The organism is Candidatus Baltobacteraceae bacterium (genome assembly GCA_036488875.1).
In the GTDB taxonomy this organism is placed as follows: Bacteria; Vulcanimicrobiota; Vulcanimicrobiia; order Vulcanimicrobiales; family Vulcanimicrobiaceae; genus JAFAHZ01.
The window spans coordinates 115,344-172,201 of record DASXGW010000002.1 but is presented as its reverse complement, the minus strand read 5'-3'; the positions used below and the strand labels follow the sequence as shown (position 1 = coordinate 172,201).

At 63.2% G+C, this 56,858-nt stretch carries 57 protein-coding genes, 1 tRNA gene and 1 riboswitch (3 of these 59 running past the window's edge); of the genes, 25 read left to right on the top strand and 33 right to left on the bottom strand.

All coding sequences use genetic code 11. The features are described from left to right. Positions 1-27, top strand: the final stretch of a protein-coding gene (locus VGG89_03405) for a Fe-Mn family superoxide dismutase (protein HEY1975575.1). 582 nt of this gene lie to the left of the window's left edge; 27 of the gene's 609 nt are visible here — the last part of the coding sequence; its start codon lies beyond the left edge, outside the window; it ends in the stop codon at positions 25-27. Here VGG89_03405 and VGG89_03400 read toward each other — a convergent pair. Continuing rightward, on the bottom strand, positions 1-1,387 hold the 5' portion of the coding sequence (locus VGG89_03400; protein ID HEY1975574.1) for an NFACT RNA binding domain-containing protein. 17 nt of this gene lie to the left of the window's left edge; only the first 1,387 of its 1,404 coding nucleotides appear in the window; the start codon lies at positions 1,385-1,387; the stop codon falls past the left edge of the window. The genes VGG89_03405 and VGG89_03400 overlap by 44 nt on opposite strands. A gap of 54 nt (positions 1,388-1,441) precedes the next feature. On the opposite strand from VGG89_03400, the gene VGG89_03395 reads away from it, so the two are divergent. Then, on the top strand, positions 1,442-1,870 hold the full coding sequence (locus VGG89_03395; protein ID HEY1975573.1) for a hypothetical protein: 429 nt from the start codon (positions 1,442-1,444) through the stop codon (positions 1,868-1,870). Here VGG89_03395 and VGG89_03390 read toward each other — a convergent pair. Then, entirely contained in the window at positions 1,867-3,369 is a 1,503-nt protein-coding gene (locus VGG89_03390; GenBank protein ID HEY1975572.1) for a long-chain fatty acid--CoA ligase, read from the bottom strand. The two genes, VGG89_03395 and VGG89_03390, sit on opposite strands and share 4 nt — an antisense overlap. 40 nt (positions 3,370-3,409) lie before the next feature. Here VGG89_03390 and gmk point away from each other — a divergent pair, with 40 nt between their 5' ends. The 10 genes from gmk to VGG89_03340 all read left to right on the top strand — a co-directional run bounded on the left by gmk (position 3,410) and on the right by VGG89_03340 (position 11,551). Beyond that, complete coding sequence (gmk, locus tag VGG89_03385) at positions 3,410-4,030, top strand: guanylate kinase (protein ID HEY1975571.1); 621 nt, start codon at positions 3,410-3,412, stop codon at positions 4,028-4,030. Beyond that, entirely contained in the window at positions 4,027-4,299 is a 273-nt protein-coding gene (gene rpoZ, locus VGG89_03380) for a DNA-directed RNA polymerase subunit omega (GenBank protein ID HEY1975570.1), read from the top strand. Before gmk ends, rpoZ begins: the two co-directional genes overlap by 4 nt. Positions 4,300-4,318: 19 nt before the next feature. After that, positions 4,319-6,160, top strand: a complete 1,842-nt coding sequence (glmS, locus tag VGG89_03375; GenBank protein ID HEY1975569.1) for a glutamine--fructose-6-phosphate transaminase (isomerizing) — start codon at positions 4,319-4,321, stop codon at positions 6,158-6,160. 15 nt (positions 6,161-6,175) lie between these two features. Then, the gene (locus tag VGG89_03370; protein ID HEY1975568.1) at positions 6,176-6,355 is read left to right on the top strand and encodes a hypothetical protein; all 180 of its coding nucleotides are present in this window, start codon (positions 6,176-6,178) and stop codon (positions 6,353-6,355) included. Then, entirely contained in the window at positions 6,352-7,092 is a 741-nt protein-coding gene (gene rph / locus VGG89_03365; protein HEY1975567.1) for a ribonuclease PH, read from the top strand. The genes VGG89_03370 and rph overlap by 4 nt, the downstream gene beginning before the upstream one ends. Further along, positions 7,082-7,429 (top strand): hypothetical protein, encoded by a 348-nt coding sequence (locus tag VGG89_03360; GenBank protein HEY1975566.1) that lies wholly within the window; start codon positions 7,082-7,084, stop codon positions 7,427-7,429. Before rph ends, VGG89_03360 begins: the two co-directional genes overlap by 11 nt. After that, positions 7,426-8,202: an ABC transporter permease gene (locus VGG89_03355; protein ID HEY1975565.1), complete on the top strand. Its 777-nt coding sequence runs from the start codon at positions 7,426-7,428 to the stop codon at positions 8,200-8,202. The genes VGG89_03360 and VGG89_03355 overlap by 4 nt, the downstream gene beginning before the upstream one ends. Then, positions 8,199-8,969 (top strand): ATP-binding cassette domain-containing protein, encoded by a 771-nt coding sequence (locus VGG89_03350; GenBank protein ID HEY1975564.1) that lies wholly within the window; start codon positions 8,199-8,201, stop codon positions 8,967-8,969. Before VGG89_03355 ends, VGG89_03350 begins: the two co-directional genes overlap by 4 nt. 100 nt (positions 8,970-9,069) lie before the next feature. Beyond that, positions 9,070-10,602, top strand: coding sequence for an MlaD family protein (locus VGG89_03345; GenBank protein HEY1975563.1), 1,533 nt, complete (start codon positions 9,070-9,072; stop codon positions 10,600-10,602). 1 nt (position 10,603) lies between these two features. Further along, the gene (locus VGG89_03340) at positions 10,604-11,551 is read left to right on the top strand and encodes a 2-dehydropantoate 2-reductase (protein ID HEY1975562.1); all 948 of its coding nucleotides are present in this window, start codon (positions 10,604-10,606) and stop codon (positions 11,549-11,551) included. On the opposite strand, the gene VGG89_03335 is transcribed toward VGG89_03340, so the two are convergent. Further along, the gene (locus tag VGG89_03335; protein ID HEY1975561.1) at positions 11,528-12,241 is read right to left on the bottom strand and encodes a DUF4097 family beta strand repeat-containing protein; all 714 of its coding nucleotides are present in this window, start codon (positions 12,239-12,241) and stop codon (positions 11,528-11,530) included. The genes VGG89_03340 and VGG89_03335 overlap by 24 nt on opposite strands. A 17-nt stretch (positions 12,242-12,258) precedes the next feature. Between VGG89_03335 and VGG89_03330 the strand changes: the two genes are divergently transcribed. Continuing rightward, the gene (locus VGG89_03330) at positions 12,259-13,083 is read left to right on the top strand and encodes an endo alpha-1,4 polygalactosaminidase (protein HEY1975560.1); all 825 of its coding nucleotides are present in this window, start codon (positions 12,259-12,261) and stop codon (positions 13,081-13,083) included. Here VGG89_03330 and VGG89_03325 read toward each other — a convergent pair. Further along, positions 13,080-15,269: an EAL domain-containing protein gene (locus tag VGG89_03325; protein ID HEY1975559.1), complete on the bottom strand. Its 2,190-nt coding sequence runs from the start codon at positions 15,267-15,269 to the stop codon at positions 13,080-13,082. The genes VGG89_03330 and VGG89_03325 overlap by 4 nt on opposite strands. 110 nt (positions 15,270-15,379) lie before the next feature. Then, entirely contained in the window at positions 15,380-16,399 is a 1,020-nt protein-coding gene (locus tag VGG89_03320; GenBank protein ID HEY1975558.1) for a tyrosine-type recombinase/integrase, read from the bottom strand. A gap of 121 nt (positions 16,400-16,520) precedes the next feature. On the opposite strand from VGG89_03320, the gene VGG89_03315 reads away from it, so the two are divergent. Further along, positions 16,521-18,077: a BTAD domain-containing putative transcriptional regulator gene (locus VGG89_03315; protein ID HEY1975557.1), complete on the top strand. Its 1,557-nt coding sequence runs from the start codon at positions 16,521-16,523 to the stop codon at positions 18,075-18,077. Between the two features lie 11 nt (positions 18,078-18,088). After that, positions 18,089-18,691 carry a GNAT family N-acetyltransferase gene (locus VGG89_03310; protein HEY1975556.1) on the top strand — a complete coding sequence of 201 codons (603 nt, stop codon included), beginning with the start codon at positions 18,089-18,091 and terminating at the stop codon, positions 18,689-18,691. 662 nt (positions 18,692-19,353) lie between these two features. Here VGG89_03310 and VGG89_03305 read toward each other — a convergent pair. From VGG89_03305 to VGG89_03295, 3 genes are all read right to left on the bottom strand, one after another. Then, the gene (locus VGG89_03305; GenBank protein HEY1975555.1) at positions 19,354-22,983 is read right to left on the bottom strand and encodes a TonB-dependent receptor; all 3,630 of its coding nucleotides are present in this window, start codon (positions 22,981-22,983) and stop codon (positions 19,354-19,356) included. A gap of 74 nt (positions 22,984-23,057) precedes the next feature. Beyond that, entirely contained in the window at positions 23,058-23,933 is an 876-nt protein-coding gene (locus VGG89_03300; GenBank protein HEY1975554.1) for a hypothetical protein, read from the bottom strand. After that, on the bottom strand, positions 23,934-24,395 hold the full coding sequence (locus tag VGG89_03295; GenBank protein ID HEY1975553.1) for a hypothetical protein: 462 nt from the start codon (positions 24,393-24,395) through the stop codon (positions 23,934-23,936). Between the two features lie 103 nt (positions 24,396-24,498). Here VGG89_03295 and VGG89_03290 point away from each other — a divergent pair, with 103 nt between their 5' ends. Next, the gene (locus tag VGG89_03290) at positions 24,499-25,512 is read left to right on the top strand and encodes a malate dehydrogenase (protein ID HEY1975552.1); all 1,014 of its coding nucleotides are present in this window, start codon (positions 24,499-24,501) and stop codon (positions 25,510-25,512) included. A gap of 3 nt (positions 25,513-25,515) precedes the next feature. On the opposite strand, the gene VGG89_03285 is transcribed toward VGG89_03290, so the two are convergent. Next, positions 25,516-26,604, bottom strand: a complete 1,089-nt coding sequence (locus tag VGG89_03285; GenBank protein ID HEY1975551.1) for an Ldh family oxidoreductase — start codon at positions 26,602-26,604, stop codon at positions 25,516-25,518. 113 nt (positions 26,605-26,717) lie between these two features. Here VGG89_03285 and VGG89_03280 point away from each other — a divergent pair, with 113 nt between their 5' ends. From VGG89_03280 to VGG89_03270, 3 genes are read left to right on the top strand one after another with little or no spacing between them, the layout of a single operon-like run. After that, positions 26,718-28,436, top strand: a complete 1,719-nt coding sequence (locus VGG89_03280) for an NAD-dependent malic enzyme (protein HEY1975550.1) — start codon at positions 26,718-26,720, stop codon at positions 28,434-28,436. 13 nt (positions 28,437-28,449) lie between these two features. Next, positions 28,450-29,862: an NAD-dependent malic enzyme gene (locus VGG89_03275; protein ID HEY1975549.1), complete on the top strand. Its 1,413-nt coding sequence runs from the start codon at positions 28,450-28,452 to the stop codon at positions 29,860-29,862. Then, positions 29,859-31,133, top strand: coding sequence for a heterodisulfide reductase-related iron-sulfur binding cluster (locus VGG89_03270; GenBank protein ID HEY1975548.1), 1,275 nt, complete (start codon positions 29,859-29,861; stop codon positions 31,131-31,133). Before VGG89_03275 ends, VGG89_03270 begins: the two co-directional genes overlap by 4 nt. On the opposite strand, the gene VGG89_03265 is transcribed toward VGG89_03270, so the two are convergent. The 11 genes from VGG89_03265 to VGG89_03215 all read right to left on the bottom strand — a co-directional run bounded on the left by VGG89_03265 (position 31,130) and on the right by VGG89_03215 (position 39,217). Continuing rightward, positions 31,130-31,504: an STAS domain-containing protein gene (locus VGG89_03265; GenBank protein ID HEY1975547.1), complete on the bottom strand. Its 375-nt coding sequence runs from the start codon at positions 31,502-31,504 to the stop codon at positions 31,130-31,132. The two genes, VGG89_03270 and VGG89_03265, sit on opposite strands and share 4 nt — an antisense overlap. Positions 31,505-31,542: 38 nt before the next feature. Next, positions 31,543-32,487, bottom strand: coding sequence for a DUF1835 domain-containing protein (locus VGG89_03260; protein HEY1975546.1), 945 nt, complete (start codon positions 32,485-32,487; stop codon positions 31,543-31,545). Between the two features lie 15 nt (positions 32,488-32,502). Then, positions 32,503-32,775 carry a DUF4242 domain-containing protein gene (locus tag VGG89_03255; GenBank protein HEY1975545.1) on the bottom strand — a complete coding sequence of 91 codons (273 nt, stop codon included), beginning with the start codon at positions 32,773-32,775 and terminating at the stop codon, positions 32,503-32,505. Between the two features lie 819 nt (positions 32,776-33,594). After that, the gene (locus VGG89_03250; GenBank protein ID HEY1975544.1) at positions 33,595-34,137 is read right to left on the bottom strand and encodes a hypothetical protein; all 543 of its coding nucleotides are present in this window, start codon (positions 34,135-34,137) and stop codon (positions 33,595-33,597) included. Positions 34,138-34,501: 364 nt separating this feature from the next. Continuing rightward, positions 34,502-34,573, bottom strand: a tRNA-Gln gene (locus VGG89_03245). Between the two features lie 33 nt (positions 34,574-34,606). Then, complete coding sequence (locus VGG89_03240) at positions 34,607-34,867, bottom strand: hypothetical protein (protein ID HEY1975543.1); 261 nt, start codon at positions 34,865-34,867, stop codon at positions 34,607-34,609. Between the two features lie 121 nt (positions 34,868-34,988). Continuing rightward, positions 34,989-35,501, bottom strand: a complete 513-nt coding sequence (locus VGG89_03235) for a C40 family peptidase (protein HEY1975542.1) — start codon at positions 35,499-35,501, stop codon at positions 34,989-34,991. A gap of 116 nt (positions 35,502-35,617) precedes the next feature. Then, positions 35,618-35,758: riboswitch (cyclic di-AMP (ydaO/yuaA leader) on the bottom strand. A 50-nt stretch (positions 35,759-35,808) separates the two neighbouring features. Continuing rightward, positions 35,809-37,161, bottom strand: a complete 1,353-nt coding sequence (glmM, locus tag VGG89_03230) for a phosphoglucosamine mutase (GenBank protein HEY1975541.1) — start codon at positions 37,159-37,161, stop codon at positions 35,809-35,811. Further along, a complete protein-coding gene (locus tag VGG89_03225) occupies positions 37,158-37,832 on the bottom strand; it encodes a CdaR family protein (GenBank protein ID HEY1975540.1) in 675 nt (224 codons plus the stop codon). The genes glmM and VGG89_03225 overlap by 4 nt, the downstream gene beginning before the upstream one ends. Continuing rightward, complete coding sequence (cdaA, locus tag VGG89_03220; protein HEY1975539.1) at positions 37,801-38,685, bottom strand: diadenylate cyclase CdaA; 885 nt, start codon at positions 38,683-38,685, stop codon at positions 37,801-37,803. The genes VGG89_03225 and cdaA overlap by 32 nt, the downstream gene beginning before the upstream one ends. Continuing rightward, positions 38,678-39,217, bottom strand: coding sequence for a hypothetical protein (locus tag VGG89_03215; protein HEY1975538.1), 540 nt, complete (start codon positions 39,215-39,217; stop codon positions 38,678-38,680). Before VGG89_03215 ends, cdaA begins: the two co-directional genes overlap by 8 nt. Positions 39,218-39,255: 38 nt before the next feature. On the opposite strand from VGG89_03215, the gene rsgA reads away from it, so the two are divergent. The 4 genes from rsgA to VGG89_03195 all read left to right on the top strand — a co-directional run bounded on the left by rsgA (position 39,256) and on the right by VGG89_03195 (position 42,412). After that, entirely contained in the window at positions 39,256-40,137 is an 882-nt protein-coding gene (gene rsgA / locus VGG89_03210) for a ribosome small subunit-dependent GTPase A (protein HEY1975537.1), read from the top strand. Then, positions 40,134-40,811 (top strand): hypothetical protein, encoded by a 678-nt coding sequence (locus VGG89_03205; protein HEY1975536.1) that lies wholly within the window; start codon positions 40,134-40,136, stop codon positions 40,809-40,811. The genes rsgA and VGG89_03205 overlap by 4 nt, the downstream gene beginning before the upstream one ends. Positions 40,812-40,874: 63 nt before the next feature. Next, positions 40,875-41,192, top strand: a complete 318-nt coding sequence (gene rpsT / locus VGG89_03200; GenBank protein ID HEY1975535.1) for a 30S ribosomal protein S20 — start codon at positions 40,875-40,877, stop codon at positions 41,190-41,192. A gap of 29 nt (positions 41,193-41,221) precedes the next feature. Next, entirely contained in the window at positions 41,222-42,412 is a 1,191-nt protein-coding gene (locus tag VGG89_03195) for a threonine/serine exporter family protein (protein HEY1975534.1), read from the top strand. A gap of 222 nt (positions 42,413-42,634) precedes the next feature. On the opposite strand, the gene VGG89_03190 is transcribed toward VGG89_03195, so the two are convergent. From VGG89_03190 to aroC, 6 genes are all read right to left on the bottom strand, one after another. Then, the gene (locus tag VGG89_03190; protein HEY1975533.1) at positions 42,635-42,967 is read right to left on the bottom strand and encodes an STAS domain-containing protein; all 333 of its coding nucleotides are present in this window, start codon (positions 42,965-42,967) and stop codon (positions 42,635-42,637) included. 433 nt (positions 42,968-43,400) lie between these two features. Next, on the bottom strand, positions 43,401-43,553 hold the full coding sequence (locus tag VGG89_03185; GenBank protein HEY1975532.1) for a hypothetical protein: 153 nt from the start codon (positions 43,551-43,553) through the stop codon (positions 43,401-43,403). 226 nt (positions 43,554-43,779) lie between these two features. Continuing rightward, positions 43,780-46,239, bottom strand: a complete 2,460-nt coding sequence (gene priA, locus VGG89_03180) for a primosomal protein N' (GenBank protein HEY1975531.1) — start codon at positions 46,237-46,239, stop codon at positions 43,780-43,782. Continuing rightward, positions 46,167-47,291: a 3-dehydroquinate synthase family protein gene (locus VGG89_03175; protein HEY1975530.1), complete on the bottom strand. Its 1,125-nt coding sequence runs from the start codon at positions 47,289-47,291 to the stop codon at positions 46,167-46,169. Before VGG89_03175 ends, priA begins: the two co-directional genes overlap by 73 nt. Then, the gene (locus VGG89_03170) at positions 47,261-47,785 is read right to left on the bottom strand and encodes a shikimate kinase (protein HEY1975529.1); all 525 of its coding nucleotides are present in this window, start codon (positions 47,783-47,785) and stop codon (positions 47,261-47,263) included. Before VGG89_03170 ends, VGG89_03175 begins: the two co-directional genes overlap by 31 nt. Beyond that, complete coding sequence (gene aroC / locus VGG89_03165) at positions 47,782-48,954, bottom strand: chorismate synthase (protein HEY1975528.1); 1,173 nt, start codon at positions 48,952-48,954, stop codon at positions 47,782-47,784. Before aroC ends, VGG89_03170 begins: the two co-directional genes overlap by 4 nt. An 83-nt stretch (positions 48,955-49,037) precedes the next feature. Here aroC and VGG89_03160 point away from each other — a divergent pair, with 83 nt between their 5' ends. Further along, positions 49,038-49,607 (top strand): type 1 glutamine amidotransferase domain-containing protein, encoded by a 570-nt coding sequence (locus VGG89_03160; GenBank protein HEY1975527.1) that lies wholly within the window; start codon positions 49,038-49,040, stop codon positions 49,605-49,607. Here the strand turns inward: VGG89_03160 and VGG89_03155 are convergent. Next, positions 49,604-50,092, bottom strand: a complete 489-nt coding sequence (locus VGG89_03155; protein HEY1975526.1) for a helix-turn-helix domain-containing protein — start codon at positions 50,090-50,092, stop codon at positions 49,604-49,606. The genes VGG89_03160 and VGG89_03155 overlap by 4 nt on opposite strands. Before the next feature lie 36 nt (positions 50,093-50,128). On the opposite strand from VGG89_03155, the gene VGG89_03150 reads away from it, so the two are divergent. After that, complete coding sequence (locus VGG89_03150) at positions 50,129-50,836, top strand: hypothetical protein (GenBank protein HEY1975525.1); 708 nt, start codon at positions 50,129-50,131, stop codon at positions 50,834-50,836. On the opposite strand, the gene VGG89_03145 is transcribed toward VGG89_03150, so the two are convergent. The 6 genes in view from VGG89_03145 to VGG89_03120 are tightly spaced (at most 49 nt apart) and all read right to left on the bottom strand, a layout consistent with a single transcriptional unit that may run on beyond the window. Continuing rightward, positions 50,778-52,604 (bottom strand): hypothetical protein, encoded by a 1,827-nt coding sequence (locus VGG89_03145; GenBank protein HEY1975524.1) that lies wholly within the window; start codon positions 52,602-52,604, stop codon positions 50,778-50,780. The genes VGG89_03150 and VGG89_03145 overlap by 59 nt on opposite strands. Further along, positions 52,601-53,929, bottom strand: a complete 1,329-nt coding sequence (locus tag VGG89_03140) for an MFS transporter (GenBank protein ID HEY1975523.1) — start codon at positions 53,927-53,929, stop codon at positions 52,601-52,603. The genes VGG89_03145 and VGG89_03140 overlap by 4 nt, the downstream gene beginning before the upstream one ends. A 49-nt stretch (positions 53,930-53,978) precedes the next feature. Next, positions 53,979-55,337 carry a secretin N-terminal domain-containing protein gene (locus VGG89_03135; GenBank protein HEY1975522.1) on the bottom strand — a complete coding sequence of 453 codons (1,359 nt, stop codon included), beginning with the start codon at positions 55,335-55,337 and terminating at the stop codon, positions 53,979-53,981. Continuing rightward, the gene (locus VGG89_03130; GenBank protein ID HEY1975521.1) at positions 55,334-55,810 is read right to left on the bottom strand and encodes a hypothetical protein; all 477 of its coding nucleotides are present in this window, start codon (positions 55,808-55,810) and stop codon (positions 55,334-55,336) included. The genes VGG89_03135 and VGG89_03130 overlap by 4 nt, the downstream gene beginning before the upstream one ends. Further along, positions 55,788-56,357: a GspMb/PilO family protein gene (locus tag VGG89_03125; protein HEY1975520.1), complete on the bottom strand. Its 570-nt coding sequence runs from the start codon at positions 56,355-56,357 to the stop codon at positions 55,788-55,790. The genes VGG89_03130 and VGG89_03125 overlap by 23 nt, the downstream gene beginning before the upstream one ends. Then, positions 56,354-56,858 carry the 3' portion of a hypothetical protein gene (locus VGG89_03120; protein HEY1975519.1) on the bottom strand. 44 nt of this gene lie beyond the right edge of the window, so only the last 505 of its 549 coding nucleotides appear in the window; its start codon lies beyond the right edge, outside the window; the stop codon is at positions 56,354-56,356. Before VGG89_03120 ends, VGG89_03125 begins: the two co-directional genes overlap by 4 nt.

Sequence of the window (56,858 nt, the reverse complement as noted above, 5' to 3'; positions counted from 1 at the left end):
AAAGGCTGCGAAGGGCGTCTTCCGTAATCGGCTCCGCCAGGATGGTCTTGGGATGGGTGTACCAGACCAATCCGGGCGGTGCGTTCTGCTGTTTGCGCACGTATTTGCGCTGCGTGTAATCGACCGGGACTTTCGCGCTCGCACGCGCCTTTGAATGAAACGCAGCGAGCGCCGCCGCGACGTCGATATCTTCGCCGGGCGGCGTCGAGCGATCGTCGCGCGCCAACACGACGTGCGCGCCGGGGATGCCCTGCGCGTGAAACCACAGATCCTCAGGCCGCGCCATCCGAAACGTCACGTCGGCGTTTTCGACCGGCGAGCGCCCGACCACGATACGCGATCCCGCCGCGGTACGAAACTCCAGCGGTTTTCGTTTGCGCCGTTTGACGGTCTGAGGCTCGCGCGTTTGCGCTCGGCGCGGCTCCAGTTCCCCGGCGGCGCGCTCGACGTCGTCGAGATCTTCGTCGGCGGCCCGTTCGGCTTCCCAGCGCAGCACGTCGATGGCCTCGAGCGACCGCGCCAACGCGGCTTCGCGCACCTCCACGTGCGCGAGCGATGCGTGCAGCTTCTTGTACCGCGCGAACAGTTTGGCGGCGCGTTCCTTCGCGTCGGCGCGCTCGCTCTCGTCGAGCTCGTGCAGCGAAGCGAAGATGCGTTCGCCTTCGTCGCGAAGTTCGCCGCGCGATTCGGCCTCGCGGCGCTTTGCCGCGAGCGCTGCCAGTTCCGAACGTAACTTATGCTCGCGTGCCTCCAAGCGACGCGTCAGCGATTGACGCCGCCGTTGCGCACCGCGGTGGTCTCGCTCTTCCGACCGCTGCGCGCGCATCCGCGCAAACGTCTCGAGCACGGATTCGTCGCCGGCACCGGTCTCGGGTGCCGGCGGCGCACTCGCGCGTGGCGGCGGCGCAACGTATGGTTGCCCTGCGAGAATCGCCCGCACCGGGTTCTCCGCGAGGGTGAACTCCTTGGCGGCCGCGACGATCACGCCGCGTTTGGTCAGCACGGCGTTTCCGAAACGCGGCACGAGCTCGAGAACGAGCTCCGCCGCATCGCCCACGCCGAAGCGCGAGCGCGTCCCGAACTCCAGGCGCATGACGCGATCCCCTTGGCGGGACCGGACGGCCGTCACGGTCATCCCGCGCAGCGTGGTCGCGAGCTTGCGGACAAAACCGGGCTCGACTGCGATCGGCAAATCGGCATCCTCGAGCGTGACCAGCGGAGGCGTCCCGAACAGATCCGCGACGAGCGTAATGGCGCCGCCGCGCGCGCGGAGCGACAACGCGATGCGGCCGTCGGGCAATAGCCCGGCATCGAGCAGGCGCGCACCGCGCAGCCGCTCGTCGAGTTCCTGGGCCGCTCGCCGGATCATTACCCAGTCGGTCGTCATGCTCGAGCAGCACTATGACCGGGAATTGCGTCGTTCCTGGAAAAAACCGCCTTGGTGAGACGGCTTACGATAGTTTGCGTGGTCGCCGCGCTCGCGGCTTGCAGCGGCGCGACGCCCTCCCCGGCCGGGTGGCAGCCGCTTGCGGGCACGACGGGCAAGTGGGTAAACGGCACGGCGGCAGGGCGGCAAACGTACGCATACGGTAAGGAGCGCTTCGCGGGCACCTTGCAAGAGTTAGCTCAGCGTGAGATCGTCAACAACGCCCTGCATAAAACGAAGTTCGTCAAAAGCGATGTGTTCGCGCCATGCCCGGGCATAGCGGCCATCGCGACGTTCGCGGGCGGCGGTAGAACCGTGCAAGACGCGTTTGCCGTCGTCAACGGCTACGCAATTACCGTTCGATACGATCGGCCCGCAACGGCGCTCGACGCGCCCGCCGCCGTCGCGGCGATGCAGCGCGCGCTCTGCGTCGCGCCGGCTTAGCGAACTCCCGCCGCCGAAAACTGCAGCCGCAACTCGCGCTTGAGCACCTTTCCGCTCGGGCCTAGCGGCAGCGCTTCGATGCGTTCGACCCGGCGCGGATATTTGTGTTTACCGAGGTGCTGCTGCGACCACGCGACGATGGCCTCGCCGTCAAAATCCTCGCCGCGCGCCACGACCACCGCGACGACTTCCTCGCCGTGCGTTTCGTGCGGGACTCCGATCACCGCGACTTGCGCGATAGCGGGATGGCGCATGAGCACCTCCTCGATCTCGCGCGGATACACGTTGAACCCCCCGCGAATGATCAAGTCTTTCTTGCGATCGACGATGGTGATGAAGCCGTCTGCGTCGCGCGTGCCGAGATCGCCGGTGCGAAACCATCCGTCGACGATGGCCGCCGCGGTAGCCTCGGGGTTGTTCAAGTAGCCTTTGAAGACGTTGTGCCCGCGTATGACGATTTCGCCAAGCTCGCCGTCGCCCAGCAGCTCGATGCGGTCGTCGATCTCGGCGGCCGCAACCGCGATGTCGACGCCCCAGACGGCGCATCCCACCGAACCGGCTTTGCGGCCGAAGCAGGATTGGTTGAACGATGCGACCGGCGACGTTTCGGTAAGTCCGTACCCCTCGAAGATCGGAACCCCAAAGATCGACTCGAATCGCTCGAGCACCGCAACCGGAAGCGGTGCGCCGCCCGACTTCACCAAACGAAGCGCGAGTTTGCGCGGATGCCGTTCGGCGGCGGCAATCAACGCGATGTGCATCGTGGGAACGCCGGCCCAAATCGTGACGCGCTCGCTTTCCATCAGCTCGAGCGCGCGGTCGCCGTCGAAACGAGCGACGAGCACGACGCAGGCGCCGACGAGCAACCCAACGTTCATGACGACGACTTGACCGAAGCAGTGAAACAGTGGAAGCGCGCCCAGAAACACGTCGTCGTAAACGGCGTGCATGAGATCGTGCGCGGTGACGTGCACGTTCCACATGATGTTGCCGTGCGTGAGAATCGCGCCTTTGGGAGCACCCGTCGTTCCGCTCGTATAGAGAACGACGGCCGCGTCGTCGGCAGCGCGCGAAACGTACGCCGCCAACGGCTCGATCTGGGCGGCCAACCGGTCTGGGGTCAAGCACGGGGTCCCGGTCGCTGCGCAGGCAGTCGCCCCGACCGTCAGCAGCGGACCGGCGCAGATGAGCGCCTTGGCCTGCGAATCGCGCAGCACGTAGGCCACCTCATCGGCCGTCAACAGGCCGTGGACCGGCACGACGACCGCGCCGAGCGCGAGAATCGCAAAGTACGCGCGGGGAAAGTCCGGCACGTTCGGCATCAAGATGGCGACCCGGTCGTCCGGGCCCACCCCTTGCGCCGCCAACGCGGCCGCGTAGCGCCGAGCCTGCTCCCAGAGGTCGCGGTAAGGGATGCGCTCGTCCTCGAAGACGATGGCCGTGCGGGCGGCATGGCGCCGGGCGGCTTCGGCCAAAATGGCAGCTAGTGAGAGCGACATACCAGGTTAACCGGCCCTTCCTTCGGAAAGAGGGGCCCCGGTGATCACCGGGCCCGGTCTGGTTTTCGTCGTGTCGGGGCCCTCGGGGGCCGGCAAGGACACGCTGGTGGACGCGCTGCTAGCGCGCCTGCCGAGACTACGGTACTCGATCTCCGCCACCACGCGGCCTCCGCGTCAAGGGGAAGAGGACGGCAAACACTACTTCTTTCTTTCGCGCGAAGAGTTCGAACGCCGCTTAGCGGCCGGCCAACTGCTGGAGTGGCGCGAGTACAACGGCAACCTTTACGGGACGCCGCGTGATTACATCGAGCGTACCGTCGGTGAAGGCTACGACCTGATCCTCAAGCCGGAAGTCAACGGCGCGCTGGCAGTCAAATCGGCGTATCCCGACGCGGTGCTGATCTTTCTGGTGCCGGATCACTTTTCTCGGCTGCGCGAACGCCTGCTGGCGCGCAGAACCGAAACCAACGAACAAATCTTGGAGCGGCTCGAAACCGCGCAAGAGGAGTTCAACGCCATCCCCAGCTTCGACTACATCGTGGTCAACGCCGAGGATAAGCGAGAAGAAGCGGTAGCCGATCTGCAAGCGATCTTGCAGGCGGAACGCTTCCGAATACACAGGTATAGCGAAGAATCGATTGAGAGTATAAGGAAACCATGAGTAAATCCGTTTTCGGCGACCTGGACGCGCTTCTCAAACATGCCGACTCCAAGTTTAGCCTCGTCAACATCGTCACCAAGCGTGCCCGGCAGTTGAACAACTGGATTCGGGTGCAGCAGCTTCCCCCAACGGACCGCCGCGAGTATTTCGCAAGCGAGCCGCTGGTCGATAAGGAAGCCATCAATCCGAACAAGCCGGTATCGATCGCGCTCGACGAGATCGCCGAAGGCAAGATTGCCTACCACCGGACGAGGGAAGGTATTAAGTAGGAGGTCCCTACCTTAGCGTATGTGCGGCATAGTCGGTTACATCGGACAGAAGGACAGCGTTCCGATCATCCTCGACGCCCTCGGGCGGCTGGAGTATCGCGGCTACGACAGCGCCGGCATCGCCGTGATCGACTCGGCCGGCGCGCTCACCGGTTCTAAGGCCGAAGGCAAGCTTTCGCGTTTGGCCGAGCGGCTGAACAACGGCGAGCGCATATCGGGCATCGTGGGCGTGGGCCACACGCGCTGGGCGACGCACGGCCGCCCTTCCGACGCGAACGCGCATCCGCACATGGACTGCGGCGAAAAGATCGCGGTCGTTCACAACGGTATCATCGAAAATTACTCATCCTTGCGGGCGCGGCTCATCGAGCTCGGCCACACGTTCCGCAGTGAAACCGACACCGAAGTGCTCGCGCACCTCATCGAGGTGCACTACGACGGCAATCTCGAGGAAGCCGTGCGCAAGACGCTGCACGAAGTGCGCGGCGCCTATGCGCTAGGCGTGATCTCGAGCGACGACCCCGATCATCTCGTCTTTGCGCGCAACGGTGCTAGCCCGCTCGTGATCGGCATCGGTGACGGCGAGATGTACGTCGCCTCCGATACGCCGGCGATTCTGCCGTACACACGCAAAGAGATCATCCTTCAGGAGGGTGAGATCGCAGTCGTCGGGCGTGACGGGTATTCGCTAACCGATTACCAGGGAAAAAAGATCGAGCGCGACGCCGTGCAGATCATGTGGGATGCGGGATCCGCCGAAAAGAGCGGTTTCAAGCACTTCATGCTCAAGGAGATCTTCGAGCAGCCCAACGTCATCAAAGAGACCCTCGCCGGGCGCATCGACGACGAAGGCGTCGTGCACCTGGGTCGCGAGATCGGCGCAATCACCGCCAAACAGCTGCGCGTCATCAACAAGATCGCGATCACGGGGTGCGGCACCGCGTACCACGCAGGGCTGGTCGGCATGTACTTGCTGCGCTCGCTCGTGCGCCTGCCGGTCGAGATGGAGCTGGCCAGCGAGTTTCGCTACAGCGATCCCGTCATCGATCCGAGCGCGCTAGTCGTCGCCATGTCGCAATCGGGCGAAACCGCCGACACTATTGAGGCCGTCCGCATCGCAAAACAGTCCGGCAGCTTAGTGCTCGGCGTTTGCAACGTGCTCGGTTCGCACTTATCGCGCCTAGCCGACGGCACGCTCTTTACGCGCGGCGGTCCGGAGATCGGGGTGGCCGCCACCAAAACCTACGTCTCTCAAGTCACCGCCATGACCTTGCTCGCCATCTACCTCGCGCAGCTGCGCGGGACGTGCGACGCGCGGCGGCTCAACGAAATCGCCGACGGAACGAAGCTGCTGCCCGCTGCGGTCGACGTCGTGCTCAACACCTCCGACGAGATCCGCAAGGTCGCGCGCGAAGTGCGCAAAGCGCGCAGCGTGCTCTTCCTAGGCCGCTACGTGAACTTCCCGACCGCGCTCGAGGGCGCGCTCAAACTCAAGGAAATTTCGTACATCCACGCTGAAGGCTATCCGGCCGGCGAGATGAAGCACGGCCCGATCGCGCTGCTCGATTCTACCGTGCCGGTTATTGGCATCATGACCGAAGACCGCGTGCGCGAGAAGATGCTTTCCAACCTCATGGAGTCGAAGGCTCGTGAGGCGCCGGTGATCGTCGTGGCCAATCACGGCGACAAGGACGCCCGGGCAGTGGCCGATCACGTGTTCTGGGTGCCCAAAGTCGACGAACTGCTCTCGCCGATCGTCAACGTCATCCCCTTGCAGCTCCTCGCCTATCACATCGCCGACATCGAAGGCAAAGACGTCGACCAACCGCGAAACCTCGCCAAGACCGTTACCGTAGAATAAATCGAGGACATCGCCATGCAGGTCGAACTGGGAGAACACCCCGTCGAGCGCCTTGCCGATATGCTGCGCGAAGCCGAACAGGCGCACGCCGTCTATCAACATCGAGTCGGGCATGCCGCCCCCGACCGCCCGGCGTGGTTCGCGCGGCACATCATCGATCGTTTGACCGAAGACGAATCGTCGCGCTCGGAATGACGCGCAGCGACGGCCGGCAACTCGACGAGTTGCGCCCGGTGTCCATCGAGCCGGGGTTTTTGAAGTACGCCGAAGGCAGCGCGCTCATCAGCGTGGGCAACACGCGCGTCCTCTGCGCCGCCACGCTGGAAGACCGCGTACCGCAGTGGATGAAGGGCCGCGGAGTCGGTTGGGTGACGGCCGAGTACGCTATGCTTCCGCGCGCGACCCAAGAGCGCACGCAGCGGGAGGCCACCAAAGGCCGCGTCGGCGGACGGACGCATGAAATCCAACGCATCATCGGACGCGCGCTGCGCGCGGTTACGGATATGGCAAAGTTGGGCGAGCGTACGCTTTGGATCGACTGCGACGTTCTCCAGGCCGACGGCGGGACGCGCACCGCCGCGGTTACCGGTGCCTACGTCGCGCTGGCCATGGCGCTGCGCAAGATGTACGATCCCGCCGACCGTGGGCGCTGGCCCCTGACCGGCATGATTGCGGCAACCAGCGCCGGCATCGTCAACGGCCGCGTGCTGCTCGACCTCGCCTACGACGAGGATAGCCAGGCGCACGTCGACATGAACGTTTTCATGACCGATGCGGGCCGGTTCGTCGAACTGCAAGGCACCGCCGAAGCGACGCCGTTCGATCGCGCCGAGCTCGACGCGATGCTGGCCCTGGCCGAAAGCGGGATCCGCCGTCTGTTCGACGCGCAGGCCGCCGCGCTTGGCACGGCCGCTCCGCTGCATGCCGGATAAGGGGAACTTCGCCGGCCTCGCGATGCGAGTCGGTGCGTTCCACATCACCGACCGCGCGATGAAACGGGCGCAGACCGAGATCGAGCGTCAGCTCGAGGCGGGAACGGACGACGACGCCGCGCGTCGCGCCTATCTCGATGCGGTTCGCCGCTATTTCGAAGGCTTCTCCAAAGAGGCGCGCCGGGGCTTGCGAGACGTCGATCGGCGCCTCGAAGAGATCAACCAGGTGCACTTCAATCTCACCGCCGAGCGCGGCGTTGCCGTGAAGCGCATCGAGGCGACGGAAGCGATCTTGCACGACCTTGCGGCCATCGAGGAGAATACGCCCTCCTCATGAGGATGCTCGACAAGGTCGGCCGGGCGACGACGGACTTCTTCGAATACGCCGGCGGCCTGACGCTGCTGACGTTCGAATCGGCCGGCTTCGTCGCGCGCTTGCGCGTTCGGGCGGCCGAAACGCTGGCGCAATGTTACCTCCTCGGCGTTCAGTCGTGGATCATCGTCGTGCTCACGTCGCTCTTCACCGGCATGGTGATCTCGCTGGAGTCGGCGCAACAAGCGGTGTCCTTCGGATTTGCCAACCTCGTCGGCGGCGCCGTGGCGTACGGCACCGTTCGCGAGCTCGGCCCAATGCTCACCGCGGTGGTCGTTGCAGGCCGCGCCGGAGCCGCCATCGCGGCCGAACTCGGTTCCATGGTGGTTACCGAGCAGATCGAAGCCTTGCGCTCGATGGCGCTCGAACCCTCGCGGTTTCTCGTGGTGCCGCGCCTCGTGGCGCTCTTGGTGATGTTGCCGCTGCTGACGGTCTTCGCCGACGTGGTATCGATCCTCGGCGGCATGTGGATCGCGGCAACGTACGCGCATATCTCCTACGATTCGTTTATCTCGTCGGCCCGGCAGGCCATTGAGTTCGGCGACGTCGTGAGGGGCCTCATTAAATCCGTGGCTTTTGCGATCATCATCGCCATGGTCGGCGCGTATCAAGGTTTATCGACGCGCGGCGGCGCTGCCGGTGTGGGCATCTCCACGACGTCGGCGGTCGTCGTCTCCATCATCTTGATCTTCGTCTCCAACTTCGTCCTCTCGTTTCTGCTCTTCGGCGGCCAGTGAACGAGCGCAACGGCAAGAAGCTGATCGCACGGCTCCACGACACCTCGCTCTCGTTCGGCGACAAGGTGGTGCTGCGTAACTGCAGCCTCGACGTCGTCGAAGGCGCGATCACGTGCATCGTCGGACTTTCCGGCGCCGGCAAATCGACGATCCTTCGCCTTATCGACGGATTGCTCAAGCCCAACGAAGGGCACGTGTACGTCGGCGACCGCGACATCGTCGCGTTGGGTGAAGATCAACTGATCGAAATTCGGCAGCGCATCAGCCTCAGCTTCCAGTTCGCGGCACTGCTGGACAGCTTGACGGTCGGTGACAACGTCGCACTGCCGCTGCGCGAGCACACCCGCGACAGCGAGGCCGAGATTCGCAAACAAGTCATGGACGCGCTCGAAAGCGTCGGACTCGAGAATACGTACGATCTCTTTCCCAGCGAGCTTTCGGGCGGCATGCTCAAGCGGGCAGGCTTCGCTCGCGCCATCGTCACCCATCCCGAACTCATCCTGTACGACGAGCCGACGACCGGTCTCGATCCGATCGTGACGCACCTCATCACCGACACGATCATTCAGCTGCGCAAGAAACTCAACGGCACCGCGGTGGTCATTTCGCACGACCTACATTCGATTTTTATGATGGCGGACTACGTCGCGATGCTCTTCGAGGGGGCCATCATCGCCTACGACACCGCCGAAAACATCAAAAACAGCAACAATCCGATCGTCCAGCAGTTCCTAACCGGCTCTGAAAAGGGGCCGATCCCGATTTGAAAAGGCGCTCCGGCCGGAGGCGCGATTCGGAGCGGTTCCCAGGACACGAGGGGCACGCAGACCGAGGGTCCCCACAGACCGAGGAGTAATAGCGAACAAGATGACCCGCCAGGCACAAGTAGGCGCTTTCGCGATCGTAGCACTGTTGCTGCTATTTGGAATCTTCTACGTGATCACCGATTTCGGAACGAGGCACACCGGCTACCGCGTCGGCGTGCACTTCGAGTCGGCATCCGGGCTGACGCCCGGTGCGCTGGTCTACTTCAGCGGCGTCACCGTCGGGTCGGTCGACTCGATCTCGCTGTTGCCCGATAACACCGTCGACGTCATTCTGGCGGTGCGCAACGATATCGACATCCCGGCCAAGTCGCGCTTCTTGATTCAGTCGCCGCTGGCCGGCTCGCCGGCCCTCATCATCGTTCCGCCGAAGGGCCGGACGACGGAACTGCTGGCGCGACAAGTGCTTCCGGTCGATCAGCAGCCGGTAGGAAGCAACGCGGCGAGCGTCCAGGATCTCTTGCAAGCCGGTCAGGGCGAGATGCGGAAGTTCGATCAGGTGATGAGCGAGCTGGAACAACGCACGCCGCGCCTGCTCAATACCCTGCAGTCGACCTTGGACCACGCCAACGATTTGACGACGACCGCGAACGCGTCGGTGCAGATGCTCATGGCCAAGTTCGTCGCCGCCAGCACGAACATCGAAGAACTCTCGAGCACGCTCAACGGCGCCGCCACCGACAGCACGCCGAAGTTGACCGAAATGCTCGACCGCCTCGATGCGACCGCGGCATCGCTCAACAAGTCGATGACGGCGCTGCAGGGTCTTGCGACGGATCCTCGCCTGAAAAGTAATCTCTTGGCGACGACGCGGAGCGTTGCCGATACGACGCAGAACCTCGCGCTGCTCACGCACGACTTGCGCTCGGTAACGGGCGATCCGCAGACGCAAGCGCAGATGCGCAACACGGTTGCGAACCTCGACGCAACGCTGCAGAAGGCCAACTCGCTCCTGGGCGAGCTCGGCGGAACCAGCAACGTCTACGGCGTCGACGAAGGTGCGACGCCGGCGCCGCAGTTGATCCCCGGCGCAACGCCATATCCGTTGCCGAGCGGGAACGGCACGCCGCCGCAGCCGGCGCACCCGGGAATGTCGCCCGCCCTGCGCGCCAAGCTTTCGGGCAAGCTCGGCGGTCTCGTGCACAACATCTTCAGTCTCCAGCTGCGTTTGAGCGGCCTGGCGCCGCAGCAAAACCCCGGACTCAATCCCGTGATGACGCACAGCCAAGGCCCGCTCGGCGATCTCAACGTCGTCGTGCTGCCGCACGCACCGACGAGTTTGATGTTCGGGGCCAACTCGATCGGCAACAACACGACGTGGAATGCGGTCCTGCAGCAGTCCAAAGGGAACTTCCAGATCGGCGGAGGCGTTCTCTATTCGCAAATGGGAGCGCTGCTGCGCTACACGTCCAGTCGCGGGTTCGGGCTCGAAACGCGCGTGTACGATCTTACCTACCCGATGATCGACCTCTACGGTAACTTCCGGATCGCGCCGGGTACGGAGATCTTTTTCGGGCAGCGCGATATGACGCACGCCTCACGCCGTAACACGGCCGGCCTGCAATACCAGTTCTGACGTGATTGAAGAGGCCCGGCCGCGCATCGGAATCATCGGAGCGGGTGCGATGGGAACGCTCTTCGGCTACCATCTCGCCGGCAGCTGCGACGTCACGATTCTCGACAGCAATCGCACGCTGGGCGAAGCGATCGGCCGCGACGGCCTCGCGGTCAACGACGGGCTGCCGCGACGGGTCTCGGTGGCCGCTCACCCGCGCGAGCTCTACAACTCGCACGTGCTCTTTCTCTTCGTCAAAGCCGTCGATACCCTGCGGGCGCTGCGCCCGTTCGCAGGCGAGCTCAACCCAGTCACGCCGATCGTTTCTCTCCAAAACGGCGTCGGCAATGAAGACGCGATCAAAACCGCGCTCGGCGGCGCCGTGCCGGTCATCCTCGGAATCACCACCGAATCGTCGCTCACGACCGCGCCGGGTCGCGTGCGCAGTTCCGGCGACGGCAACACCATCATCGGTTCGACGTCGGCGGCTCGCACGACCGCGCGATCGGTCTCCGATTTGCTCACCCGCAGCGGATTGCGGGCGTCGGTCGTGTACGACATCCGTCCGCATTTGTGGGGTAAGCTCGTTGCCAACGCCGCGATCAACGCACTCTCGGCGCTGCTCGATTGCGACGCCGGCGCGATTCCGCGCGACCCCAACGCCGCGCAGCTCGCCGAAGCCCTAGCCGAAGAAGTGGCCAACGTCGCCGCCGCGCTGAAGATTCACTTGCCGTTCGTCAGCCCGTGGCAATACGTTACTGAGGTCATCGCGCTCGGAGCCGACGCCAAAAGCTCGATGGCTTACGATCTCGAATCGGGACATCCCAGCGAGATCGATCACATCAACGGCGCCGTGGTCGCGTTCGGCCGGCGCACCGGAACGCCGACGCCCTACAACGACGCGATGGTGCGCCTAATCAAAGCCCGGGAAGCGTTGCTCGCGCAGTCACGCTTGGGCGTGCAGGCGTAACAGTCGAATCGAGCCGCGCGTCACCTCGACGTCGATACGCTGAGCTCCGCCGCCGTTGACGGCACCGTCGATCGTCTCCGACGAGCCGTTCGACGTTCCGCGCAGGTTAAAGTCCGTAAATAGCGTTCCGCTATCGGTGTGCAAGTGTACGTGAAACGCGGACGTTTCCTCGACGGAGACTTCGACGTCGCCATTGACCGCCGAGAACGCGAGCGTACCGGGCCACGTCGTCGCGCCCATTGCAACCGACACGTTTCCGTGTTGCGTCGCGGCCTGCGCGTAACCGTCGCGCATGAAGACGCGCACGCTGCCTTCCGCCGCAACGATGCGCGCGCTGCCCTTGACGTCGGTGACGCTAACGTCGCCGTGGCGGCTGTCCACGATCAAGGCGACGCTGTCCGGAACGCGCACGAGCAGCGATTGCAGCGGCTGCGGAGCGTCGATGACGATCCCTTTACCCGCGGGCCGTATCTTGGGTGCAGCCGGCGGCGAGTTCCCCCGCGCGGTGGCTGAGACCGTGAACCGGTCGCGAGGTTGGCCCGTGGCCGGCTGATAGGCCGCCAACGTCGCGTCTGCCACCCGAATCGTCATCGTCGCACCCGGACGCAGAACGCCCACCGTCGTGGAGTACGGCGTCGCATTCGAACACGCCGGCGCCAGAAGAAGAAGGAGGAGAGCCAAACGTCTCACGGCGCGAATGGTTCACGATGACCGCTCGCATCCCCGCCGCGTTTCTGCTCGCCGGCCTGCTCGCCGGGTGCTCGGCGCCGGCCGCTCCAACGCCCTTGCCGGCCCCCGACGCAGCGCGAAGCACGCGGTGGATTCCAGCCGCCGACTCGACGTATCAAATACAGTACGGCGGAAAGCTCGATCTCACCGTACCGGCCGAGATCTACGACGTTGACTACCAAGACACGACGGCGCACGACGTCGCGACGATTCACGCGCGAGGTCGCCGCGCCGTCTGTTACGTCGACGTGGGCACCTGGGAGCGATGGCGCCCCGACGCGTCGCAGTTTCCGAGAGCTGATCTCGGAAAGCCTGACGGCGGATGGCCGGGCGAGCGCTGGCTGAATATCGCCGATACGACGGCGCTCGAGCCGATCATGACCAAACGCTTCCAACTCTGCAAGCGCAAAGGGTTCGACGGCATGGATCCCGACAATCTGGACGGCTACGTCAACAAGACGGGATTCCATCTCACCTACGCCCAGCAGCTTGCGTACGACACGTGGGTCGCAAACCAAGCGCACGCGCTTGGCCTGACGGTCGACGAAAAGGGCGACAACAACCAAGTGGCCGACCTGTCCAAAGTCTTCGACTTCGCCGTCGTCGAGCAGTGCTTCGCCCAAGGATGGTGCCGGCAGTTCGCGCGGTACACCGATCGCAATGCGCTCGTCGTTGACGTTGAGTATAATCTCACGCGACGCCGGTTCTCGAGCAAGACGTGCCCATCCGACGCGCGCTATCGCGAGACGGCCATCCTCAAGCACCTCAACTTAAACGCCTGGATCGTGACCTGCGCGCGCTAGGCCGTCGTGCGGGCCGCGCTCGATACCACAGAACCTAGCGGCACCGCCGCTGAGAAGAAGAAGCCCTGCGCGTGATCGACGCCGATCTGGCGCACGATCTCGAGATGCTCGGCCGTTTCGACGCCTTCGGCGACGGTATAAAGATCGAGCGTTTTAGCAAGTGCGACGATGCTGCGCACGATCGCCACGGCGTTTTGATCCGTCGCCAGCGGCATGATAAAGGATTGGTCAATTTTGACGCCTTCGATCGGCAAGCGGTGCAAATACGCCAGCGACGAGTGACCGGCGCCGAAATCGTCGAGCACGATTTTCACGCCGTTGCCTTGCAATAACCGTAACGTCGCGCGCGCTTGATCGGGATTGCGCATGATGGCGGTTTCGGTGATTTCGAGCTTGAGCTGTTCGGGCCGCATCGAATATGCGTGCAGCGCCGAATCGATACTCGCGGCGAAGTCGGGCACCGTGAGGTGTACGGCCGAAACGTTGACGGAGACGGTTGCGTCGGGGAATGCTTCGAAGATCGCCGCGCCGTCGCGACAGACGTCTTCCATCAGCGCCGTGTCGATCGCGTCGACTAAGCCGCGGCGCTCGGCGTAGCCGATGAACTCGGCCGCCCCCACCACGCCGCTTCCGGGCCGTCGCCAGCGAGCCAACGCCTCGAATCCGCTGACGGCATCGGTGCGCACGTTAAAGATCGGCTGGTAGTAGGGAACGAACTCGTGGCGCTCGATCGCCCGGCGCAAATCGTTCTCGAGATCCGACTCCGCCGCAACGCGCGTCCGCATCGCGGTATCGAAGACGGCGTAACAGCCGCGACCTCGGCTCTTGGCTTCGTACATGGCAATGTCGGCGTCGCGCAGGAGCTCCTCGGGACGCTGATACTGCGGGTCGACCGCCACGACGCCGATCGAGGCGCCGCTGTAGAGCAGCCGTCCTCCGAGCAGCATCGGTTCGTGCACGATCTCCAGCATGCGCTGTGCGTACGCGCCGAGTTCGGAATCGTCGACCGGCGCGAGGACGAGGAACTCATCGCCGCCGAGGCGCGAAACCGATCCGCGTGGAGCGAGCTGGTCGTGCAGACGTGCGGCGATGCTCTTGAGCAGCTCGTCGCCGAACGGGTGCCCGAGCGTCTCGTTGATCATGTTGAAACGGTCGAGGTCGATGAAGAAAACGGCGTAACGCACGCCGCTCTTCGCCCGTGCGATCGCCTCCGACGTACTTTCCATGAACGCCGCGCGATTCGGGAGACCGCTGAGCTCGTCGGTAAAGGCCGCCTTGCGCAACTCCGACTCGACTCGCTTGCCGACGGCGATTTCGTTTTCCAAGCGCGTGCGTTCTTGTTCGAGTGCGAAGGCGCGCTGGCGCGAGCGCCAGATTTGCATCAGCGACGCGCCCAGGATGCCGGCGAAAAACCAGATCGCCAAGGCGAGGATGAAGCTTCCGGTAATGATTCGTTCGTTGGCGGCCCGCAGGGTTGCGGCATTGCTCCAAATGTGAATGTGGGCGTGCGTGTAGTGCAGCAGGATGGTGTTCCCGATCCAATCGCCATCGGTCGGAAGGGGTGCCGTCGTCACCAGTACCTTGTCGTGGCCTTCGCTGCTCTCGATCCACGCGATGTCGCCCGGACCGAGCAGACTGGCCATGTTCTCTTGGCGGAAGGTCTGCGTTAGCGCATCGACCGCCATCACGCCGACGACCTTCCCGTCGCGCCGCAGCGCTTGTACGGTGCTGATGTAGTCGCGCCCGCCCTCCCAATAGGGCCCCGAAAAACGCGGCCCGCTGGGCGTTCTCACCGCGCGACGGTACCAGTCGTACGACGTATAGGGCGGAACGACGTTGGGGTCGTGCAGATGCTCGACGGTGTTGCCGTTGCGCGCCGCCGAATAGTAGATCGAAAACAGACCGTCGGGATTCGCCGTTGAAAAAGCGCCGGGCGCGTAATAGGCACCGACGCCGTAAATCTGGTGAGTGCTGCGCGAGCGGAAGAGCTCCTGGACGAGTTGTCGCACTCGCGCCGAATCGTCGACGACGGGCCCTAGGGTCTGGGCGCCCGTTTCGACGAGTTGGATGGCTTTGCCGAAGTAGTCGTCGATGTGCGTTTCGATTTCGTGCAAACGCACTTCCTGAGCCGAGCGAAACTCTCGATCGTTTTGCGAGACGCGCGAACGCGCATTGTTGGCAATCATAAACGACACCAACAACGCTACGAGACCGAGGACCGGCAGCCAAAACCAGGGCGGCCGATTCGGGTGCGCAGATTGCACTTCGGAGCCCACGAGTGCCCCTTCGTGAAGGACTACGAACGGTCTTTCCCGGCGCGGTCGCGCGGATGGTGCTCCCGGTACGCCTTACGGACGTGTTCGAGCGTCATTTTGGCGTAGATCTGCGTGGTCTGGATGCTTTCGTGCCCCAGAAAGTCCTTGATCGTCATCAGATCGACGCCGTCCTTATGCAGATGCGTCGCCACCGAATGGCGCATCGTGTGCGGCGTGATCTTGCCTTCCAGGCCGCTCAGCTTCACGTAGGTCGCGAAGACCTTGCCGGCTTGCTGGTAGCTCAGACGCCGGTTCTGGCGGCTGACGAAGAGCGCGCCGTCGGCACATCGGGGACGCACCGCAAGGTACGCCTGGAGCGCCCGTTCCGTCGCCTCGTTGAAAAAGACGATCCGCTCTTTGTTGCCCTTGCCGATGACGCGGATCGTCCGATCCTCGAAGCTCACGTCCGCGACGTTGATGCTCACGAGCTCGGCGCGCCGGATGCCGCTGGCGTAGAGCAGCTCGAGAATCGCCACGTCGCGACGCCAGCGCTCCTCGGGCTCGCCGGCTGGCGGGCGCGTCGCGATCAGCCGCAGGACTTCCGAGACGTCGAGCGCCTTAGGAAGGCGCTGCGGTAGCTTGATGTTCGCGATCTCCAAGGCCGGGTTGTCGCCGCGTTTGCCCTCGCGTTTGAGGAACCCGAAAAAGCCCCGCAGGACGGCCAACTTGCGGCGGATGCCGGCGGCGCTGTACCGCTGGCGGGTCAGCTCGATGATAAACCGCCGCAGCGAGGATGCGTCGGCCTTCGCAAAGACGCTGCCGAACGGTCCGCGAAACGGCTCGCCGTCCTCGTCGGCGGCGTCGCGTCCGCTCAGGAATGCGCCGAAAATCTCGACGTCGCGCGAGTACTCGTGAACCGTCCGCGGGGCGCGCCGCAGTTCCATGGCGACGTGCACCGCGAAGTCCGCGACGGTTGGATCGATGGGCGTGGAGTCGCGGAAGCGGCCATCGGTTTTGCCCGTTTCGGCACTGCGTTTACTCGAATTTCCACGCTTTTTCACGCCTTCTCCAATCCGGGTTATAGTAGCGCAAATGTTTGTTTGTGCTAATTAGCCAGAAGAGCGAATGATTCCTTTACTTGCCCCCGCAGGGCGCCGGACCGCGCGGCCATGAAAGGACGCGATGATGCTACTCGCCCCCGCTTCAGCTCGGCTGGCTCCGAAGACGCTGCGCCGCGCCCGTTTAGAGCGCTGGATCTCGACGCAGGACGGATTGCCGCTGCGCATGATCGTCGCGCCCGCGGGCATGGGCAAAACCACCTTGCTGTTGCAATATCTCGAAAACAGCGAAAAGCCGGGCGCGTACTGCGCGCTCGATCCCAACGCGACGCCGGAGACATTCTTTGCCGCCGCCGGCGCCGGCCTCGGTTTACGCAAGCCGCCCACGACGTACATCGAGCTGCTGGTGGCGCTCCGCCAGATCGCCGCGGCCAAGCCGTTCGATTTCGTAATCGACGACGTCGGTAGCGGCGCCCCCGAGACCATCGAAATGCTCCTCAAGCTGGTTGAGAACGTCCCCGAAGGCGTGTCGCTGATCTATGGCTCCCGTTCGCGCGACGTCGTCCAGGCCAGCAAGTGGGTGGCCCAGGGGACGGGCGCGCTGTGCGACGCCCGCCGCCTCGCCTTCGATCGTAACGAGGTCGGCTTCTTTGCCGACGCCTGCGGCGTCTCGTCGAGCCATGCCGACGTCGCGCGCCTACTCGAAGAGAGCGACGGTTGGGCGATCGTCGTCAGCGGTGCCATCCGCGCCGCGGTCGAGGACGAGCGCTCATTGCACGACGCCTACGACCACTGGCGCAATGCCTACGGCGAGGTCTTTCTCGACTTCGTGACCGCCGACGCGCAGCGGGCCGACGATCGCGACCGCGCACTCGTCATGAGCCTCATCAACGGCATCGGGATCAACGATCCCGACGCCCTACGCCGCCTCGAAGCCCAAGGGCTGTTCGTGATTAACGACGGGAGCGGCGTACGTCCGCTGCGAGCCGTGCAACAGGCGCGGGCCGTCCCGACGAAGGGCGTCGATACGTCGGTGCCGATGGTCGTGCGGATGCTGGGACGCTTCAGCGTCGCCATCGCGGGCCGCAACGTCGAGTGGGTGCGCCGCCGCGACCAGCAAATCGTCAAGTATCTTCTGCTGCGGCCCGGCGCGACGGCGACGCGTCAGGAGCTCGCAACGCTCTTTTGGCCCGGAACGAATCGCCAGCTCGCGATGCAAAGCGTGCGCACCGCGTGCAGCAACATCCGTAAGGCGCTCGCGGGCGCGGTCGGCTACGCGCGCGTCGAGCGCTATTTCCGTGCTGCCGATAATGCCGTCGTCGTCGATCTCTCCAACGTCGTTACCGACGTCGGCCGCTTTACCGCGTACTCGATGGCCGGCGACTCGTCGTACGAACGTGGCGATCTCGCCGATGCCGCGAACCACTACGAAGCGGCCGAAAAGATCTACGCCGGGCGCCTGCTCGAGGACGATCCGCCCGAACCGTGGTTTGCCTCGCAGACGACTGCGCTCGAAAATCGCTTCGCCGTCGTGCTGGAGCGGCTGGCTGAATCCGCCTACGAGGCGGGAGACATTAAGCACGCGGCCGAGTACGCGTATCGCGCGAAAGTCATCAATCCCGATCAACCGCAGCTCGCGCGCCTGCTCACGCAGCTCAAGGAACCTCAGCGTCCGGCGTAAACACCTTCTCCATGCAGTACGACGTCGTCGGTGAACTGCCGGTTCTTAAAACCAGCCGGCTGACGCTGCAAATCGCCGGACCCGACGACGCGAAGCGCTGCGCGCGATTTAACGCCGAGAACGCCGAGTTTTTGGCTCCCTGGGAGCCCATCCTCGTTTCGACGTCCAGCGACGTCCAGGGCTTACGCGCGTATCGCGAACGTGCTGTTAGCCACGCGCGTTCGGGCACCGGCTTCTCCTTCGCCATCTTCCCCGCGTCGCCGGATGCCGACAGCCCAATACTCGGATGGCTCAATCTCACCAACGTCATTCACGGCGTCTTCGAAGCGTGCACTATGGGTTATAAGCTCGATCGCCGGATGCAAGGTCAAGGTTACATGACCGAAGCCGCGACCGCCGGCATCGAGTTCGCTTTCGACGTGTTGAACCTGCACCGCATCATGGCCGCGTATATGCCGCACAATCAGCGCAGCGCCGCGCTACTGCGACGCTTGGGATTTACGGTCGAGGGTGTCGCTCGCGACTATCTCTATATCGCAGGCGGGTGGCGCGACCACGTCCTCACGTCACTCGTCAATTCCGATGCGACCGCTCCGGGGACTGGCCGTCAGTAGCAGCCCAGCTGAGCCATCATCGGTGCGCAGCATGCCTATGGCCAGTTTACTCGGTGCCAAGCCTCGCGCGGTTTCGGCGTGCGCGATGCATCCACGAACCCCGGGGAAACGGGGCAATGTGAATTCAGATTCAGTTTTTCTATGAGTTTATCATCGAGGTTTGACGATTCGGTACTCTCATGGAAGACTGGAATGTACCAAATCGATCTGCCTCCTCCATGATCAAAAAGGACGAGGTCGGAAGTCGCTGTACCATTCCTACCTCGGAACGTGTATTCGATTGCAGACTCATAACCATCAATTGCGTACACGCCAATGGATTGGAAACTTGGGGCTGACTTCATTAACTTATAGATACATTTTACGGCCGGTATTGTTCCGGCGGCGATCTTAGGCGAGCCGCAGGCCTCAGTATTTGCGACGCTTAGCATGAAAACAAAAACTAAAACTAAAACTAAAGCCCGAACATGCACCTTCTCCAGCCCCCTTTATAGCCACATGCCAGGCGCGCCCGACACCCACGCGTCCCAATGGGCCGCCACGGAATCGCGCAACACAGCCGCGCCCGATCCGCCCTGGACCGGCGGGTCCTCCCTTAATGGGAGATAAGGATTGTCTAGCCTCGGCTACCTATTAGTAAGTAGTTGGTGCTAAAACTCGCATCAGAGTTTGATCTGAAGCGATCCCGTGATCTGGAGCGGTTGCGTTACGCCCAAGAAGCCCGTATTCGCTCCGTTGAAAAAAAAGTCGTACGGGTATTGCATCTGCGGCGGCGGCACGGCCGACGCGTGGTTCGGATACCAGTTGCCGGCCGGATAGAAGAAACCGGTCGGCGGTGCCGAGTACACGCAGACGTTGGGGTTGTCCCACTTATAGCCGCGTTGGCCGCAGACGTCCAGGATGTTCGTGAAGTTCAGTCGCGCCGTGACCTTCGGGCTCACGTCGTACTGCAGCGCGATGCCCATCTGCAACCGCCACGGCTCGCTAAACGATCCGAGGTTGTCGAAGACGCCGCTGAAGGAGTCCGGAATGAACAGCAGTCCGGTGCACGCCGCCGGATCGGCAGCCTGACCGTGTGCGGCAATCCACTTGCTGTGCGGCTGGTTGCAGGAGTCGGGCGCGTATCCAGGCCACGCTGCGGGGCCGCCGTACGTCGAGCCGGACGAGAAGCTATAGGAGTTCGTAATCGTGAACTTCTGGTGCTTGTAGTTGAGGATCATCGACGTGACGTAGGGTACCGCGTAACCGTTCTCCGCTGAAACCGGACCGGGGATGATGTCGTAGGTCGTGTACCACGCCGTCGGGTTGAACAGATTTTGTCCCGCTTGACCGTAGTACGGGTTCTTCACGACGCCGGCAGCCGTGCACGCCGCTCCGGGCCCGTAGCCCGAAGTCAGCGAGGTGGAGTAGCACGGCGATGAAGCCGCCCCGCTAACGGTGGCCCCGCACAACGCCTGTCCATACTGCGATTTTCCGTAAAACTTGCCGCCCGGAGCGCACGCGCCTGTGTACGCGTTATATTGCTGAATGTAGTTGTTGAGCTGATTGATGACGTTCTGCGTGCTGTTGCTGAAGTTCTCATAGCGAATTTGACTGTGCGTGAACGTGAACGCCAGCTGTCCGCTCAAACCGTCGCGGGAGAAGTCGCCGACTTGTACCGCCGCTTCGACGCCGTCGGTCACTTGCTGACCGACGTTGAGACCCGACTCCAGGCCGCCTTGCGGATCGATAAAGAAGTTCTGGAGCTGATCGCGCGTGCTGCGATAGAACGGGCTGATCTTAAAGCTCCACTGCGAGTTCTTGAACCGGTGCTCCCACGACATGTCGTAGTTGTACGACGTGTCGGGCCTGATGATGTGGTTGGGCGAGTTGAAGCCGAAGCCGTAGAAATGGCTGCCGAGATACGCCGGCAGATTCTGCTCGAGCGTATTGTATTGCACCCACGACGAGTTCGGCGGCCGCGCGTAGATGCCGAACGACGCGCGAAGCACGCTGAGCGGATCGACGGTGTACGTCAGGCCCATACGCGGCTCGAACCGCGCCGCGGTATACTGCCCGCCGTCTGCGTTAACGAGCGGACCATAAATCGAGGTGCTCGTATTTGCCGGATCTTGAGGCTGAACGGCGAGCGGATTCGTACCGGTCGGGCAGAGTCCCAAACCGTTATTGTTGCGCAGAATCGGTTTGTTGTTATTGACGTTCGGCGCGAAGCAGAACTCTTGGTTATATTTCGTGAACCAGAACTGACGCGCTGGATCGTTGAGCTGCGTGTCGCCGAACATGAACTGGAAGTCTTCCAAACGCAAACCGAGGTTGACGTTCCACTTGTCTCCCGGACGCCACTGATCGCCGATGGAATAGCCGGAGAACGCCGTACGCACCTGGTTGAGCGCGCCGTGAAACGACGTGTCCGTCACCAGCCATTGCGCGCCCGCGGCGCAGGCCGGCGTCCCTGGATTCGTTTGACAGTTGTAGCCCAACGTCGGGGTTGGATTCGTCGTCGTACCGCTGGAATCGGTGTAGGGATTGCTCCCGGAGTGGATCGATAATCCGGCGTAACACCCGATCTGAGCACCCGACGACGGATCGTAGCAGTCGTTGTTCTTTCCGACTAAATTCGTCACCGGCCAACCCGACGGGTAGTACGTGACGTCGTAGCGCGACGGATTCGAGTACGTATACGATCCGCTGGCGGTAAGCAGGTGCTGCGAGCTGATCTGGTTTTCGTAGCTGAGATTGAAGCCGTAGACGTGGTCGGGCAAGAAGTACGGCAGCTCCCAGCCGTAGTACGGTTGGGCCGTCGCGTTGTACCCGTTGATGTTCCACGTCGAATAGAGCGAGTATCCGTAGACTCGCAGGAACTCACTAGGCGAAAAGACGTGCTGGTATTGCAGCTTTGAAACCGACACCCCGTTCTCGTTGGGGTCGCGCAGCGACGTCGGCAGCAGCGACTGGAACGCGTGCTGCTGGCTCTGCGGGAAGAAATACTCGAACCGGTTGGCGGAGTTATACGGCTGCATCGGCGCGCCGTTGTAGCCGTAGGTATCGTCCCAGTACATCGGACCGTAGATCGCGTCGACGACGTTGGCGCCGAAGTCGTCCGTCGAGCTGAAGTAGTCGTTGTGGTTTTCACTGGTCATCCAGAACAACTGAACGTCGTCGGGCGGCCCGCCGTTCTTCTTCTGGATGTGGAAATGCAGGTTGATGATGTTATCGCGGAGCTGTTGGTTGACGAGGCTGTACCCCAGCCCGCTCGTGGCCAGCAGCGGCGACGGAGCGCCCGTGTACACGAGGCCGTTCGTATACTTCTGAATGTTGCACGCTGTCTGATGACAGTTCCACCCCGGCACGAAGCTGACGGGATAGAAAAACGTATTTGGGATGCTCGCGCCGTTGTTGTCGTCGATGTAGTTGAAGCTTTGGTTGCTTCCGCCGAAACCGGCGTAATAGCTGAAATTGCGATCGGGCGTCGAGCCGCCGACCTCAACCGACGCTTGATGGTAGAACGCCGGATAGCCCGCACTGAGCATAGCGGTCGCATATCCCGGATACGTTCCGGTCTTAAGGACTTGATTGACGTAACCCGAAATGCCCTGCGCGTCGGAGCCGGCGGGAACGCCGCCGGTGTAGACTTGCACTTCTTGGCTGCCCAGGCTCGATAGCATCGTTTCGGGTGCGTTGTCGTACACGCGGTTGACCGGAATACCGTCGAGTTCGAATCCGACTTGATCGATGTCGCCGCCGCGAATGTGCAGCTCTTGCCACCAGCCCGACTCGCCTTGGCTCAAGTACACGCCGGGTACCGATGCGATCGCACCGTAAGCGTTGTTTAAACTGCCCGAGCCGGTGAGGCCCTGCGCCGCGGCTTGACCGGCGGCGTTGACCGAGTACACGTCGCTGACTTGACCCGACTTCACGAGATTCGCGGCGGCTTGCGACGTGACGCGCGCGATCGTTTTGAGGGTTTTCACCAACGTGATATTGACGGTTTGGACCTGGTCGGCAAACACCGACAGACCCGGCTGCGACACCGGATCGTACCCGTCCTTACTAAACGTCAGCGTGTACGCGTCGGGTCCGAGCGAGAGAAACCGGTACGTGCCGCTCGCGTCCGTTACCGACGTCGCCGTTTGCGTCGGCGCGTTGGCGATCACGGTGACGCCTGCCAGGGGTGCCTGCGTCGCCGAATCGACGACGCGACCGACGATGCCGCCGGTCGTACCGGCGTTCGTCTGCAAAGGCAATAGCGAGACGGCCAAAAGCAACGCGGGGATCGATTTCAAAAATCGCATCTTTCCGGGTTCTCCTTCTCTTCCAGAGGAGTTATCGCCAGACAGGCTGCCCCGCCCTTTAAGACAACTTAAGACTATTGAGGCCCTTCGACCCAACCGCGCGTGAGGAAGAGCCAGAACGCCAGACCGGCGTAATCGCCGTACCGCGCGAACGCGCGACGAATCGTTGTGTCCGACGCACTGCGCCGTTGTGCCAGCCGCACATAGGTCGGACGCGTCCACGAATCGAGGACCAGATTTCGGTGCCGTCCCACGATCTGCATGACGTGCGCGGCGGCGTACGGCCCAATCCCCGGCAGCTCCAGGAGCGCCGCTTCGACGTCGTCGTCGGAATGGGCACCGCGAGCGACCAGGCCTTCGAGATCGAGACGTCCGCCCGCGACGTCGGCCGCGATCTGCTTGACGTAGGGTCCGCGATATCCCATCTTCGCAACGTTCGTGTACCAGCGGCTCTGCGTGCGCGCGAGCAGCGCCGGCTCCGGAAACGCGCCTTCCCCCAACTCGGCAAGGGCGCGCGTCATGCGGATCGTTGCCGACCACGTGCAGTTGGTCGTGCAGATCGTTTTCACGACGTCTTCGAAGACGGTCGGGCTGGCCAACATTCGTCCGGCACCGCTTGCGGCCCACTGTAATCGTTCGTCGCCGGCCACCAGTGCGTAAAATGCCGAGAGATCGTCGTCCAGCCGAAACATGCGCGCGACGACTCGTTCGACTTCTGCGGCGGCGCGGCGCCCTAAACGCGCGTCGCTCTCCACGACGACGTCGCCTTCACGTTCCCGAAGAACGATCTCGAGAATACGCCCGTCCACGCGCAAGGTGCGGCGATAGCGCAGCGGTTCGGTTTGGATCGAGGCCGGAGGCAGTTCGGCGCAGCCGTGCGAGTAAATGGTGCGCGCGAAGGAAATCGGTTCGCCGCCGGCGCCGCGCAGCGGCAGCGTAGCGACGATCAACTAGGCGACGTAGGAGACGTTGACTGCGAGGCCCGCGGCCTGCGCTCGCATCAGCACGCCGTAGACCGCATCGAGTTCGTCTTCGATGGCGGTTATCTCGCCGGCGCTCACGCGAAACTGTGCGGCGTGCGTCCACAGAAGGTGTCGTGCGCGCTCGAAAGCGCTGTGCAGGCGTTCGGGCGTCGCCTCCAAGACCGGCCAATCGAGGTCGCCGCGCGCCGGAACGACGCGCCAGCCGCGGCCCGACTGCATCGCCACTTCTTCTTCGGCGTCGAACGCGTGAGGAATAGCGGCCAAGATGTCGGCCGCTTCCTGATCCGCCCGCGAAAGCGGCAGCCCCAGCTCGGCCACGCGCACGATGTAGCGGAAAAACGACGAGTTTCCCACCGTGTACGCACCCACGGCCGACGCGACGCTGACATGGACGAGGTCGAGTTCCGGCCCGCCCTGATGACCGCTCATACAGGGGTTATCGGGTGGCCCGGACGGAATTCCTGGGCCTCGGGTGAACCCCCGGTGAGGATTAACACAACCCCACCAAGTGGGGCGCTTCGTGGGAGGTCGTGTGAAAAAACGCATCAAGGTGGCGGTCACCGGAGCCGCCGGGCAGATCGGATATCAACTGATATTCCGGGTTGCCAACGGCGAAATGTTCGGTCCGCAAACGGAGCTCGAGCTGCACCTGCTCGAGATCGAACAGGCGCTCGGAACGCTGCGCGGTACGCTCATGGAGCTCGAAGACGGTGCGTTTCCGCTGCTCAAGAACGTCCAATACGGCTCCAACCCCGAGGCGATGATGCGCGACGTCGATTGGGCGATTCTCGTCGGCGCGGTTCCCCGTAAAGGCGACATGCAGCGCTCCGATCTGCTGCGCATCAACGGCAAGATCTTCACCGAGCAAGGGCGTGCGATCGAAGCCAACGCCGCCGACGACGTGCGCGTGTTCGTGGTCGGCAATCCGGCGAACACCAACTGTTTGATCGCGATGAACAACGCGCCGAGCGTTCCCAAAGATCGTTTCTTTGCGATGACCACGCTCGACGAGCTGCGCGCGCGTACGCAACTGGCGAAGAAAGCCGGCGTCGACGTCAGCGAAGTCTCGCAGGTGGTCGTCTGGGGCAATCATTCCGCGACGCAGTTCCCCGATTTTCACCACGCAAAGATCGGCGGCCGGCCGGCGCGCGAAGTCATCAACGACGACGAGTGGCTGCACGGCAAGTTCATTTCGACGGTGCAAAATCGCGGCACGCAAGTGATCCAAGCGCGGCTCGCATCGTCGGCGGCATCGGCCGCTCACGCGACCGTCACCGGCGTTTACCGGCTGACGCACGACACGCCGCCCAACGAGTACTACTCGGTCGGCCGCTGCTCGACCGGCGAGTACGGCATCGATCCGGGACTGATCTTCTCGTTTCCGTCGCGGACCGAAAACGGCGTATCGAAGATCGTCGAAGGTCTCGAGATTAACGAGCACGCCCGCAAGATGATTGCGGGCACGCTCGACGAGCTGCGCAAAGAGCGCGAGGCGTGCATCGAGCTGGGGCTCATCCCCGCGGAAGCCGCGATAAAAGCCGTTTAGACGCTAGCGCCCAATATCGAACGGGATGTCCAGCTCGCTCGCAAGGCGCTGCAGGCCGTCCCAGACTTTGGCGTGCACCGGGACGCCGTACTGGCGGTGATAGGCGGCCTTGAGGATCTCCGGTTCGCCGGCAACCATGATGCGTTGGGCGCCGCGTGCGGCCGAGCTTTCCTTAAAATAGCGCAGCTCGGCGTCCATATCGGCCTTGAACTCGTCGACGTCGCGGAACCCGTCGACGCGAAACGCGCCGAACCAGTGCGAGATCGCGCCTTCCTGCGTTTCGTGGGCAAACGGCAAGGTCGGCCCGAAGCATCCGCCCGAGAGCACACCGCAGAGAATGTCGGCGAGCAGTCCCATGCCAAAACCCTTGTGACCGCCACCCTCGGTGCCGAAACCGCCCAATGGCAGCAGCGCGCCGCGCAGCGCTTCGTCGGGATCGTAGGTCATGTTGCCGTCGGCATCGATCGCCCAGCCGGGCTCGAGCTTCTTCTGCTTGCGCTTCATGACTTCGAGCTTGCCTTTGGGTACCGTCGTCGTCGCGAAATCCAAAACGAAAGCCGGCTCATTGCCGGCCGGGATCGCGAACGCAAACGGATTGGTTCCCAAAACAACCTCGCGACCGAACGTTGCAGCCGCGTACTTCACGGAGTTCGTCGACGACATGCCGATCATGTCGTGTTCGAGCGCCATCATCGCGTAGTAGCCGGCGATGCCGTAATGATTGGAGTTGCGGACCGCACCGAACGCCGCGCCGAACTCGCGAGCTTTGGCGATCACGGCTTCCATCGCCATCTTCGCAACCGGATGTCCCAGGCCGTTGTCGGCATCGTAGACGATCGACGTCGGCGATTCCCGAACGATCGTGTAGTTCGGGCGCGGCTTGAGATTGCCGCTGCGGATGCGCCCCACGTAATACGATTCCAAGCGCGCAACGCCGTGCGATTCGATTCCGCGCAAGTCGGCAGCGGATAAAACGTCGGCCACCACTTCGGCGTGGGCTCGGGCGACGCCGGAGCGCTCGAGCACTTCGACGATGAAATGCTTGAGTTTCTCTTCGGTCGTCAGTTGGTACGCGGTCGCTACGGGAGCCAAGGAGGGACCTCCTGGAAGTGCAAAGGGTGCATGTTCGCGCCTGAGAACGTACGTCCATGCCCGCCTGCTAGTCTACCGGAAACGTCTGAGCGTCGCCGAAAGCTGCGATAGCTATGGATCTGGCTCGTCGCCACACCAAGTTTTTCCACGTCGCGGACGACGGCTCGTTCGAAGTCTCCGCTCGCGGATTCGACGTGTTGCGCACGCCGGAGATCAACAAGGGAACGGCCTTCCCCGAGGACGAGCGCCAGGCGCTCGGCTTGGTGGGTCTTCTGCCGCCGGCAATTCTCTCCATCGAGCAACAGGCGGCGCGGGCGTACGAAATTCTCGAAAAACTCGACGACCTCGGGCGGTACCGTTTCCTTACCGGCGTCCGCGATCGCAACGAGACGCTCTTCTTTCATATCGTCGCGTCGCACATGACGGAAATGCTGCCGGTCATTTATACGCCGACGGTTGGACTGGCGATCCAGCAGTACAGCCGCCAGTTCCGCCGGCCGCACGGCATTTTTCTCTCGATCGACCGTCAGGAAGAGATCGAGCAGGCGTTTCACAACGCCGACCCAGGCGGCGAGGCGACGATCGATCTCGTCGTGGCAACCGATGCGGAAGCGATTTTAGGGATCGGCGATTGGGGAGTCGGCGGCATCGACATCTGCGTCGGCAAGCTGTCCGTCTACACCGCCGCGGGCGGAATCGATCCGCAGAGCGCGATCCCGGTGGTACTCGACGTCGGTACCGATCGTCAATCGCTGCTCGACGATCCGCTCTATCTCGGTTACCGTCATCCTCGCGTGCGGGGCGACGCCTACCGCGCGTTCATCGACAAGTACATCTCGACGGTTCTGCGTTTATATCCCAACGCGCTGCTGCATTGGGAAGATCTCGGCGCCGCCAACGCTCGGTGGATTCTCGACCGCTACCGGTCGTCGATCTGCACGTTCAACGACGACATTCAAGGCACGGCGGGCACGGTGCTCGCCGCGGTGACGAGCGCGTTGAAAGTCACGCGCGGACGGTTGCGCGACCAGACGTTCGTCGTCTTCGGCGCGGGCACGGCCGGATGCGGCATCGCCGACTTGCTGGTCAACGCGATGACGAGCGACGGACTCTCGCCGCACGAAGCCGCGCGCCGCTTCTGGTGCGTCGATCGCAACGGTTTGCTCGTCGAATCGATGAACGGCGTGCACGATTTCCAGCGGCCCTATGCTCGCCCGGCAAGCGACTGCGGTCACTGGCAGCGCGACGGCGATCGCGGCATCGCGCTGGACGAGGTCGTCCGCCAAGTCAAGCCGACGATTCTCATCGGATCGTCCGGCGTGACGGGCGCGTTTACCGAATCCGTGATTCGCGAGATGGCCAAACACGCGCCGCGTCCCGTGATTCTTCCGCTGTCGAATCCGACGGCGCTGGCCGAAGCGCAGCCGGCCGACGTTATCGCGTGGACCGAGGGCAAGGCGCTCATCGCCACCGGCAGCCCGTTCGCGCCCGTCATTTACAACGGCGTGACCTACGCGATCGCGCAATCCAACAACGCAATGCTCTTCCCCGGGCTGGGTCTGGGGACGATCGCCGTACGCGCCCGCCTCATCAGCGACGGCATGTTCATGGCCGCCGCGCAGGCCATCGCGGATATGGTCAATCCGTGGGACCTCGGCGCGTCGATTCTGCCGCCGATCTCCGACGTTCGCGAGGTTTCCGTTCGCGTCGCGATTGCCGTAGCGGAGCAAGCGCTGCGCGAGGGGCTCGCTCGTGCCAATCCGCAGGACGTTGAAGCGGCTGTTCGCAACGCCATGTGGGAACCGCATTACCGGCCAATCCGGGCAGTATAGGGAGTACACCTCAGTGCCGCACTCGCCGATCAGTTTCTCGCTCATCATGCGTATCGAGATGGCCAACAATCCCGGCAGCTTCGGCGTTCTCACCAACGCGATTCACGACGCCGGAGGAACGATCAGCGCGCTCGACATGCACACCGCGACGAAAGAGCGCGTCGTGCGCGACGTCACGATCAGCGTTCCCTCCGATGTGGTCGCCGACGCCGTTCGCGCGGCGATCGAGGCGCTCGACGGCGCGCGCATCGTCAGCGCGTCGGACGCAACGTTTCTCGCGCACCTCGGCGGGAAGATTCGCGTCGCACCGAAGATTCCGGTGAAGAACCGGCAAGATCTCTCGACCGTCTACACGCCGGGCGTCGCGCGCGTCTCGATGGCGATCGCAGCGGATCCCGGTAAAGCCTTCCAGTTGACCATCAAGCGCAACACGGTCGCCGTCGTCACCGACGGCAGCGCCGTGCTCGGCTTGGGCGACATCGGCCCGCTCGGCGCGCTTCCGGTCATGGAAGGCAAAGCGATGCTCTTTCGCCAGTTCGGCGACATCGATGCGTTTCCGATCTGCCTAGACACCAAGGACGTCGACGAAATCGTCGAGACCGTCGTGCGCATCGCCCCCGTCTTCGGCGGCATCAATCTGGAAGACATCAGCGCCCCACGCTGCTTCGAAATCGAAGAGCGCCTGATCGAGGCGCTCGACATTCCCGTGATGCACGACGACCAGCACGGGACGGCCGTCGTCATTCTCGCTGCGCTGATCAACGCCGCCAAGGTCGTCGGAAAACCGCTCGAAGAGCTGCAGGTGGTCATCTCGGGCAGCGGTGCGGCCGGAACGGCGACGATCAAGATGCTGCTCGACGCAGGCGTTCGCGACGTCGTGCCGGTCGATCGCAGCGGCGCGCTGACGCGCGAAGGCCGCTACGATAGTCCCTACAAGCAGTGGCTCGTCGAGCATTGCAATCGCGAAAATCGCCGCGGTTCGCTGCGCGACGTGCTGCCCGGCGTCGACGTGTTCATCGGCGTTTCCGCACCGGGGATTCTGCAGCCCGAAGACGTCGCGCGCATGGCGCGGGATCCAATCATCTTTGCCATGGCCAATCCCATTCCGGAGATCATGCCGGATTTGGTCGCACCCTACGCTGCGGTCGTTGCCACCGGACGATCGGACTTTCCCAATCAAGTCAACAATCTGCTCGCGTTCCCCGGCATCTTCCGCGGCGCGCTCGACGTTCGCGCCCGTCGCATTACCGAGCGGATGAAGCGCGCCGCCGCGTTTGCCATCGCGGGTACGGTCGGCGACGAAGAGCGGTGCGCCGAGTACATCATTCCGAGCATCTTCGATCCGCGCGTGTGCGACGCCGTGGGCAAAGCGGTCGCCGCCGCGGCCGTCGAGGAAGGCGTCGCGCGCAAAGCGGCACCGGTGTGATCGCGGCTCGCGGATTCAGCGGCGAAGACCAGCCGGACGCATCGATCTTCAACCAATGCATTCGCTGCGGCTTCTGTTTGCCGACCTGTCCGACGTATCTCGAAACCTACGTCGAGACGTCGGGACCGCGCGGCCGCATTAGTTTGATCAAAAGCGTCGCCGAGGGCCGCATCGATCTGCTCAGCCCCGGCTTCGTCGAGCAAATGGAGCAGTGCTTGGATTGCCGCGCCTGCGAAGCGGTCTGTCCCTCCGGCGTACGCTACGGGCAGCTCGTGGAAACGGCGCGCACGCAAATCCAAAAGGCGCGCGAACCCCAGCTGCCGGCTCGCACGCGCCGGATGCGCGCGCTGCTGCTCAATACGCTCTTTCGACGGCTCGACGTCTTGCGCGGGGCTGCGTCGCTGCTGCGCTTTGCGCAGCGCACGCATTTGACCGGGCTGGCGGGACTCTTCGGACTTGGCGACGCCGCGAAACTCGCGCCGCGCATCGAGGACCGCTACTTCGTTCCGAGCAATCAACGCTACGAAGCCAAGACTCCGGAAGGCGTTGCGTTTTTGCACGCGGGATGCATCGCGCAAGTCGCGTTCGCCCGCGTGCACGAGGCCTCGGTTCGACTTCTGGTGCGTGCGAAAATGTCCGTGACCGTTCCGTCGGATCAGGGATGTTGCGGCGCGATCGCCGTTCACGCCGGCGAGATGCCGCTCGGACGCGAGCTCGCCAAGCGCAACATCGCGGCGTTCGAACGCAGCGGCGCCGACGTCTACGTCGTCAACGCGGCGGGCTGCGGCAGCGCGCTCAAAGAGTACGGCGAGCTTTTCGCCGGCGATCCGGAGTGGGCGCAACGCGCTCGACGTTTCTCGCAGCGCGTGCGCGACGTTACCGAAGTGCTCGATGCGATGGACCTCACGCCGCCGCTACGAGGCAACCTCGCCGAGGTCACCTACCAAGAGCCGTGTCATCTGGCGCACGCACAGCGCGTTACCGCGGCGCCGCGACGGCTGCTCGCGAAGATCCCCGGCCTGCGTTTGGTGGAAATGGCGGAAAGCGCGGTCTGCTGCGGCAGCGCGGGAATCTATAATCTCACGCAGCCGGCGATGTCCCGGCGGTTACGCGATCGTAAGATCGAGAACGTCACGCGCACCGGCGCAACGGTCGTCGCCACGGCAAATCCGGGCTGCGCGCTTCAGGTATCGGCGGGGTTACGGGATGCCGGCGCTAAAGTGCGCGTCGCACACGTGGTCGAGCTTCTCGACGAAGCGTACGGCGACTAGATCGTCGCGACGACGCGGGATTGATCGTTCTTGGCGTCTTCGAGCGTGTGATAGACCGACAGCACGCGGATCAGTCCCGTAATGTTGAGCAAGCGAGCAATCGGTCCATCGCTAACGATCAGCCGCAGGGAACCGTCGTGTTCGCTCGCGCGACGATGCGCGCCGATCAACGCTCCGAGCCCGGTCGAGTCGAGGAACTCCAGTTGCGTGAGGTCGACGACGATGTGGCGTTTGCCCTTCTCCGTCGCATCCATGAGCGCCGCGCGCACCGTCGGCGACGTCGCCAAGTCGAGACTGCCGCGCAGCCTGAAGATCAACTGGTCGCCGCCGTCTTCGGTCCGTAGATCGATGGTTAGTTCGTCTTGCGACATAGGGTCTGCTAGATTCGCCCTCCCCCTACCGCGGCCTGTTAGGAACTAGCTCCAATAAACTGTCCTTTCTCGTCGTCCCAGCGAGTGACGCTCGAGGCGCTCAGGTGCACGCCGCCGATCCAGCGATCGATGCCGGCGACCTCGATCCAATCGGCTTCCCCCGCGAGAACCCGGCGCCCGAGCGCCGTCACCGCGAACGCATCGTCTTGCGTCTCGATCAACGGCGCCGGCGAGTTTCGAAGATCGTCGACGATTTTCGAAAACACGGCATCGCCCATGAACGCCGCTTCTTCACGTGCCTGCGCCCGGCGAAACAGTCCTAGCTCGGGAGCCGGTCCCTGCGCGACGGCCTGAAGGGCTTGCCGTTGCGACCGCGACAGCCCGTCGCGCGTCCACGGATACTCCTCGCACAGTCGCTGCAAAGCCGCACGCAAGAACGGCAACCCGATGGCATCTTCCTTCGAAGCGACGTAGAGATCGAGAGGAGATGCCGACGTAAAACGTTCCCACGCCCGGCGTGCGGAGCGAAACGTAGCGGTGGTCACGGTGCGCCGCTTGGCCAGCAAGGGCGATAGCTCGTCGGCGGTCATCGTCCCGAGATAGTGATCGCTCTGGACGATTGAAACACGCCCCGGCTCGAGATCGAGTACCTCGAGCGCCGTGAGCACTTGCAGCACCTGCAGCTGATCGTAGAGATCGTGTTCGAACCACAGGACGACTTCTTCGAACTCCGACGCCTTGCGCATCTGCGCGTCGCGGCGCTCGAAGTCGCGGATGATTTTGATTGGATTTCCGTAGCCGCGCACCGCGGCGTACTGCGCGCGATACGCGCTCGTCCCCTCGAGCGAGCCGTCGCGCACCGGCCCCTCGTGCAACGAGTCGCGCCACGCGAGATGCGTGCCGGTGATACCCGCCTTCTTGAACGTATAGAGGACCGAATCGCCGTTGGTCACGTGCAGCGTCGCTGCGGTTCGTGAGGTCATCGGCGCGTCCGTCCGTTACTCCGACGTCGTCGGATCGATGACGGCTTTGACTTCCGAGACGCGATTTGCAGGAAATCCGCCCTGCTTTGCGTGCTCGAGCACCATCCCTTCGTTCGGGGCGATGTAGACGCAATAGATTTTGTCGCCGGTCACGAAGCTCTGCACCCATTGAATTTGCGGCCCGAGATCCTGAAGTACACCGCACGACTTCTGCGAAATCGCTTTCAGCTCGTCGGCCGACAGTTTGCCGGCACCCGGAATCTCCCGCTCGATGACGTATTTCGGCATGGTTGGCTCCTTCTAGGTACGATGTCGTTACCCGAGGTTTGTTAAATAGTTAGGGCGCCAAATGTCCGTAACTCGGTGTCAGGCGTCTATGCCACGCGCCTTAGAATGTCACCCACGCGAGATAGACCCTTATCTGTAAGACGATACCCGTCTCCTTTACTACCCTCAATATCTCGCTGCGCCCAAAGCCTCTGAACTAGACGCCTTACGGAAGCGCTCTTCCGTCGATCCAAAGATTGGCAAATGTCCTCGATGGAAACAGCATCTGGATAGCTGTGGTGAAGGCGGAGTAATATCTCCTCTGTGGCCGTCACGTCGGCGAGCAGAAGCACCTTCTGCTCCGAGCGATCCACCAGCGGGGAAATCCGACCAACGTAGCAATCCGTTAGAGTTTCTGCTTCGCGAATTGAACACTTACCTAAGGTTCGTAAGAGCTCCGTTAGCAGCCACCGGGCACATGAGTACAGGAGCTGCAGGTCCCCCAGGCTCGCTTTGACGGTGGACGTATGCGCAATATCGCGCTTGTTGCGAATGGAATACATTGCCCGAGCTAGCCGACAGCCACAAATGCGTAGTCCTTCGTCTAATCCTGCTCTGGTCTCGACGGACCGTAGATACGAATTGACGTCGGGGTTTGCCTCGTACGACCCTCGCTCCACCCATTGCAAGATCTGCACAAACGTCTCCACCACTTTGCCAGCCGACGCGCGCTCGAGGGTTTGCGTCACCACGTCGGACCGTAGCTGGGCAAAGTGGCGGAGAAATTCGTCTATCAGATCGGGCGCGACCGAATTTACCAAAGCCGCCCGTACGGCTACTTCACTCTGCGGCTTCTTCATCGACCAAAGCCCCGCCGTTGAACCCGTCCCCTGCCCGCCCCAGCAGGTTTTCTACGGAGCTTAAGCCCGCGACCGTCAGACGGTACTTCTTGCGCCCCTGGCGGCTAGCGCCCGTTTTATGAGTTTGGATCGCAAGCTGCGGCTTTTGCTTCATCAAGCTTGAAAAGGCCGATGTGATGTTGCTAATGGAATGACCGAGATGACGAAGCTCACGATTAAGCAAGCCCGAATCGAGATCAGAATTTCCTTTAATTTTTTGGAAGAAGTAGCCCGCTACGAGTACTTTTTGGGTCTCGGTCTTAGGTGCCGCGGCGGCGTATAAGCTGGCTAAGTCTTGAAATTCCTCGATACTGGCGTCTGCGTCAGCACCTCGGAAAGCGATCTTACGCTTCGCCGCCGGCGCCAAGTCATAGCGTTCGCAGACCCACACTAAGACCCTTCTGGCGGAATCATCACTTAGCTGTGCAAGACTCTCCATGACACCTTTCATGGAATCTAGTTCCTTGATTGCATCCTCGACCATCGCATGGCACCCCCTTTTGGTACGCCGACGTCGCTGCCGCTATGGGCTTTATTCAGCGGCCGCCTGAGTGCCTATTATAACACATCACTCGTACCTTGGGAAAACTCTATGATGTTGCCCGTCCACTTGAGTTAGTGCCGCGTGTGAACTATTAGGCATTGCGAGATCCCCTCGTGGGGATTGCATGCGAATATCCTGTGGATAACTCCATGACGCGACCCGTCCGGGATTCTACTCCTGGCGGATTGTAGGCGGAGCGAGGCCTTGGCGCGCGTTAAGGGATGCAACTGAAGCCGCGTTAATCGTTGCGCGGCTGGGGAACTCTTTCAGTGTGCTGGCAAAGGCGTGGCGCCTAACAAGAAAGCTGGGGCGGATGGATTCGAACCATCGCATGACGGAGTCAAAGTCCGTTGCCTTACCACTTGGCTACGCCCCATTGTGCTACGCCCGTCCGGCGCGACGCCCCTGATTATCGCTTTTGGGACGAGGCCCCTGTCAAGCGCACCACCCACGGCACGTCGAAAAGCTGGCCGCTGCCGGCGCGCCGGCCGTACCGCGCGGCTATGAGCATCCACCAGACGAACAGCGCCAGATCGACGATCATGGCGAAGACGTAGACCCAAATCATGGCCGTCACGTTGGAAATCAAAAAGCTCGCGAGCAGCGGCCATACCAATGCGACGAACCCAATAACGCCGGCCTCGAGGCCGAACCAGAGGGCTTGACGCATGTGAAACCGGTACCACGACGAGCAGTCGGCACGTGGCGCGACCACCTCGTATAAAGCGAGCGGCCAAACCACGTACGCGACGGCGACGAGGCGAGCCTCGTCGTCGGCGCGTGTAGGCTGATTATTTACCGTTGGAGGCGATGAGGCGTTTTGCGCCGAGATAGCGCGCCGCCCAATAGGATTCCGAAAGGTTACTAACCATCACGCCGTGGCTGGAACTGGCGTGGACGAACTTCCCCTTACCCAAATAGATCCCGACGTGGGACGGCCCGTAGGTGTACGTCTGGAAGAAGACCAGATCGCCCGGACGCGGTCCACCCACGGCGGGGCGGCCTACGTCGTACTGGGCATCGGCCGTGCGCGGCAACGAAATGCCGATCATGGCAAAAACGTGCTGCACGTACGCCGAGCAGTCAAAACCCGACGCGCTGTCTCCGCCGAAGACGTACGGCGTGCCCAGGAAGCGCAGCGCGCTGCGCGTCAGGGTTTGCGCAAGCTTCGAGGTGCGCGCCAGGATGCCGCCGGCAAAGCGGCCGAAGCCGCCGCGTTCGCGGCGCGGCGCTGAAATGACCAAATGCGACGTCCACTCGGCGACGTCAGGACTTGCGGCCTGAGTTCCGACGGACTGAGTCATCGCCGATTCAGAATAATCGGGCGACGTAGTGGTAGGTGAGTCAGCCTTGGCGATCGCGCCTGATGCAGCGATCAAAAGGGCAAAAGCCCCAGCAGCTAACGCATGACGCAAGAAACGGCTCCTCTTTCACAACACTTGCGAGGTTAGTTGACGGGTTCGGGCTGAAAGATGCGCCCTAGAGCCGGACCGGCTCACTCACCCCTACCGAGATCTCCCCCGCTCGGCCCTATCCGGGGCCGATTCAGTGTTCTTGTGCAGGCGTAGTGTATATATCGGGACCCGACCGGGTCCCCTGAGCTACGGCGGATTAGGTTTGGGTTAAGCGCCCGATCTCCTCCTCGATCCGGGAGGCAAGGCGAGCAGCCACCTGCTCCACCTGGTTCCGGTCGTCCCCTTCCGCCATGACTCGGATAAGCGGCTCGGTTCCGGACGGGCGTATGAGGAGCCTTCCAACCCCGGCCAGGGCCCGCTCGGAGGCGGCGATCGCGTCGCGAATTTCCGGCCGCTCCAGCACGTCTTTTCGCGGCGTCCGCACGTTGATGAGCACTTGCGGTGCCACGACCACTTCGGAAACCAGATCGTGCAGCCGCGCTGCCGTTGCCGCGACGATGCCTAACACCGTTACGGCCGTCATCGGACCGTCGCCGGTCGTATTCCGCCGAAAATCGATGACGTGCCCCGATTGCTCGCCACCGAGCGCATAACCACCGGCGCGCATCTGCTCGAGCACGTAGCGGTCACCGACCGCGGCGCGCACCAGACCGATGCCGTGCGCGCGCAGCGCGCGTTCGAAACCGATGTTGCTCATCACCGTGCCCACGATCGCGTTGCCGCTGAGCTCGCCGCGCCTTTGCATATCGCGTGCGATCGCAAACATCACGTGGTCGCCGCTGACGACTTTCGCCGTTTCGTCCACAAACAGCACCCGGTCCGCATCGCCGTCGAACGCGACGCCGACGACGCGTTCGTTGCCCCGATCCAAACACTCGCGAACCGCAGCTTGCAGCGGGCGCAAATCGGTCGCCCCACAGTCGACGTTGATACGCGCACCGTCGTTTTCGCAATTGATTTCGATGACGTCGGCGCCCAGTTTGCGCAAGGCGTAGGGCGCCACCGCGTAGGCCGCGCCGTAGGCGCCGTCGACGACGACGTGCAACCCGCGCAGATCGGCGCCGCTCGAGTACAGTTCGTCGTAGTAGTGACGCCCGAGATTCTGCGCCAGCTGCGCGGCGCCCACGCCGGTTCCGGTCGGCCGCGCGAGCGTCGGCGAGTTCACCAGCGACTCGATCTCGCTCTCCATTTCGTCCGACAGCTTGAAACCGTCGGGGCCGAAGAACTTTACGCCGTTGTCGTCGATGGGGTTGTGCGACGCGCTGATGACTACGCCGGCCGCGGCGTTTTCGCGGCGCGTGACGCAGGCGACGGCCGGCGTCGGAACGATGCCCAAGCTCACGGCGTCGCGCCCTACCGACGTGATTCCCGCGACAATCGCGGCTTCGAGCATCGATCCGGACAGTCGCGTGTCGCGCCCGATAATTATTGGACCGGGATGGCGCGCGACCACGCTCGCGCCGGCGCGTCCGATTTGAAAGCAGAGCTCGGGCGTCAGATCGCGATTGGCGACGCCGCGTACGCCGTCGGTTCCGAACAGCCGGCTCATCGATGCGCTCCAGCACCGCGCGCGGCCGCAAACTTCGTTTCGACGCGCACGAGGTCCGGAGCGACTTGCAATCCGGAGACTTCGCTTCCCATGGCGTTGACCGGTTGCGGGCGCAGCGACTCATCGGCGTTGAGGGGCGCGGCCGGGAGCACCACGTCGACGCGAACCGCCGTTACCTGCGAGAGGATCGAGCTGGGGCCTTGCACCGTCACCGCGTTCGGCCGAATCTGCTGATCGGCGACGACGACGCCGGGCTGAGCCCCAACGTAGTGCACGACGATCGTGAACGCCCGCTCCTCGTTGCGCTCGATCGACAAAGTCACCGATGCGGGGCTGAGGCTTTGCACGGCGACGTCCGGCGCGACCAGCTGAATCGGAATGTTATAGACGCCCGGCCCCTTATTCGACAGGTCCAGTACGGCGCGAATCTCGTCCGGCCGTATCGCCGGCGCGCCGGGTTTTCGATCGACTGTCACCACCGCGTTGGTATCCGTGTAGTGCACGAGGAGTCCCGGTGCCAGGTTCATCTGCGTGATCGGTAACGACAGCTGCTGATTGAAATGCGCTGCGGCGACGATCGGATTGGTAGCGAAGCGAAAATACGCCCACCCGACGATCGCCAGCACGAACGACAGAAGTTTAAGTCCGAAGTTCTTGCGGATGATCTGCACGTGAGTCCTGACGCCGGCGCGGCGACACCAAACGCGAGCGGAGATGCGACACGAGGTCGTTGGGCAGTCGCCGTTCGGTGCGCGGCGGTCGCGTGACGGCAAGCAGCATCTTCGCGAGGCGGTTCTCTTCTTCGACCGGCCGCGAGAGCTTGCCGTCGCGCGCGATCGTAATCGCGCCGGTCTCTTCGGACACCACGACCACCACCGCGTCGGTTTGCTCGGAGAGTCCGATCGCCGCGCGATGCCGCGTGCCCATGCGATCTCTTCCCAGCGACAGCTCCGCGAGGGGCAAGAAGCAGCCCGCTGCTTCGATGAGATTCTCGCGCACGATTACGGCACCGTCGTGAAGCGGCGAACGGGGCATGAAGATCGCCAACAGCAGCTCGGCCGAAAGCTGCGCTTCCAGCATGGTTCCCGTATCGCAGAACTCTTTGAGTCCGCTCTGCTGCTCGATGACGATCAGGCCGCCGAGACGGCTTCGCGAGAGCAGGAAGGCCGCGTGTGCGAGAGCCGCAATCGCGCGGTCTTCGGGACGCGTTCCGCCGATCTCGGCGTCCATGCGGAAGAGACCGCCGCGCCCGATCTGTTCGAGCGCCCGCCGCAGCTCCGGTTGGAAGACGATCGGAATCGCAACGGCGACGGCAACGACGATCAGCTGCAGAATCGTGCGCAGCAAAAAGAAGTGCAGCACGTTGGCCAAGCCGAGCAACCCGAGCAGCACGAAGAAGCCCAGCAAGATCTGGACCGCACGCGTTCCGCGAATCAGTAGAATGAAATAGTAGATGACGATGCTGGTCGCGATGATGTCGATGACGTCGGTGATACCGACGTACGAAAGAATTTCGTTAACCATCGGCGAGTCCGGTTCGTTTCACGAGCGTCTCGAGCTGACGGTCCGGCGCGATCTCCGGAGCCTGAAGACCCTCCGACGCCACGCGCGCGACCAGGTCGTCGGGCAACGGCGCGAGCAGCTCGGCCGTGCGTCCGCCGCCGAAACGCCGCAGCTCGACGTCGACGAGATCGTAAATCGCCGCCGCTGCCGTACGCCGCGGATCCCACTCGACGACGACGCCGCCGTCGCAACTCCACGCGCCGATGACGCCCGACGGCCGCCCGGCACCGGCGAGCGCATCCCGAACCAACGGCAAGGCTTCGGCGGCCACAGGGTAAACAGCAAGAGCGATGATCGCCGTATCGTGCACGGTCGCCGTGCCGATTGCCGTTGCCAGTTCGCCGGCGGGCAGGCCGACGAGCCCGTACGTGCGTCCGGCGCGTGCGCTCGATCGCCACGCTACCGAACCGCCGCGGGCGCGAACGGCCGTTTCGACGTCGTCGCGCTCGGCCGCCGTCGCTTCGCGGCCAAAGCTTACCGTTTGGAAGTTCACGTGCGTTCATCGTTAGGCGCCGCCGCAACGCAATCCGCTTGGATTTGAAGAAAGCGCTGGTCGTTGCGACCGGCAGAAATTCGGCGTGGATCTCCGTGGACGGCGAAACGGATACGCGCATCGCCCAGCTGCGGCGGATGACCGGAAAACGCTTTATGCCGGTGCCCGGCGACGTCGTCCACGTGCGTATCTTGGAAGACGACCGAGCGGTCGTCGATCGGATCGAGCCGCGCACGTTCGCGCTCGAGCGCCGCACGGTCGAGGGGCGCTCCAAGACGATGGCGGCTAACGTCGATACGCTGATTACCGTGACCGCGCTCGCGAATCCGGCGCCGCGAACGAATACGCTCGATCAGCTGCTCGCCTTCGCCGAGCTCGAAGGTATCGCGGCCGCCGTCGTTTTCACCAAACCCGATTTGGCCGCGCCCGAAGATCAACAACGGCTCGTCGACACGTACGCCGCGCTCGAGTATCCCACGATCGTTGCCAATCCGAAGCGTGGCGAGAACGTCGAAGCGCTTCGCGCGTTCTTGCACGGACGTCACGCGCTATTGTGCGGTATTTCGGGCGTTGGAAAGAGCACGATCTTTCGCGCGTTGGGCGGCGAGAGCGTCGTCGGCGATCTCTCGCGCCACGGAATGGGACGGCAAACGACGACTACCGCACGGCTCTATCGGCGCAGCGACGGCTTTCTGATCGACAGTCCAGGCGTCAACGAGTTCGGCCTCGGAGCGATCGCGCCGCGCGACCTCGCCGAGACCTTTCGTGAGATGCGCGAGCCCGCATTGCATTGCCGGTTCAGCGACTGCACGCATCTGCAAGAGCCGGGGTGTGCGGTACGCGACGCCGTCGAATCCGGCACGATCGCGCAGAGCCGCTACGCCAGCTTCGCGAGAATCGCACAGGGGGGTCCTTCATGAACGTGCACGCCGAACGCTCCGCCGGCTGGTCGGTGCTCTGCTTTATCGTTTTGGTGGTTGTGTCGACGGGGCTGCTGGGACAACTTCCCGACATCACGACGTCGCCGTCCGCGCAAGCGGCCTACATCGCCGCCCATCGTCTGCCGCTGTTGTGGAGCGCGTGGCTCTTCTTTCCCGCGGCCGCGTTCTTTTTGTGGTTTTTGGTCGGATTGCGATCGTATTTGCGGGAGGCTCCCGGCCGTCAGGAAGGCCTGCCCGGATTTGCATTCGGTGCCGGAATCGTCGTCGTGACCGTCGCGTTCGTCACGGCGTTCCTGCAGTCGGCGCTCGCGTATCCGCCGGCGCGTATCTACATCGCCGACGGCCTCTCCGCCGTCTACGTAGCCTTCGTCTTTCTGAGCTCGGGGTTGGGCTGGGCGCCCGTCGCGGTCTTCCTCTTTGCGGCGGCGCACAGCATGCGCCGGCACCACTCCGCCCCCGACGCGCTCGTCCTCCTGGGCTATTTTGCGGCCTTCACCGCCGCCGTCGCCGCCTTCAGCATCTTCTTCGACGGCGGCAACCTGGCGCCGACCGGCCTGACGACCATCCTGCTCGGGGGCATTCCGTCGACGATCTGGCTGATCGGGACCGGCGTCGCATTGATCCGTATTAAGGAAAGCCCGGCACCGTCCTAGACACGCGCTAGGGCGGCTGATATACTACTGGCCGTTGTCACCGAGCCGTTAGAGGAGCCCGTTTTGCCCAATATCAAAGCCGCCGAAAAATGGTCCCGCCAGTCCGAGAAACGCGAAACGCGCAATCGCGACGCCAAGAGCCGGTTGAAGACCATGTACAAGAAAACCGCCGCTGGTGCCGACGCGGACGCCGCGAAGACGGTCGAGGCGGCCTACGATAAAGCGGCGAGCAAGGGGATCATCCACCCGAACAAGGCTGCCCGCAAGAAATCTCGTCTCGCCAAAGCGATGCGCAAAGCCGCCTCTACGCCGAGCAAACCGGCGAAGAAAGCCGCGAAGCCCGCGAAATCTGCCGCGAAGAAGCCGGCGCGCAAAGCCTGACCGACCCGCGCGAACTCTTCCTCACCACGATGGCGCGTGAGCTCCATCGCGCCGGCATTGCGACCGACGCGATCGAGCAGACGCTCAGCGATCTCGCGCGCACGATCGGCCTTCAGGCGCAGATTTTCGCGCTTCCCACGAACATTTCGATCAGCATCGGTCCCGATTGGGATCAGCGCACCGTCAACATGCGGCTCGAACCGGGCCGCATCAGTTTGCGCAAGATCGCGTTGCTCAACGAAATCTACGACGCGCTGCGGCGCGACGATTTCGACTACGCGCACGCGGCGCAACTGGTTGCCGAAGTCGATACCCGGTGGCCCGGATTATCGCCGTGGTTTGAAGTTCCGGCATTGGGACTCATCGCGCTCGGCGTGGCGCTCATTTTGGGCGGCGGTACTAACGAGATCGTCGTCTCGGCGCTCATCGGACTGGTCACCGGCCTGCTCGTCGCACTTTCGCTGAATCTACCGCTCGTCGCGCGGCTCTTCGACGTCATCGCGGCCTTTCTCGGCACCGTTATCGTCGGACTATTCGTGCGTTTCGTCGGCCCGACCAACGTCTACGTGTCGATCGTCGCGGGCATCGTCGTCTTGCTGCCCGGCTACTCGTTGACCCTTGCGCTCCACGAACTCGCCAACGATTTCCTGGTTGCGGGTGTGGCACGTCTGGGCAAGGTGCTGTCGGTTTTACTCGCGCTCGGCGTCGGCGCGTTTTTGGCGCTGGCAATCATGCCGTGGCTGCTGTCGACGGGCAACGTGCAGCCGCATCCGGTGAGCGCGACCTGGTGGTTCGTCGCATCGGTCTGCCTGGCGGTGGGCCTGTCGATCGAGCTCGACGCGCGCATTCGCGATTTTGCGTGGGTCTTCGGCGCGAGCTTCATGGCGCTGCTGGCCACTCACGTGCTCGGCGCGACGTCCGCTCATGCCGTGTCCGCATTCCTGGCCGCATTCATCGTCGGCATCGTCGCCAATCTCGGCGCCCGCTATTTGCGCGTACCGCAGGCGATCATGCTCGTGCCGGCATTGCTGGTCCTGGTTCCCGGAAGCTTGAGCTATGAGAGCGTACTCTTCGCTTTTCAAGCCAACCTCAACACCGCGTTGACTCTCGGAGCAAACGCGCTGTTCGCCGCAATTCAACTCGTCGCCGGATTGCTGCTCTCGCAGTTGTTGCTGCCGGCTTCTACCTTGCGCGTGAAACGCGCGGGTCGATACCGATAGTGCAGATGACTCTTCCGCTTGCAATCGTTCTGAGGTGCGCTTAGAGCGCCTTAAACGCTCGCACGACTTGTCGACATGCAAAATAGGCCCCGACAAGCGCAAAGCCCAACCTAACGAATTTACGAAATTGGTGATCGCGCACGTCTGCTTTTCTCCCCTAGCCGGCACCGTTAAACCCGCTGCCCGTAGTTTTGGCCGCGTTCCGACTGGATATCGCGCGCGTTAGAGATACTCAACTATTGTCGAGCCCACCGAGCCGTCATTCGGATTAGAGCAAGCGTCCACAACATTTAGTTGGGCGACGATTCCCGTCACTCGGAAAAGCTTTCTGACCAGAGACTTGGGCGGCGCTACAACCGTGATTCTGGGGAACCCTTTTCTCCGGCGCGCTTTCTCTAGCGACATCAGTTCGGAGATGAACGTGGAATCTATAAATGTTACTTCGGACACATCAAGCACGAGTTCTTGTGCAGAGCCCAGGCGGCTCAGGTCTTTCCGAAGTTGGGCCTTGCGCGCCAAGTCATACTCACCGGCGAACACAACGAAGTGCGCCATGACTGCGTAACCTCCACCACTTTTAGAAAACAGGCCCCTGGTCGCCATTATACCCGCCTGGCCGGCAACCAACCCAGTGTCAACCGCGATCGAGGGCGCCCGAACGCTACCGATAATAGAGCGTTATCGAACCGCGTAGTCCACTTTCGCGCCGGGAAAGTTAAGGCCAGCGGCTCCGCGCCTAAAGGAGACTCCATGGCAGACATTCCTTGCGCCTGTCCCAGTAAAGAGTGCGAAGCTAAGCCGCACAAGGGCCGGAAACAATGCAGCTCGACGATCGATGACGCCGACGTCGCCACTGAGTCCGACTCGGATAGCGGCGAGCGATCGGGCCCGCTGCGTTGCGAGCCTTGCGTCAAAACAACGCCAATGGGAGCGCAAATGCGGGGCGGCATGGACGGTGGAGGCTGACGTTGGTTGCAATAAAGCCGCCCTAGCTCTCGACGAGCGTGTAGCCGGCCTTTTTTACATCGGACTTGCACGCATAGAAACCGCCGATGCGCTCGGGTCCGACACCATCGACGTAGTAGACTCCTCTGTGCGCGGCACTCCCCCAGACGACGGTGTCGCCTTTACAGCCCTTCACTGCGTCTGCGTGGAACCTGTACTGAGGAAAACCGCCTCCCGCTGTGCCGTTGCCCATCGAGCCTGCCCAGCCCGGGGCCGCTCCAAATATCAGCGATGACGACATAACGAAGGCCATGCTAGCCAAGCGCCATTTAATCATAGGTGGTCTCTTTCTAAGCAAATTGCGCGTATCTTCACCGTATCCCGAATCGGGCTTGCCGTAAAGCAAGCGGAAGAGCGACCGGTTACGGATCGACGTTGATCGCCAGCCGCGTTTCTCGTTCGGCGCGCGCGATCGGAAGCACGCGCTCCCGAATCGCGGCACGCGCCGCCGCCGGTTTACGCGACTTGATCGCCACGCGAAAGCGCCACTCCGCGTTGACGCGCGCGACGGGATAGGGTGAAGGTCCCAGCACTTCTCCTTCGACCGCGTCGTGCAGGAGCGTGACGTACCGTGCGGCGACCTCGTGCGTGCGCGTGCGGCTGCGTCCGATAACGCCGAGATAGATCAGCCGGCGCGACGGCGGAAAACCCAGCTCGGCGCGTTCCTCGAGTTCGCGCGCCGCGAAGCCGTCGTAATCGTGTGTCGCGGCATGGACGATCGCCGGATGGGACGGCGAGTACGTCTGCACGATGGCCTCCCCTTCGCGCGCGCGGCCGCTGCGGCCGCAAACCTGGGCGATCAACGCGAAGCTCCGCTCCGCCGCGCGAAAATCGGGCAGATGTAAACCGAGATCCGCCGCAACGACCGCCGCCAAGGTCACGTTGGGATAATCGAGCCCTTTAGCAACCATCTGCGTGCCGACCAGCACGTCGCCTTCTTCTTCAAACGTACGAAGGAGTCGCGCGTGATCGCCGACGCGCGTCGTCGTGTCGGAGTCCATCCGCACGACGCGCGCCCGCGGAAACAACCGCGCGACTTCTTCGGCGACGCGCTCCGTACCGACGCCGAACTCCTTGATCGTTTCCATCGTACATTGCGGACACCGCTTTGGAATCGGCATTTGATAATCGCAGTAGTGGCATCGCAGCAGCCCTTCGCTGCGATGCGAGGCCAGCGCGACGCTGCAGCGCGGACACTCGGGGACGCCGCCGCAGCTGCGGCAAAGCACGAAACCCGCGCTTCCACGGCGGTTGACGAGCAGCACGCATTGTTCGTTCCGCTCGAAACGCTCGGCAAGTGCCTGTACGAGCGGCGCGGCAAAGATGCCGCGGTTCCCCGACTCGAACTCTTGAGTCAAGTCGACCACACGAACCGCGGGCAGCGGCAGTTTGGTCGCGCGTTCGCGCAGCTCGATCAGACCGATTTTACCGGCTTTTGCCGCAGCGAAGCTTTCGACCGAGGGCGTAGCGCTTCCAAGCACCAGCACCCCGCCTTCACGCCGCATCCGCTCGCGGGCAACGGCGACCGCGTGATAGCGCGGGACGCTGTCTTGTTTGTACGACGACTCGTGCGCTTCGTCGACGACGAGCAGCCGCACGTCACGCAGCGGCGCGAACACTGCGCTGCGCGCACCGACCACGACGTCGATCTCGCCCGCGACGCACGCTTGCCACGCATCGAACCGCTCGCGTTCCGATAGGGCCGAGTGCAGCACGGCGACGCGCTCGCCGAAGACGGCTTCGAACTGTCGCGCGGTTTGGGGCGTCAGCGAGATCTCCGGCACGAGCACGATGGCGCGGCCGCCTTCGCGCACGACGCGTTTGATCGTCTCGATGTAGACGTAGGTCTTGCCGCTGCCCGTGACCCCGTACATCAGTGTTTCGCCGAACGTCGGAGCCTCGAGCAGCGATGCGATGGCATCGAGCGCCCGTTGCTGCTCGGCGGTGGCCGGCGGCGGGTCCGGCGGCACGGAGGCGGCGCGCTCGCGGGATGGAACGATCTCCCGTTCGCGCAGCGCGCCCGCGGCGACGGCACGCGCGATGACGGCGTTTGAGAACCCCGCCAGGAGCGCGTCGGCACGCGGTACGGCGCTTACCCGATCGCGCACGAACTCGACCAGCGCCCGCGCCTTCTTCCCTTTGATGTCCGCGTCGCCCGGTTCGAGCACGCGGATGCGATATTCGCGCGTTCTCGCGTCACTGACGGCGCGCTCGCGCCGCAACGCTCCGCCGCGCACGAGCGTCTGCACGTGGCGCATCAGTGCGCCGCGGTCGCCGCTGCGACGCGCCTCCGGATGGCGTAACAGTGCGTCGAAGGCAAAGCGCTCCGGCAGCTCTTCCCAAATCAGACGCAGAAACCGCGACGGTACCTTTTCGAAGCGGCCGGCTGCCGGCGCTGCGCCGCGCACGATCCACTCGCGCATGCTGGGAACGGCGCCGGCCAAAACCGCGGCGCCCAGCGCTTCGCCCAGCGTGCAGATGTAGTGATTGGCGATGAAGCGGGCTAAGTGCAGACCCGTCTCGTCGAACGCGCGCGGCACGTGGAGTTTTTCCTCCACTGCCTTGAGCGGTGACTCGGTACGCTCGACGTTGCGAACGGCCGACACCACGAACGCGAGCACGTCGCGATTGCCCAGCGGCACGCGCACCACGTCGCCGACGCCGAGCTCGAGATCGCCGGCGTCGTAGGTGAGCGGAAGGTCGAAACGCGAGGAGCGGATCGCCGCAAGCGCGTCGACGACGCGGATGATCAGCGTTCCTTTACAGAACCGGGGACGTGCCGCAATCGTCCGAGCACCGAACGCACCGTGCGATCGGAACATTCAACCCCGTATTCGACGTCACCGATGGCGCGCGGCAGGACGAAGCGCAGCCGGCCGTTGCGGCGTTTCTTATCGGTGAGCATCGCGTCGTAGATCGCACCGGCGTCGACCGACGTTCGCAGCGGCATGCCGAAGAGCGCCAGTAAGGTCAATACGCGCAGGTGTTCGCGCTCGCTAAAACGTCCCGTACGCAAAGCCATCAATCCCGCTGCCCGCAATCCCAGTGCGACCGCGGATCCGTGGGTGACGCGGTACTCCGACGCGCGCTCGATCCCATGCGCGAACGTGTGCCCGAGGTTGAGGAGCTCGCGCATCCCCGCTTCCAGCCGGTCGTCGGCAACGATGGCCGTCTTCACCTTGACGGCCGCCGAAATGAGATCGGTCCACGGCCAAAGCGCAAATCCATGCGCCGACAGCGTTTCCAATCCGTCGAACAGGTCGTCGCCTTCGATAATTGCGGCTTTGACGATCTCCGCCAATCCTTCGCGCACCGAACGCATCGGCAGCGTGTAGAGCGCCGAGACCTCGCAAAAGACGGCCGCCGGATCGCAGAAGACGCCGGCGAGATTTTTACCAGCCGGAAGATCGACGCCCGTCTTTCCGCCAATCGCCGCGTCGACCATTGCGACCAGCGATGTCGCGACGTGTGCGTAGGCGACGCCGCGCATGTACGTTGCCGCCGCGAATCCGAAGAGGTCGCTGGCGACGCCCCCGCCGACGCCGACGATCGTCGTCGAGCGATCGGCACCCGAGCGCACCAGCCGTTCGAGCACGCGCTCCACGGTCGCCAAGCGTTTGCGGCTTTCGCCGAGCTCAAATCCGGCGACACCCAGGACGCGATCTTTTCCGATGGCGCGCGCGTATCGCCGCGCGATCGCCGTAACGGCCGGGTTGGCGTCGTGGACGACCACGACACCCGAGCCCCGTGCCGCGGCGAACTCGGCCGCCTCGAGGTGCAACCGGTCGCCGATCGCGATCGGATACTCGAGATCGTGATTGACGGCGACCGGCGACAACCGCGTTAGAGGTGAATCTTCTTCTTGTGCAGCCACGCGATGATATCGTCGACGGCCTGCGAGGTGGTCATCCCGTCGACTTCCACCACGTAGTCGGCATGCGCGTATTGCGGCATGCGCTTGGTATACAGCTCGCGGATCTTATTCAGCGCCGGCGTGGGCCCGAGCAGCGGTCGAACGACCTTACTGCGCCGCATCCGTTCCAGCGCTTGTTCGGGCGACACTTTCACGAAGACGCGGTAGGCGCGCTTCTTGAGCAGTTTTTGGTTCTCTTCGATCGTCAGGGCGCCGCCGCCGAGCGCGACGATGCCCGCCTCGCCGTTTTCGAGCACTTCGGCGAGCGCGGCTTTCTCGTAGCGCCGGAACGCCGTCTCGCCTTCGTTATAAAAAATGTCCGAGATCGCGCCATGATCGCGCACCACGACGTCGTCGATATCGTAAAAGGCGCTCTTGAGCTTGCGCGCCAGGCGCTTGCCGATAGTGGATTTACCCGCCGCCATGAAGCCGACGAGTGCCAAATGCCGTTTCATACGTTTTCCGTTTCCGCCCCTTCGAATAAGGATTCCGCGGCGTCCGCGCTGCGGCGCAGATTGTCGAGCGTTTCCTCCATCGAGTCGCCGCCGTACTTCTCGAGAACCGGCGCCATCAGCGCGAGACGCACCATCGCTTCGCCGACGATCGCTCCCGCGGGAACGACGCACACGTCGCTGCGCACGATCGTCGCCGGCGCGTCCGTACGCGCGTGCAAGTTCACCGACGGCAACGCCTTCATCAGCGTCGGAATCGGTTTGACGGAAACGCGCACGATAATCGGTTGACCGTTGCTCATGCCGCCCTCGATGCCGCCGGCGCGATTGCTGCCGCGAACCACGCCGTCGCCGGCGAGCGCGAAGACGTCGTGCGCTTGCGAACCCGGCCGCGACGCGACGCCGGCCCCCATGCCGATCTCCACCGCTTTTACCGTTTGCATGCCCATCACGGCGCCCGCGAGAATTCCGTCGAGGCGCTGCTCCGGCTGGCGATTGCTGCCGATGCCGACCGGCAGACCGTCGACGCGCACGATAAACTGACCGCCGAGCGTGTCGCCCGCGGCTTTGGCCGCATCGATGGCGTCGATCATGCGCTGTGCGCTCTCGGGATGCGGGCAACGCACGTCGCTCGCTTCGACGTCGTCTTGATTCCAATCGTCGAGTTCGTCCGCTTCGACGGCGCCGATGCGTTGCACGTAACTGCGCGTCGTGACGCCGAGCGCTTCGAGAAACTGCGCGCAGATGGCGCCCAGACAGACGCGCATGGCGGTTTCGCGCGCACTCGCGCGCTCGAGGACGTTACGTAAGTCGCGCTGCCGGTACTTTAACGCCCCCGCAAAGTCGGCGTGACCCGGCCGCGGATTGGTCAACGGATCGCCGGCGCCCGTCAGCGGATCCATCAACGCCCGAACCTTCGGCGTCAGATGGTCGCGGTTGCGCACGATTGCCGCGATCGGCGACCCAAGCGTCTCGCTGCCGCGCACGCCGGCCAAGAACTCGACCTCGTCTTGCTCGATTTTCATGCGAGCGCCGCGTCCGTAGCCGCCCTGGCGGCGTGCGAGCGTCGCGTTGATCGCCGAAACGTCGAGCTTGAGGTGCGCGGGGATGCCGTCGAGGATGCCGACGAGCGCCGGCCCATGCGATTCGCCGGCTGTCAGGTAACGAAACATGCGTTTTTGCCTCTTCGGCGTGCGGCCGTGCGGCTACTCTTGCGCCGTTTTGGGGCCCTTGGGATGGCGGGTACGAGAGCGCTATGGCACAACAAACGTTAAACGGACTCCGCGTTGCGATTCTCGTGGAAAACGGATTCGAGCAAGTCGAGATGGAGAAACCGCGCGCCGCTCTGGAGCAAGCGGGAGCGCAAACGACGTTGGTCTCGCCGCAGAAGGACGAAGTGCAGGCTGCCAATCACGACGACAAGGGCGATACGTTTCCGGTCGACGTCACACTTGCCGACGCCGATCCGGCGCAGTACGATGCCCTGCTGATCCCCGGCGGCGTGCGCAGCCCGGACGTACTGCGCATGAACGGCAAGGCGGTGCTCTTCGTCCGCGCGTTCGATACCGCAAAGAAACCGATTGCAGTGATCTGCCACGGACCGTGGATGCTCGTGGAGACGGGCATCGTGCGCGGCCGTCGCGTTACGTCGTGGCCTTCGCTGAAAACCGATATCCTCAACGCCGGCGGCGATTGGGTCGACGAACCGGTCGTCCGCGACGAGCGCATCGTGACCAGCCGCAAGCCCGACGATATCCCGCAGTTCAACGACGCCATGATCGAACTGTTCGCGACGCAAGGGCTGGCCGCCGGCGCTAGGCATTAACCGGTAACGAGGAGCGCGCTGCGGCAGGCCAGCATCGTTCTGGTCACGACCGCGGCGAGCTCCTCTGCCCCAACGCGCTGCTCGGCCGCGAGCCAATCGGCGATAAGACCGAGCGCCGTACGCGAGAGCGTCGAAGCGATCGTGGCTCGCGGCAGTGGAGTCGAGCTGCGCGGCAATTGCGGCTCGATGAGTTTCGTCACGGCGCTTTCGATGGCCGCGCGTTCCGCAGACGCAAAAAACTCGAGCGCGTTTGCGCGCTGCTCTTCGAAATGGGCGAGAACCCAGGGCAGCTTGGGCGCTTCATTTCCCGCCGCGGCGTTCGCAACGATGGAAAGCAGCGGATACATGGCTTCGACGAGCAGGGCCGTCTTGTCGTCGAAGTGCTGGTAGAACGTCGAGCGGCCGACGCCGGCTTTCCGCGCGAGCTCCCGTACGCCCAACTCCGCGTAGTGGCCGTTAAGCACGAGCGCGTTAAACGTCGCCACGATCGCTTCGCGGCTTTTTCGGACACCTCGGCTCGAGTGTCTACCGCGTCCGCTCACGACGACGCTACGCTGGTCGACATGCAGCAGAACCGCAGCGGCGCTTTTGCGTCGATTCTCATTGCCGTCACGGCGTTGATGTTCTTTGCCCTCTTAGCGCATCCCGCCGCGGGCGGCAGGCACGGACTGAGCGGCCAAGAGCTTCTGGCGCGCCTCTATGAAGCGCGTTCTCATTTAGGCGGCATGCACGCCGCGGCGATCGCTTTTGAACTGGCGGCTTTAACCTGCATCCTCGCGTTCTGCAGACTGCTCGGGTTCGATCGCCCGCTACCGGCCTTCGCCGCCGTCGCGTTCTGCGCCGCAACCGCGGGGATTTGCGTCGCCGCCAGCTTCGACGGCTTCCTTATTCCGGCGTTTGCCGCACCGCATTTAACGCTGGGCGGCGGGGCGCCGCTCGACATGCAAGCGGCGATCGCTGGGGGTGCGATCATCATTCAATATGCGACGAAGTTTGCAATCCTACTGACGGCCCTAGGGATCATTCTTCTATCGCTGGAACCGGTCGTGATGAGAGAACTGCGAGCGCTCGCCCTATGCGGTCTCGTGCTGGCGATCGCGCAAATAGCTGCGCTGTTCGCGTTCCAAGTTCTCACGCCGCACAACGTTGCGTTCTCGGCCCTGCCGATCCTTATCTGGCAGCTCGTTCTTGGACTATTTTGGCGAGCGCATCGGGTAAGCTCCGCGTAATCTCCGACAGCTCGCGAACCGATTGGGCGAGATCGGCCATGACGTTCCCGCTCGGCTGTCCTTCGCGCGCTTCGAGCACGTCGAGCGCACTGCCGACGCCGTGCGCCAATGCAGCGAGGGCTTCGGTTTCATCCGGCGCATAGGCTTCGCCGTCGCGCTTTGGACCGCATACGAGCGCGCCGACGAGCTGGCCGCGCGACGCCATTGGAAATGCCAGCTCCCCGTGAAGGTGCGAGCCGGTAACGGCGTGCAGGTCAACCGGCTTGCTCCAGGCTTTTAACTCGACGATCGCCGGATCGTTCTCACTGATCTCTGCACGCGGCTCGGAAGCCGATGAATATGCCGCCGAACCGTTACGCAGTACGATGTAGGAACTCTCCGCGGTCGTGTGATCGCGCACCGTCTTGAGCGTACGTTCTAAGAGCACTGCGGGTTCGTTGATGTAGGCGGCCTCGTGGGCAAAACGGCGCAGCGCCGTCTCGGACTCGTGGCGCTTGCGAAACAGGATGTTGTCAACGAACCGGTCGACGTAGCGATGGATATATCGCATCGACAAGCCCAGCGCCAGCGCTACCACCATACCGACGACCGCGCTGGTTACGTGGTTGGCGTTTACGAGCCACTCACCGGCCGCCCACTCGACTAGGATGAACGTGCCGATAACGATCGACGAGACAATCGCAAAGACCACGGTCCGATTGAGCACGAATCCGACGTCGATCAATCTGCGATTCAGTGCCGCGTATGTCAAAACTAGCGGTGCGCAGATCGTGATTATGCTATTGGCGTACCCTGCCTCGAGGATGCTTGAGTAGGACAGGAAATGGAAGGCAAATAGCGTTAAGGTGCCGGTACAAAAAAGCATCGTGCAAGGTACGAGCAACCACCCAGCCCGTTGCCGTTCGACTCCCCGGCTTGCAACAATCGCTAAAACGCTGCACGCGACGGCGATGAGAACCCCCGTAGCAACGGTCAGAATCCACGCTGGACCGATGAAGAAGGTCGGATCGAACCACAGCGTGAGCATTCCAGTAAGCGATGCCATTCCTGGGGCGCGGTCGGGAGTTCCGTTTCCAAAGAGAATCCAGACTCCGACGGCTACATACGTAAGCGCGAGCACGAGCCGGCGCACCGGTGAGAGCGGCCGCGCAAAAGCACTAGCCAACGTAGCCCAGAGCGCAATCGACAACGGCTCCGCCTGTCCGATTAGCGAAAGGACCACGTACGGCCAGGGCCAAGGCCACGCAGAAAACAACAGCGACGCGCTGCTTCCGATTGCTGCAGCTACCAGAACCGTCGAAAGGAGCAGATTATTATCGACGTATGGGCGGCGCCATGCAATCAACGCCGCAAAGAGCAGCAGCCATAAGCACCCGAGCTCCCAGACGACGTATTGCCAAAACCGGAACATCGAAAACGTTCTCGGAATCAGCGTTCGCCCTGCGCTTCCGTGGGCGTTTTCTACGCGCAGCGTAACGGGACGGTTCGCCATGAACTGTCCCAAGAGCGACACGCGCAAGAGCACGCTCGCATCGCGCACGTCGACCGTGTCTCCCTCGCGAATAGCCGCGCGATCGGCCGGCCCACCGGGATCGATTCCGCGAATGGAAACGTGCCACGGCTCCGACGAACCGGAGACGTACGCGCCCAATAGACCGTACCACGGCTGACCGCCGATGCCGGCCTGATTCCAAAAGTCCACAACCACCAAGAGCGCCCCGAAAGCACAGCACGTTAAAAGGATCGCGCGCCAAGTAGCGGGCTTCATGATGGCGCATTAAACGCGGGCAGCAGCGCGACCTCGCGTGTCTCCGGTAGGAGTAGCACACCGATTGTGGAGATCACTGCCATGAGCATGACATAGAGTGCAAGCACCCAGGAACTGCCACCGGAAAGCGAGAGCAGTGCGGTGGCGATGAACGGAGCAAGACCGCCGCCGACGATCGAGACGAACTGATAGCTCAGCGACGCTCCGGTGTACCGCACGTTGCTCGGAAACAGCTCGCACAAGAGCGCGGGCAGAGGACCGGCGATGAGCGCCGAGACGCATTCCCAAAGCGCGAGCCCCGCGGCTATCAGCAGTGGATTACGTGTGTCGATGAGCGAGTACGTCGGAAACGCGAGCGCTATGCTTAGCACCGCGCCAGCCAGGCAAACCGGACGGCGGCCGAAGCGATCGGCAAGATATCCCGATGCCGGCAGTGCGAGGAGAGCAAAGCAGCCGCCCACGATGAGCGCGTTAAGGATGACGCTCGGATCGATCTTCAATGTCGAATGTGGACCGGCGGCATAGCTGAATATCTGCACGGCGCGCAAATAGAATCCGCCGTTGACGACCAAGAAGATGGCGCTCCCGATCAGGACCGGTTTCCAGTCGCGCGTAAGCACGGTAAGTATAGGTGCCTTTACCAGTTCCGCGCGATCGCGCACGCGCTTGAACGCCGGAGTCTCGTCGACGCTGAGCCGGACGAGCAAACCAACGACCACCAAAACGATGCTGAAGAGAAACGGCACGCGCCAGCCAAAGGCGAGCAGCGCAGCTTCTCCGTGTCCCGCCACCGTGCGATAGACCAGGTTTGAAAGAATCAAGCCAATCGGCACGCCAATCTGCGGCAGACTGCCAAAGAAACCGCGCGACCGATCCGGCGCATGCTCGGTCGCCATCAATACGGCACCGCCCCATTCGCCGCCGATCGCCGCACCTTGTAGCAGTCGCAGAATCAGCAGCAGCACCGGCGCCAAATCGCCGATTTTCGATTGTGTGGGCAGCAATCCAATCGCACAGGTCGCTACGCCCATCGTCGTCAGAGTAATGACGAGCATCGTTCTGCGTCCGAGACGATCCCCGAAGTGACCGAAAATGACGCCCCCGAGGGGGCGTCCTAAAAATCCAACCCAGAAGATCACATACGAGGCGAGCAACCCCGCGAGCGGATCGGCCTTTGGAAAAAAGAGCGTGGGGAATACCAGCGCCGCCGAAAGTCCGAAAATGAAGAAATCGTACCACTCGATCGACGTGCCGATCACGCTCGCGACGGCGACGCGCGCGGCGTAGAAATAGCTTCGCCCGCCCATCTTCAAAGAAGTTCCCATGCGTTGAGGCTTTCAGTACTGCGAAGACCTCTCCTGGTGCGCTTCCCTTCTACTTAGCCGGTGGGGTGCTGCCTGGATAGATAACGTGCGGCGTAATCAAGAATACGATCTCGTCGCGTTCGTGATTGGTTTGCTTGTTCTTGAACAAACCGCCGATAATCGGAATATCGCCGAGGCCCGGAACCTTATCGATGGTCTCACTGCTTGTGTCGCGCATGAGGCCGCCGAGCACGATCGTGGAACCGTCTTGGACCCGCAATGTCGAATCGATCTTTCGATTGGCGACGATCGGATAGCCGGTCGACGTAAAGCCGACGAGCTCGCTGTACTCCGGATGGAGGTCCGCCGTGACGCTGCCGTCGGAGCCGATAGTCGGCGTCAAGCGAAGATGAACCCCGATATCCACGTATTGCACGTTTTGTCCACCGAGTACCGAGGTACTATAGACGATCGGGTAGGTCTCTCCGATCATGAGATTCGCTTCCTTGTTGTTAATCGTCACGAGCTTCGGTGTCGCCAGAATCTGCGCGTGGCCTTTGCTCACCAGCAAGTTCAGGCGGGCGTTGACCGGTATCGTTCCCGTCGTAAAGGCATAGGTCGCCGCACCCGGAAGCGGCTGGCCGGTCAGATCCAACCCACCGAACTCGAAACCGACGTTGCTCGAGTCGTTCACGGGCGTCAGGTCGGCGACTTTGACCTCGAACAGGACCTGCGGGCTTGCGACGTCGATCTGCGCGAGCAATCCCCTGGCAACCGACTGCACGCGCTCCCCGCCCGACACCAGCACCGCGTTCTGCTCCTCGTCGGCGAGCACGTTGCCGTCGGGCAACAGCGCCTTGAGCTTGGCGACGGCATCATCGGGCCGTAGGTACCGCAGAGGATACGATGTGGTTCGCGAGCCGCCCGCCTCCGATAACCGCGCGGAATCCAACGCGCCAACCAGCGTGCGCGCACGGCTCGCGACCGACGCGTCGCCGCCGACGAAGAGCGCGCCCGTGCGCTTGTCGGGAACCACGACGGTTCCTTGCGGCAGAACCGCGGTGAGCTCGCGCGCCACGTCTTCGGGCTCCGCGTGGTGCAGTGCAAAAACCGCGGTAGCGTTCGCGGTACTCTGAGACTGGCCACTCGCGACGATGAGAATCGAGCCTTCGCGGCGCACCGACAGCCCGTGCGCGACGGTAATCGCCTGCAGTGCCTCCTCGAAACTGACGTCGTGCAAGTGTACCGTGATGCGTTCTGGTTTGACCGATCGATCCGTGACCAAGTTCACGCCTGACTCCGCCGCTAACAACGAAATCACGTCGCTAATGTCGACGTCGTGAGCGTCGATCGTTATTGCGCTGCGTTCGACGGCCGCGCACAAGAGAACCGCCAGCAGCAGCATCGGCACCATGCGGGAATATGTCACGGACGCCGCCCTTCGAGTTCCAGCCGCTCGCCGTTATCGAGCTCGAGTCCGCGTGAGTCGATTCGCACGATCGCCGACCCTTCGAGCTTCGTTCCGACACCGACGATCGCAGTGTGGCCCTCGACCTCCACGAGCGCTTTGGGCACGGCACCCAAGATCAGGGCCTGCACGCGCGGCGGCGAGGCGATCCCCGCGTTCGGCGGCAGGACCAAGTCGGGCGGCAAGGCGTCGTCGTCGCCGGCAATCGGCGGCAGCGGTCGCACGAACGGATTGTGGCGAATCGTAAGCGCCGGATAGCTCAGCGGCGGCGGAATCGAAGGCAGCTCGCGCCACGCTGCGGCGATGCCGGTCGTAGTGCCGGCCGACGTGCTTGGCGGCACGGCCAGTGGAAGCAGCAGCAACGAAACGATGCAGCCCGCCAGCGAGCTGCGCGCGATGCTGCGTCGCTGATTAGTCGTGAGCGGTCGTATCATGCGGATGCACCTCCGTCGAAATCGTGTGAATGAAACCGGCTGCCGTATGATACAGCACCACGCGAACCTGGCCGTCGATTTCGGAACCATCGCTCGTATCGGATTGCCGCTGCAGCTCCGCGCTCTCGACTTCCACCAACGGACGGTGGCGCGTCAAATCGCTCAGAAACGGCAGCACCGCTTCATACGAGCCGTGAATCGCGAGCGAGATTTGCTGCGCATCGCCGCTTTCAGCCGTTTCGTCCGGCGCGAACGTGCCGACGGCTACGTCACGCTCTTTTCCCACTCGATCGAGCAGTTCGATAAGCGCTAACGCGGCTTTAGCCGGCGTATTCTCCGCGCCCAAACCGTCCAAATCCCGTCGAACGCGGTCGCGCAGGCGCACCAGCGACGCGCGCTGCCGAAGCACCGCCTCGTTGCGGTTTGCCAGTTCGTAGAGATCTTGGCTTTCGCGCGTCAGCGATCGAACGGTGCGTTCGGCCGGCGCGACGACGCCGGCATAGCCGGCGATCGCCAACGCGAGAACTGCAAGCCATGCAGCCTTCACGGAGCACCCGCGCTGAACTCGAACGTGAAGCCTGCGAGAACGCCGGAATCCTTCGCAATGCGGACGATACCGGGATGCGGCAGCGCGCTACTCGCGACGATTCGGCTCAACACGCCGCTCACCGCGTCGATGGTCGGAGCCTTCCCTTTAACGGCGTACTCTTCGCCCGCGGCTCGGAGCGAATCGATGCTTACGCCGTTTGGGAACCGATCGCCGATCGCGGCCAGTCGCTCGGCCACGCGGCTTCCGGAAAGCCGAATCTCGCGCAATCTTCGATCCTCGGCGATCAGGTCGTCGATTTGACGCCACTGTAGACGAAATCGCTCGAGATCCGCACGGCTGCGTTCGAAGCGGTCTTGCGCCTCAGCTCGTACGCGTTGCGCTTCCCGCACGCGTCCCCGTTCGATCGCCGCCGCGCCGCCGAGCAGCACCGCAACCGCGGCGAACGCCACGGTGAGGTTGTGAAGTCGCCGCGGCAACCGCGCGGTACGGATGGTTCCC

What these genes read in the sequence shown, in the direction of transcription:
- VGG89_03170 (HEY1975529.1), bottom strand. Translation starts at nt 47,785, where the DNA reads ATGAAACGGCATTTGGCACTCGTCGGCTTCATGGCGGCGGGTAAATCC.
- VGG89_03190 (HEY1975533.1), bottom strand. Translation starts at nt 42,967, where the DNA reads ATGGCGCACTTCGTTGTGTTCGCCGGTGAGTATGACTTGGCGCGCAAG.
- priA (HEY1975531.1), bottom strand. Translation starts at nt 46,239, where the DNA reads ATGTTCCGATCGCACGGTGCGTTCGGTGCTCGGACGATTGCGGCACGT.
- VGG89_03295 (HEY1975553.1), bottom strand. Translation starts at nt 24,395, where the DNA reads ATGAGCGGTCATCAGGGCGGGCCGGAACTCGACCTCGTCCATGTCAGC.
- VGG89_03325 (HEY1975559.1), bottom strand. Translation starts at nt 15,269, where the DNA reads ATGATTGCCAACAATGCGCGTTCGCGCGTCTCGCAAAACGATCGAGAG.
- aroC (HEY1975528.1), bottom strand. Translation starts at nt 48,954, where the DNA reads ATGTTTCGTTACCTGACAGCCGGCGAATCGCATGGGCCGGCGCTCGTC.
- VGG89_03140 (HEY1975523.1), bottom strand. Translation starts at nt 53,929, where the DNA reads ATGGGAACTTCTTTGAAGATGGGCGGGCGAAGCTATTTCTACGCCGCG.
- VGG89_03345 (HEY1975563.1), top strand. Translation starts at nt 9,070, where the DNA reads ATGACCCGCCAGGCACAAGTAGGCGCTTTCGCGATCGTAGCACTGTTG.
- VGG89_03360 (HEY1975566.1), top strand. Translation starts at nt 7,082, where the DNA reads ATGCCGGATAAGGGGAACTTCGCCGGCCTCGCGATGCGAGTCGGTGCG.
- VGG89_03265 (HEY1975547.1), bottom strand. Translation starts at nt 31,504, where the DNA reads ATGTCGCAAGACGAACTAACCATCGATCTACGGACCGAAGACGGCGGC.
- VGG89_03305 (HEY1975555.1), bottom strand. Translation starts at nt 22,983, where the DNA reads ATGCGATTTTTGAAATCGATCCCCGCGTTGCTTTTGGCCGTCTCGCTA.
- VGG89_03130 (HEY1975521.1), bottom strand. Translation starts at nt 55,810, where the DNA reads ATGATACGACCGCTCACGACTAATCAGCGACGCAGCATCGCGCGCAGC.
- VGG89_03205 (HEY1975536.1), top strand. Translation starts at nt 40,134, where the DNA reads ATGAACGTGCACGCCGAACGCTCCGCCGGCTGGTCGGTGCTCTGCTTT.
- VGG89_03235 (HEY1975542.1), bottom strand. Translation starts at nt 35,501, where the DNA reads ATGACTCAGTCCGTCGGAACTCAGGCCGCAAGTCCTGACGTCGCCGAG.
- VGG89_03160 (HEY1975527.1), top strand. Translation starts at nt 49,038, where the DNA reads ATGGCACAACAAACGTTAAACGGACTCCGCGTTGCGATTCTCGTGGAA.
- VGG89_03315 (HEY1975557.1), top strand. Translation starts at nt 16,521, where the DNA reads ATGATGCTACTCGCCCCCGCTTCAGCTCGGCTGGCTCCGAAGACGCTG.
- VGG89_03355 (HEY1975565.1), top strand. Translation starts at nt 7,426, where the DNA reads ATGAGGATGCTCGACAAGGTCGGCCGGGCGACGACGGACTTCTTCGAA.
- VGG89_03145 (HEY1975524.1), bottom strand. Translation starts at nt 52,604, where the DNA reads ATGAAGCCCGCTACTTGGCGCGCGATCCTTTTAACGTGCTGTGCTTTC.
- VGG89_03255 (HEY1975545.1), bottom strand. Translation starts at nt 32,775, where the DNA reads ATGCCGAAATACGTCATCGAGCGGGAGATTCCGGGTGCCGGCAAACTG.
- VGG89_03390 (HEY1975572.1), bottom strand. Translation starts at nt 3,369, where the DNA reads ATGTCGCTCTCACTAGCTGCCATTTTGGCCGAAGCCGCCCGGCGCCAT.
- VGG89_03250 (HEY1975544.1), bottom strand. Translation starts at nt 34,137, where the DNA reads ATGGTCGAGGATGCAATCAAGGAACTAGATTCCATGAAAGGTGTCATG.
- VGG89_03240 (HEY1975543.1), bottom strand. Translation starts at nt 34,867, where the DNA reads ATGCGTCAAGCCCTCTGGTTCGGCCTCGAGGCCGGCGTTATTGGGTTC.
- VGG89_03330 (HEY1975560.1), top strand. Translation starts at nt 12,259, where the DNA reads ATGACCGCTCGCATCCCCGCCGCGTTTCTGCTCGCCGGCCTGCTCGCC.
- rph (HEY1975567.1), top strand. Translation starts at nt 6,352, where the DNA reads ATGACGCGCAGCGACGGCCGGCAACTCGACGAGTTGCGCCCGGTGTCC.
- VGG89_03280 (HEY1975550.1), top strand. Translation starts at nt 26,718, where the DNA reads ATGGATCTGGCTCGTCGCCACACCAAGTTTTTCCACGTCGCGGACGAC.
- glmS (HEY1975569.1), top strand. Translation starts at nt 4,319, where the DNA reads ATGTGCGGCATAGTCGGTTACATCGGACAGAAGGACAGCGTTCCGATC.
- rpoZ (HEY1975570.1), top strand. Translation starts at nt 4,027, where the DNA reads ATGAGTAAATCCGTTTTCGGCGACCTGGACGCGCTTCTCAAACATGCC.
- glmM (HEY1975541.1), bottom strand. Translation starts at nt 37,161, where the DNA reads ATGAGCCGGCTGTTCGGAACCGACGGCGTACGCGGCGTCGCCAATCGC.
- VGG89_03260 (HEY1975546.1), bottom strand. Translation starts at nt 32,487, where the DNA reads ATGACCTCACGAACCGCAGCGACGCTGCACGTGACCAACGGCGATTCG.
- VGG89_03310 (HEY1975556.1), top strand. Translation starts at nt 18,089, where the DNA reads ATGCAGTACGACGTCGTCGGTGAACTGCCGGTTCTTAAAACCAGCCGG.
- cdaA (HEY1975539.1), bottom strand. Translation starts at nt 38,685, where the DNA reads ATGGTTAACGAAATTCTTTCGTACGTCGGTATCACCGACGTCATCGAC.
- VGG89_03195 (HEY1975534.1), top strand. Translation starts at nt 41,222, where the DNA reads ATGGCGCGTGAGCTCCATCGCGCCGGCATTGCGACCGACGCGATCGAG.
- VGG89_03370 (HEY1975568.1), top strand. Translation starts at nt 6,176, where the DNA reads ATGCAGGTCGAACTGGGAGAACACCCCGTCGAGCGCCTTGCCGATATG.